Origin of the sequence: Labrenzia sp. 5N (genome assembly GCF_012395805.1) — a bacterium.
GTDB classification, from domain to species: domain Bacteria; phylum Pseudomonadota; class Alphaproteobacteria; order Rhizobiales; family Stappiaceae; genus Roseibium; species Roseibium algicola.
The window spans coordinates 1-57,671 of record NZ_JAAZTM010000002.1 but is presented as its reverse complement, the minus strand read 5'-3'; the positions used below and the strand labels follow the sequence as shown (position 1 = coordinate 57,671).

50 protein-coding genes and 2 pseudogenes (1 of these 52 running past the window's edge) are annotated in these 57,671 nt (G+C 55.4%); 30 read left to right on the top strand and 22 right to left on the bottom strand.

Annotated features, from left to right (window positions below):
* The 3 genes from rpoN to ptsN all read left to right on the top strand — a co-directional run.
* A protein-coding gene (gene rpoN / locus HEP89_RS01070; protein ID WP_168691138.1) for an RNA polymerase factor sigma-54 crosses the window boundary here: on the top strand, positions 1 to 1,147 show its 3' portion. 407 nt of this gene lie to the left of the window's left edge; only the last 1,147 of its 1,554 coding nucleotides appear in the window; the start codon falls outside the window, past its left edge; the stop codon is at positions 1,145 to 1,147.
* Positions 1,148 to 1,438: 291 nt separating this feature from the next.
* Positions 1,439 to 2,026: a ribosome-associated translation inhibitor RaiA gene (gene raiA / locus HEP89_RS01065; RefSeq protein WP_023001646.1), complete on the top strand. Its 588-nt coding sequence runs from the start codon at positions 1,439 to 1,441 to the stop codon at positions 2,024 to 2,026.
* Positions 2,027 to 2,086: 60 nt separating this feature from the next.
* Positions 2,087 to 2,554, top strand: a complete 468-nt coding sequence (ptsN, locus tag HEP89_RS01060; protein WP_023001645.1) for a PTS IIA-like nitrogen regulatory protein PtsN — start codon at positions 2,087 to 2,089, stop codon at positions 2,552 to 2,554.
* A gap of 160 nt (positions 2,555 to 2,714) precedes the next feature.
* Here the strand turns inward: ptsN and mdoH are convergent, their stop codons facing one another.
* Positions 2,715 to 4,487: a glucans biosynthesis glucosyltransferase MdoH gene (gene mdoH / locus HEP89_RS01055; RefSeq protein ID WP_209014368.1), complete on the bottom strand. Its 1,773-nt coding sequence runs from the start codon at positions 4,485 to 4,487 to the stop codon at positions 2,715 to 2,717.
* Between the two features lie 147 nt (positions 4,488 to 4,634).
* On the opposite strand from mdoH, the gene HEP89_RS01050 reads away from it, so the two are divergent.
* The 10 genes from HEP89_RS01050 (at position 4,635) to HEP89_RS01005 (ending at position 14,591) form a co-directional block, all read left to right on the top strand.
* Entirely contained in the window at positions 4,635 to 5,657 is a 1,023-nt protein-coding gene (locus tag HEP89_RS01050; protein ID WP_168691136.1) for a zinc-binding alcohol dehydrogenase, read from the top strand.
* 38 nt (positions 5,658 to 5,695) lie between these two features.
* Positions 5,696 to 6,094 (top strand): 6-carboxytetrahydropterin synthase, encoded by a 399-nt coding sequence (locus HEP89_RS01045; RefSeq protein WP_168691135.1) that lies wholly within the window; start codon positions 5,696 to 5,698, stop codon positions 6,092 to 6,094.
* A gap of 6 nt (positions 6,095 to 6,100) precedes the next feature.
* Entirely contained in the window at positions 6,101 to 7,153 is a 1,053-nt protein-coding gene (locus tag HEP89_RS01040) for a glycosyltransferase family 4 protein (RefSeq protein WP_168691134.1), read from the top strand.
* On the top strand, positions 7,150 to 7,932 hold the full coding sequence (locus HEP89_RS01035) for a class I SAM-dependent methyltransferase (RefSeq protein WP_168691133.1): 783 nt from the start codon (positions 7,150 to 7,152) through the stop codon (positions 7,930 to 7,932). Before HEP89_RS01040 ends, HEP89_RS01035 begins: the two co-directional genes overlap by 4 nt.
* Before the next feature lie 87 nt (positions 7,933 to 8,019).
* The gene (locus HEP89_RS01030; protein ID WP_168691132.1) at positions 8,020 to 8,550 is read left to right on the top strand and encodes a cytochrome b; all 531 of its coding nucleotides are present in this window, start codon (positions 8,020 to 8,022) and stop codon (positions 8,548 to 8,550) included.
* Between the two features lie 211 nt (positions 8,551 to 8,761).
* A complete protein-coding gene (locus HEP89_RS01025) occupies positions 8,762 to 9,010 on the top strand; it encodes an acyl carrier protein (RefSeq protein ID WP_006933785.1) in 249 nt (82 codons plus the stop codon).
* 3 nt (positions 9,011 to 9,013) lie between these two features.
* A complete protein-coding gene (locus HEP89_RS01020) occupies positions 9,014 to 10,195 on the top strand; it encodes an acyl-CoA dehydrogenase family protein (RefSeq protein WP_023001638.1) in 1,182 nt (393 codons plus the stop codon).
* A 2-nt stretch (positions 10,196 to 10,197) separates the two neighbouring features.
* Positions 10,198 to 11,106: an amino acid--[acyl-carrier-protein] ligase gene (locus tag HEP89_RS01015; RefSeq protein ID WP_031269603.1), complete on the top strand. Its 909-nt coding sequence runs from the start codon at positions 10,198 to 10,200 to the stop codon at positions 11,104 to 11,106.
* 11 nt (positions 11,107 to 11,117) lie between these two features.
* Positions 11,118 to 12,140, top strand: a complete 1,023-nt coding sequence (locus tag HEP89_RS01010) for a DUF1839 family protein (protein ID WP_168691131.1) — start codon at positions 11,118 to 11,120, stop codon at positions 12,138 to 12,140.
* On the top strand, positions 12,141 to 14,591 hold the full coding sequence (locus tag HEP89_RS01005) for a glycoside hydrolase family 2 protein (RefSeq protein WP_168691130.1): 2,451 nt from the start codon (positions 12,141 to 12,143) through the stop codon (positions 14,589 to 14,591).
* A gap of 21 nt (positions 14,592 to 14,612) precedes the next feature.
* On the opposite strand, the gene HEP89_RS01000 is transcribed toward HEP89_RS01005, so the two are convergent.
* Positions 14,613 to 15,920, bottom strand: coding sequence for an oligosaccharide flippase family protein (locus HEP89_RS01000; RefSeq protein WP_168691129.1), 1,308 nt, complete (start codon positions 15,918 to 15,920; stop codon positions 14,613 to 14,615).
* A 52-nt stretch (positions 15,921 to 15,972) separates the two neighbouring features.
* Between HEP89_RS01000 and HEP89_RS00995 the strand changes: the two genes are divergently transcribed.
* Positions 15,973 to 16,836 (top strand): polysaccharide deacetylase family protein, encoded by an 864-nt coding sequence (locus HEP89_RS00995; RefSeq protein ID WP_168691128.1) that lies wholly within the window; start codon positions 15,973 to 15,975, stop codon positions 16,834 to 16,836.
* Positions 16,837 to 16,867: 31 nt separating this feature from the next.
* Here the strand turns inward: HEP89_RS00995 and HEP89_RS00990 are convergent, their stop codons facing one another.
* The gene (locus HEP89_RS00990; protein WP_168691127.1) at positions 16,868 to 17,776 is read right to left on the bottom strand and encodes a glycosyltransferase family 2 protein; all 909 of its coding nucleotides are present in this window, start codon (positions 17,774 to 17,776) and stop codon (positions 16,868 to 16,870) included.
* Positions 17,777 to 17,928: 152 nt separating this feature from the next.
* Between HEP89_RS00990 and HEP89_RS00985 the strand changes: the two genes are divergently transcribed.
* Positions 17,929 to 19,746, top strand: coding sequence for an alpha/beta fold hydrolase (locus HEP89_RS00985; RefSeq protein WP_168691126.1), 1,818 nt, complete (start codon positions 17,929 to 17,931; stop codon positions 19,744 to 19,746).
* 17 nt (positions 19,747 to 19,763) lie between these two features.
* Here HEP89_RS00985 and HEP89_RS00980 read toward each other — a convergent pair whose 3' ends face one another.
* From HEP89_RS00980 to HEP89_RS00965, 4 genes are all read right to left on the bottom strand, one after another.
* Positions 19,764 to 22,112, bottom strand: coding sequence for a GumC family protein (locus HEP89_RS00980; RefSeq protein ID WP_168691125.1), 2,349 nt, complete (start codon positions 22,110 to 22,112; stop codon positions 19,764 to 19,766).
* A 144-nt stretch (positions 22,113 to 22,256) separates the two neighbouring features.
* The gene (locus HEP89_RS00975) at positions 22,257 to 23,570 is read right to left on the bottom strand and encodes an O-antigen ligase family protein (protein ID WP_168691124.1); all 1,314 of its coding nucleotides are present in this window, start codon (positions 23,568 to 23,570) and stop codon (positions 22,257 to 22,259) included.
* Positions 23,571 to 23,734: 164 nt separating this feature from the next.
* On the bottom strand, positions 23,735 to 25,057 hold the full coding sequence (locus HEP89_RS00970) for a cellulase family glycosylhydrolase (RefSeq protein WP_168691123.1): 1,323 nt from the start codon (positions 25,055 to 25,057) through the stop codon (positions 23,735 to 23,737).
* Complete coding sequence (locus HEP89_RS00965; protein ID WP_168691122.1) at positions 25,054 to 26,274, bottom strand: glycosyltransferase; 1,221 nt, start codon at positions 26,272 to 26,274, stop codon at positions 25,054 to 25,056. Before HEP89_RS00965 ends, HEP89_RS00970 begins: the two co-directional genes overlap by 4 nt.
* A 353-nt stretch (positions 26,275 to 26,627) precedes the next feature.
* Between HEP89_RS00965 and HEP89_RS00960 the strand changes: the two genes are divergently transcribed.
* A complete protein-coding gene (locus HEP89_RS00960; RefSeq protein WP_168691121.1) occupies positions 26,628 to 27,242 on the top strand; it encodes a putative colanic acid biosynthesis acetyltransferase in 615 nt (204 codons plus the stop codon).
* A gap of 163 nt (positions 27,243 to 27,405) precedes the next feature.
* A complete protein-coding gene (locus tag HEP89_RS00955; RefSeq protein WP_023001625.1) occupies positions 27,406 to 28,194 on the top strand; it encodes a WecB/TagA/CpsF family glycosyltransferase in 789 nt (262 codons plus the stop codon).
* Here HEP89_RS00955 and HEP89_RS00950 read toward each other — a convergent pair.
* Both HEP89_RS00950 and HEP89_RS00945 read right to left on the bottom strand, forming a co-directional pair.
* The gene (locus HEP89_RS00950) at positions 28,191 to 28,952 is read right to left on the bottom strand and encodes a cobalt-precorrin-6A reductase (RefSeq protein WP_168691120.1); all 762 of its coding nucleotides are present in this window, start codon (positions 28,950 to 28,952) and stop codon (positions 28,191 to 28,193) included. The genes HEP89_RS00955 and HEP89_RS00950 overlap by 4 nt on opposite strands.
* Positions 28,942 to 30,036: a cobalt-precorrin-5B (C(1))-methyltransferase gene (locus HEP89_RS00945; RefSeq protein ID WP_077290535.1), complete on the bottom strand. Its 1,095-nt coding sequence runs from the start codon at positions 30,034 to 30,036 to the stop codon at positions 28,942 to 28,944. The genes HEP89_RS00950 and HEP89_RS00945 overlap by 11 nt, the downstream gene beginning before the upstream one ends.
* A 130-nt stretch (positions 30,037 to 30,166) precedes the next feature.
* Here HEP89_RS00945 and cobA point away from each other — a divergent pair, with 130 nt between their 5' ends.
* Both cobA and HEP89_RS00935 read left to right on the top strand, forming a co-directional pair.
* Positions 30,167 to 31,057 (top strand): uroporphyrinogen-III C-methyltransferase, encoded by an 891-nt coding sequence (gene cobA / locus HEP89_RS00940; protein ID WP_209014366.1) that lies wholly within the window; start codon positions 30,167 to 30,169, stop codon positions 31,055 to 31,057.
* Positions 31,047 to 32,366 (top strand): cobyrinate a,c-diamide synthase, encoded by a 1,320-nt coding sequence (locus tag HEP89_RS00935; RefSeq protein WP_168691119.1) that lies wholly within the window; start codon positions 31,047 to 31,049, stop codon positions 32,364 to 32,366. Before cobA ends, HEP89_RS00935 begins: the two co-directional genes overlap by 11 nt.
* On the opposite strand, the gene HEP89_RS00930 is transcribed toward HEP89_RS00935, so the two are convergent.
* The 9 genes from HEP89_RS00930 to HEP89_RS00890 form a co-directional block, all read right to left on the bottom strand.
* Entirely contained in the window at positions 32,363 to 32,992 is a 630-nt protein-coding gene (locus HEP89_RS00930; protein WP_168691118.1) for a methyltransferase domain-containing protein, read from the bottom strand. The genes HEP89_RS00935 and HEP89_RS00930 overlap by 4 nt on opposite strands.
* A 183-nt stretch (positions 32,993 to 33,175) precedes the next feature.
* On the bottom strand, positions 33,176 to 33,949 hold the full coding sequence (cobM, locus tag HEP89_RS00925; protein ID WP_168691117.1) for a precorrin-4 C(11)-methyltransferase: 774 nt from the start codon (positions 33,947 to 33,949) through the stop codon (positions 33,176 to 33,178).
* Positions 33,946 to 35,868, bottom strand: a complete 1,923-nt coding sequence (gene cobJ, locus HEP89_RS00920) for a precorrin-3B C(17)-methyltransferase (RefSeq protein ID WP_077290532.1) — start codon at positions 35,866 to 35,868, stop codon at positions 33,946 to 33,948. Before cobJ ends, cobM begins: the two co-directional genes overlap by 4 nt.
* Complete coding sequence (gene cobI, locus HEP89_RS00915; RefSeq protein WP_197923118.1) at positions 35,838 to 36,563, bottom strand: precorrin-2 C(20)-methyltransferase; 726 nt, start codon at positions 36,561 to 36,563, stop codon at positions 35,838 to 35,840. The genes cobJ and cobI overlap by 31 nt, the downstream gene beginning before the upstream one ends.
* Complete coding sequence (gene cbiE / locus HEP89_RS00910; RefSeq protein ID WP_077290531.1) at positions 36,560 to 37,774, bottom strand: precorrin-6y C5,15-methyltransferase (decarboxylating) subunit CbiE; 1,215 nt, start codon at positions 37,772 to 37,774, stop codon at positions 36,560 to 36,562. The genes cobI and cbiE overlap by 4 nt, the downstream gene beginning before the upstream one ends.
* Positions 37,771 to 38,025: a hypothetical protein gene (locus HEP89_RS00905; RefSeq protein WP_077290530.1), complete on the bottom strand. Its 255-nt coding sequence runs from the start codon at positions 38,023 to 38,025 to the stop codon at positions 37,771 to 37,773. The genes cbiE and HEP89_RS00905 overlap by 4 nt, the downstream gene beginning before the upstream one ends.
* Before the next feature lies 1 nt (position 38,026).
* Positions 38,027 to 38,668, bottom strand: coding sequence for a precorrin-8X methylmutase (locus tag HEP89_RS00900; RefSeq protein ID WP_077293142.1), 642 nt, complete (start codon positions 38,666 to 38,668; stop codon positions 38,027 to 38,029).
* Positions 38,669 to 38,690: 22 nt separating this feature from the next.
* Positions 38,691 to 39,854 carry a sirohydrochlorin chelatase gene (locus HEP89_RS00895; protein WP_077290529.1) on the bottom strand — a complete coding sequence of 388 codons (1,164 nt, stop codon included), beginning with the start codon at positions 39,852 to 39,854 and terminating at the stop codon, positions 38,691 to 38,693.
* A complete protein-coding gene (locus HEP89_RS00890) occupies positions 39,851 to 40,090 on the bottom strand; it encodes a DUF6732 family protein (protein ID WP_031269597.1) in 240 nt (79 codons plus the stop codon). The genes HEP89_RS00895 and HEP89_RS00890 overlap by 4 nt, the downstream gene beginning before the upstream one ends.
* Before the next feature lie 406 nt (positions 40,091 to 40,496).
* Here HEP89_RS00890 and HEP89_RS00885 point away from each other — a divergent pair, with 406 nt between their 5' ends.
* Both HEP89_RS00885 and HEP89_RS00880 read left to right on the top strand, forming a co-directional pair.
* Positions 40,497 to 40,871 carry a DUF2946 family protein gene (locus HEP89_RS00885; protein ID WP_077290528.1) on the top strand — a complete coding sequence of 125 codons (375 nt, stop codon included), beginning with the start codon at positions 40,497 to 40,499 and terminating at the stop codon, positions 40,869 to 40,871.
* Positions 40,872 to 40,956: 85 nt separating this feature from the next.
* On the top strand, positions 40,957 to 42,357 hold the full coding sequence (locus HEP89_RS00880) for a PepSY domain-containing protein (RefSeq protein ID WP_077290527.1): 1,401 nt from the start codon (positions 40,957 to 40,959) through the stop codon (positions 42,355 to 42,357).
* A gap of 145 nt (positions 42,358 to 42,502) precedes the next feature.
* On the opposite strand, the pseudogene HEP89_RS00875 reads toward HEP89_RS00880, so the two are convergent.
* From HEP89_RS00875 to HEP89_RS00870, 3 genes and pseudogenes are all read right to left on the bottom strand, one after another.
* Positions 42,503 to 43,306: pseudogene (locus HEP89_RS00875) on the bottom strand (PP2C family protein-serine/threonine phosphatase); the annotation flags it as partial.
* A 144-nt stretch (positions 43,307 to 43,450) separates the two neighbouring features.
* Positions 43,451 to 43,852: pseudogene (locus tag HEP89_RS29780) on the bottom strand (DUF3365 domain-containing protein); the annotation flags it as partial.
* 9 nt (positions 43,853 to 43,861) lie between these two features.
* Complete coding sequence (locus HEP89_RS00870; RefSeq protein WP_168691116.1) at positions 43,862 to 44,065, bottom strand: hypothetical protein; 204 nt, start codon at positions 44,063 to 44,065, stop codon at positions 43,862 to 43,864.
* A 200-nt stretch (positions 44,066 to 44,265) separates the two neighbouring features.
* On the opposite strand from HEP89_RS00870, the gene HEP89_RS00865 reads away from it, so the two are divergent.
* The gene (locus tag HEP89_RS00865) at positions 44,266 to 44,784 is read left to right on the top strand and encodes an ACT domain-containing protein (RefSeq protein WP_031269595.1); all 519 of its coding nucleotides are present in this window, start codon (positions 44,266 to 44,268) and stop codon (positions 44,782 to 44,784) included.
* Between the two features lie 66 nt (positions 44,785 to 44,850).
* On the top strand, positions 44,851 to 45,165 hold the full coding sequence (locus HEP89_RS00860) for a DUF1905 domain-containing protein (protein WP_168691115.1): 315 nt from the start codon (positions 44,851 to 44,853) through the stop codon (positions 45,163 to 45,165).
* Between the two features lie 69 nt (positions 45,166 to 45,234).
* Here HEP89_RS00860 and HEP89_RS00855 read toward each other — a convergent pair whose 3' ends face one another.
* Positions 45,235 to 46,527 (bottom strand): Hsp70 family protein, encoded by a 1,293-nt coding sequence (locus tag HEP89_RS00855; RefSeq protein WP_168691114.1) that lies wholly within the window; start codon positions 46,525 to 46,527, stop codon positions 45,235 to 45,237.
* A 594-nt stretch (positions 46,528 to 47,121) separates the two neighbouring features.
* Between HEP89_RS00855 and HEP89_RS00850 the strand changes: the two genes are divergently transcribed.
* From HEP89_RS00850 to HEP89_RS00820, 7 genes are all read left to right on the top strand, one after another.
* Positions 47,122 to 47,910 (top strand): ABC transporter permease, encoded by a 789-nt coding sequence (locus HEP89_RS00850; protein ID WP_168691113.1) that lies wholly within the window; start codon positions 47,122 to 47,124, stop codon positions 47,908 to 47,910.
* Positions 47,907 to 48,566 (top strand): ABC transporter ATP-binding protein, encoded by a 660-nt coding sequence (locus HEP89_RS00845; protein ID WP_168691112.1) that lies wholly within the window; start codon positions 47,907 to 47,909, stop codon positions 48,564 to 48,566. The genes HEP89_RS00850 and HEP89_RS00845 overlap by 4 nt, the downstream gene beginning before the upstream one ends.
* A gap of 36 nt (positions 48,567 to 48,602) precedes the next feature.
* Complete coding sequence (locus tag HEP89_RS00840) at positions 48,603 to 49,928, top strand: RkpR, polysaccharide export protein (RefSeq protein WP_168691111.1); 1,326 nt, start codon at positions 48,603 to 48,605, stop codon at positions 49,926 to 49,928.
* A gap of 103 nt (positions 49,929 to 50,031) precedes the next feature.
* Positions 50,032 to 50,982, top strand: coding sequence for a hypothetical protein (locus tag HEP89_RS00835; protein WP_168691110.1), 951 nt, complete (start codon positions 50,032 to 50,034; stop codon positions 50,980 to 50,982).
* 388 nt (positions 50,983 to 51,370) lie between these two features.
* Positions 51,371 to 53,311 carry a glycosyltransferase gene (locus tag HEP89_RS00830; RefSeq protein WP_168691109.1) on the top strand — a complete coding sequence of 647 codons (1,941 nt, stop codon included), beginning with the start codon at positions 51,371 to 51,373 and terminating at the stop codon, positions 53,309 to 53,311.
* Positions 53,312 to 55,261: 1,950 nt separating this feature from the next.
* A complete protein-coding gene (locus HEP89_RS00825; protein WP_168691108.1) occupies positions 55,262 to 56,461 on the top strand; it encodes a glycosyltransferase in 1,200 nt (399 codons plus the stop codon).
* Positions 56,448 to 57,350 carry a glycosyltransferase family 2 protein gene (locus HEP89_RS00820; protein WP_168691107.1) on the top strand — a complete coding sequence of 301 codons (903 nt, stop codon included), beginning with the start codon at positions 56,448 to 56,450 and terminating at the stop codon, positions 57,348 to 57,350. Before HEP89_RS00825 ends, HEP89_RS00820 begins: the two co-directional genes overlap by 14 nt.
* The last annotated feature ends 321 nt before the right edge of the window (positions 57,351 to 57,671 follow it).

The following is a 57,671-nucleotide window of genomic DNA, read 5'->3' as shown; positions in this document are numbered from 1 at the left end:
CAAGAACGCCGGCAGCAGTGGTGCTTCTGAAGATTACAATCTGGAGGCCTTCGTTGCCGACGAAGCCTCCCTGGTCACGTCTCTTGAAGAACAGATGCATCTGGCGATCGGCGATGAAGCCGACAAGCTGATCGCGACCCACCTGATCAACTCGCTTGATGAAAACGGCTATCTCTATCTGGATTTCGATGAGACGGCGGAGCAGCTCGGGGTCGAAACCGAACGGCTGGAAAGCGTTCTGGCCATCTTGCAAACCTTTGAGCCCGCAGGCGTGTTTGCGCGTAACCTGGCCGAATGCCTGAAGCTGCAGCTCATCGACAAGAACCGCTACGATCCGGCCATGGAAGCGCTGATCGACAATATTGAACTGCTGGCCAGACGCGATCTGCCGGGGCTTCGCAAGGTTTGCGGTGTCGATGATGAGGATCTGGTCGAGATGATTGCGGAAATCCGCGCACTCGATCCCAAGCCCGGCAGTCTCTTCGGATCGGCGCTGGTGCAGCCGGTGGTGCCGGATGTCTTCGTGCGCCCGGCCAACGACGGCACCTGGGCGATCGAGTTGAATTCGGACACCCTGCCGAAAGTGCTCGTCAATCAGACCTATTATGCCAAGGTCATCAAGACGGCCCGAAACGAGACGGAGAAGGAATATCTCACCGACTCATTGCAGACGGCCAACTGGCTGGCCAAGAGCCTTGATCAGCGCGCCCGTACGATCCTCAAGGTATCGACAGAGATTGTCCGGCAGCAGGACGGGTTTCTCACCTACGGCATCGCCCATTTGCGTCCGCTCAACCTGAAGACCGTCGCGGAAGCGATCGGCATGCACGAATCGACAGTCAGTCGGGTGACCTCGAACAAGTTCATGGCGACCCCGCGCGGCATCTACGAGCTCAAGTACTTCTTCTCTTCCGCCATCTCCGCAACGGTGGGCGGCGATGCCCATTCGGCGGAGTCGGTCCGGCACCGGATCAAGCAGATGATCGATGCCGAAGATCCGAAGTCGATCCTTTCGGACGATACGATTGTCAAAATTCTGAAGGACGACGGTGTCGATATTGCCCGCAGGACGGTCGCCAAATACCGCGAAGCCATGAAGATCGGTTCGTCCGTTCAGCGCCGGCGTGAAAAAAACGTGCGACTTTAAGTCCTGATGTGATCTGCCGTTAAGGCTCAATGGTGCAATATTTAAAATGTTTCAGAGATTTCCACTGAAACAATACAAGGCAATTACATGGCTCTTTTTCAACTTTGTTTCTTTAATTCATAATCAATTGACTCTTTGAGCGAGCGCAATTATAGCACCGCCCTCGTGACGTAAACAGGGGATGGCGCTTCGGCGCTGACTGGTCCATTCTGTAAGCTTGAAACGTCTCGCGTTTCAACACCGGCGGCAACGCCGGTGACCTATCGGTCAATAGAAAAAGAAGAGGTCCCCATGGCTTTGCGGATTTCGGGTAAGAATGTCGATGTAGGCGATGCACTGCGCGTCCACGTCACAGACCGAATCGAAGACGCTCTGGAAAAATATTTCACAGGCGGCTTCACAGGCCACGTTACGCTCAGCAGGGAGGGCACAGGCTTCAAGTCTGAATGCAGCCTGCATTTGGACACCGGTATTGTGCTTCAAGTGTCCGCGCAGGATCAGGACCCGCGCGCCAGTTTCGATATGGCTGCGGAAAAGATCGAAAAGCGGCTTCGCCGCTACAAGCGCAAGCTGAAGGACCATCATGGCCCCAACGGCCACGACCGGGAGGCTCTGGAAGCAGCATCTTATGTGCTGGCTTCGCCCGAGGAAGACGAGGAAGTGCCGGTGGATTTCAATCCGCTAGTGATTGCCGAAACTTCCGCGAAAGTTAAAACGATGACCGTCGGTATGGCGGTAATGGAGCTGGATCTGACCGAAGCGCCGGTCGTGTTGTTCAAAAACGCGGCAAATGGCGGTGTCAATGTTGTTTATCGCAGGCCAGACGGCAATATTGGCTGGATAGATCCAGCATTGGTAGCCAATCAGGCTGCCGAATAAGGATGCGGATGGGGTCGGCTTCCTCAGGGAAGCCGGCTTCTGAAACTTGTAGGCGGACTAATGGATCTTGGTGATCTTCTGGGTAAAGACGCGGTAATTGCCGGGCTGAAGGCCAAAAGCAAAAAACAGGCAATTCAGGAACTCGCCGGTAAGGCGTCTGAGCTGACCGGTCTTTCCGAACGGGAAATCTTCGACACGCTTCTTCAGCGCGAACGTTTGGGCTCTACAGGTGTCGGTCACGGCATTGCGATCCCGCACGGCAAGCTGACACGGCTCGACCGTCTGGTAGGACTGTTCGCGAAGCTGGAAAAACCAGTTGATTTCGATGCTCTCGATGATGAACCGGTTGACCTGGTGTTTCTGCTTCTGGCGCCGGAAGGCGCTGGTGCCGACCATTTGAAGGCTCTGGCCCGTATCGCGCGCCAGCTCCGCGACGGCGCTGTCACCCAGGGCATTCGCGCGTCCCATGATGCGCAAGAGATCTACGATCTTCTGACCCAGCCGTTGGCTTCTTCCAACGCGGCTTAATCCGTTTCAAAGTCTCTGATGCAAAAAGACCGGCTGCGAGGCCGGTCTTTTGGTTCGTATGCGGCGCGTTCAGCCAGCAAGGAGGCTTTGGAGGGTTCACCTGGTGTCCACCCAGCCCTCAATGGACTTGGCAGGTCCCAGTGCGCGAGCCTGATCCGTTTCAGGCCTTTGCCGGATTGGCATCGCCCTGAACGAGCCCTTGCTGCTGGACGGCGACCGCACCTTTGGTAAGCGCCGGTAGGTGAAGGTCTGCGAGCTCTGCAGGAGGATTGGTCTCTTCGGGAATGCGCCACAGGGTCGAACGGATCGCGATCTGGCCAAGTGTTCTGGTAGAGGTTGTCACCGCGATGACAGCTGCCAGAAGCGGCCCGATGGCCACGGGAATGACCGGCCACACCAGATCGATAGGCTGGGTGGAAAGCCAGGCAAGACCTGCAAGTCCGAAGAGTGTCTGCGGCCAGAGCTTGCGGGCCGCCAGCAAGACCGGCAGTCGTTGGACACCACGTGCCTGCGCACCCCAGCCGATGGTTTTGCCGAACAGGAGCCCACCCATGAACAGCGAGTGCGCCACGGCCATGATCGGTGCCAGCATTGCCGAATAGACGATTTCCGCAAGAACGCTCACGACGACACGTATCGGCCCGCCGAAGGCCTTGCGAAGGTCCGGACGGGCAAGCACGTCGGCGACGGTTGCCAGTTTCGGCGCGAACACCATCGTCAGGACGGTGAAGAAGAGCAGGGCGCCAGTGTCAGGGCGATATGGCATGTAGTCGGTGACCATGCCGAGGATGGCGGCCGATGTCATGAAGCCCAGCCACGCAGGAGAGCCGAGGAACATCAGGATAGCCAGCACAAGCTGCATCCGGCTAACGGGTTTGAGGCCAGGAAGCCCGATCAGTCGGCGGTATTGCAGGTTGCCCTGGCACCAGCGCAGGTCACGGCGGATAAACTCCAGCAGATGAGGCGGATTGGCTTCATAGCTGCCCGTTTCGAGCGGCAGTACGCGCACTTCGTAGCCGGCGCGGCGCATCAGGACGGCTTCCACCTGATCATGGGAAAGAATGGTTCCCGAGAGCGGGCCCTTCCCGGGCAGTTCCGGCAGACGGCAGCTTTCCTTGAACGGTTTGATCCGCAAGATGGCGTTGTGTCCCCAGTAGGGGCCGCAGTCACCCTGCCACCAGGCACTGCCGATGGTGTAGGAACGCATGCCAAGCCGCATGCCGAACTGGAAGACACGCGCAAAGGCGCTATCTGTCGGAAGGCCAACCACAAGACTTTGCAGAATGCCGAGCCGGGGATTGGCTTCCATGCGCCGCACCAGTCCGACTATGGCGTCGGCCGACATGTAGCTGTCGGCATCCAGCACCAGTGCAAACTCGTGTCGATCGCCCCAACGTTCGCAGAAGTCTTCGATGTTGCCGGCCTTGAAACCGCGATTGTCCGTGCGCCGCCGATAGACCACCTCCATCTGGCCTTCGAAGCGATCTCTCAACCGGGACGTCATCTGCTGCTCCTGAAGGGCAACGTCGTCCATATTGGTGTCGCTGAGCACATAAAGGGTGAACCGGTCTGCTTCGCCTGCGCGTATCAAGTGAGACACGATGGCGTTCAGATTGGTTTCCAGGCTTTCAGTATCTTCGTTGCGGACACAGGACAGCAGCGCTGTCGAGCTTCGCAGCGGCTGAGTAGGGTCGCCGTGCTCGATCGGGCAGACTGTATCAGCAGGGTTTCTGGAAAGCCGCATGATGAGGAGGCCGATCACCGCATTCCAGAAACCTATGATGGTCCAGGGCAGGGTGATCATGAAGCAGACAAGAATGAAAAGGTCGAGCGCCGTATATCCACCAGGAGAAAGCGTCAGCGTCATCAAGGTGGCAAGGCCGGCAAAACTGAGCCCGATAAGGGCCGCGAACGTCAAACGCCGTGCGGTCATAGGAGCAATTGATCCATTGAATTTTGGCATGTCAAAGACCCGAAACATTTTTTTGACTTCCAATCGGAGCGATCATCGCAATAGTGCGCATGTCAAAATGTCCTAACGTTGACAAAGGCAAGGGTTGATGACCGCAGAGGATAAAGGATGACCGCAGACGTACCGGTGACGCGCGACACAGGTAAACCGCAGGCGCTGTGGTACACCGAGCCCGGTCGATGCGGACTGGAGACTGTTTCCTTGAATGAGATGCAAACCGGCGAAGTGCTGGTCGAAACGCTCTTTAGCGGGATAAGCCGGGGAACGGAAGGCCTTGTCTTTCGCGGCGACGTTCCGTCGAGTGAATGGCAGCGCATGCGGGCGCCGCATCAAGAGGGAGATTTCCCGTTTCCGGTTAAATACGGATACGCAAACGTCGGCAGGGTCATAGCAGGAGACCCGGATCTCAACGGCTGTCTTGTGTTTTCTCTCTTCCCTCATCAAAGCGTCTTTACGCTCCCCTCCATGTCGTGCGTGCCGGTTCCCCAGGGCGTTTCCGCCGAAAGAGCCGTCATGGCGGCCAACATGGAAACGGCACTTAATGCGTTATGGGACGGAAAACCATCACCGGGGGATCACATCTGCGTGGTCGGCGGTGGTGTTGTCGGTCTCTTGACCGCATACGTTGCCGGGCGGTTACCCGGATCAAAAGTAACTGTCGTGGATACAAACCCTGACCGAGCGGAAGTTGCCATCGGGCTGGGTCTGGAATTTGCACTGCCGGAAGATGCGCCGGCTAACCAGGATCTGGTGTTTCACACAAGCGCCACGTCGGCGGGACTGGCAACGGCGCTTGCCTGTGCCGGCGACGGCACGTCCATCGTCGAGCTGAGCTGGTACGGCGCGCATGCGGTCACGGCTCCGCTGGGAGCAGACTTTCACTGCCGCCGCCTGAAGCTTGTTTCCAGTCAGGTTGGAACGATCCCGATCGATCGGCAGGCCCGCTGGACTTACCGCCGCAGGCTGGAAACGGCACTTGGCCTCCTGGCCGATCCTGCCCTCGACCGTCTCATCACCCACAAGGTGGCGTTTGCCGATCTACCGGATCGTCTTCCCGATTTGTTGAACAAGGCGTCAGATGTGCTTGCCGCCCTCGTCGTATATGACGGAACCAACCAAGCCGTCATTTGAAAATCTCTCAATTTTCCTCATGATTTCAGGATGATAAGATGTTTGCAGTTGAAGTACGCGATCACGTCATGATTGCCCACTCCTTCAAGGGAGAACTGTTCGGTCCGGCCCGGGCATTGCACGGCGCCACGTTTGTCATCGATGCCGCGTTTCTGGCCGACAGCCTTGACGCCAATGGCGTGGTGATCGACATCGGCCGGGCGCATGAAGCGTTGAAGGAGGTCCTGCAGCCTCTGAATTACAAGAACCTCGACGAGGTGCCGGAATTTGCGGGCATCAACACTACGACCGAGTTTCTGACAAAGCACATCCATGATCACCTGGCCAAGGCTGCCAGAGCGGACATGCTCGGACGTCCGGGATCTGAACTGAAGGCGATCCGCGTGACGATCTCCGAATCCCACGTCGCGCGCGCCTGGTACGAAGCCGGGATCTGAAAGCTCATGCCCGCGCTTGTCTTTGCCTATCCGGGAGATTTCAACACACCGACCGGCGGTTACGGCTACGATCGCAGGATCGTCGCCGGTCTGCGCACGCTAGGCTGGGAAGTTGATCTGGTTTCGCTTGGGGACGGCTTTCCGTTTCCCACCGAAGAAACGCTTCGGCAAGCCGAAGCCCGACTGTCGTCGGTGCCGGAAGGGTCGCTTGTTGTCGTCGACGGTCTCGCACTTGGTGTAATGGCGGGAGCCATGGAAAGACTGCAGGACCGGATCACTCTCATTGCGCTTGTGCACCACCCGCTCTGTGTCGAAAACGGTTTGTCGAAGGAACAGGCTGAAGCTCTTTTCCAGAGCGAAAACAAAGTGCTGGCTTTTGCCCGTCATATCATCGTGACCAGTCCCGCAACAGGCACCCAGGTTGAAGAGCTTTTCGGCATATCTTCGGACCGCATCACTGCCGTTCTGCCCGGCACGGAAAAGCCTGAGCCGTATGAACGACCACAGAACGACGTCACGAGGCTGTTGTCGGTCGGCACCTTGCTGCCACGCAAGGGCTACGATCTCTTGCTGACCGCTCTTGCAAGCCTCAAGGAGTTGCGCTGGCATCTGGATATCGTCGGCGGGCTTGAGGCGGATCCTGAATGTTACCAGGCGCTCTTAGGCCAGGCGCGTGAGCTGGAACTTCTCGACAGGATTACCTTTCACGGGGCTGTTCCGGCGCAAGACCTTGGCGACTTTTATCGCTCGGCAGAGGTATTCGTGCTCGCAAGCCGGTATGAGGGCTACGGCATGGCTTATACCGAAGCGCTTGCCCACGGTTTGCCGGTAATCGGTAGCGGTGGCGGCGCGGTGAAGGAAACACTTCCGGAGAAGGCTGCCATCTACTGCGGCGTCGAGGATGTCGATGCTTTGCGTGACGCGCTCGAAACACTCATCTCCGACCGCGAGAAACGTGCGGGATTGAGCACTGAAGCCAGAAAGGCCGCTGAACTCTTGCCGGACTGGACGGATGCGGCACGGAAGTTTGCAGACCTGTTGCAGGATACTGGCCGATGAGTGGTTTTTCACCAGCATGGCTTGCCTTGCGCGAACCGGTCGATCTGGCGGCTCGCAATGAAGAAGTGGAAACCGCATTCTTCGCGGCTCTCGGCAGTCAGCCGATGCGCATAATGGATCTCGCAAGTGGAGCAGGCTCGACTGTCTCGGCTCTTGCTCGGCATCGAAACACTTCGATCGAATGGCTTTTGACCGACTACGATCCGGCTCTGTTGGAAGTTGCCGGGCAGCGCTGGCAGGACAGGGTAACAACGCGGCAGATCGACCTTGCGAGCGATCTGGAGGAGCTGCCGTTTGCCGAGGTTGACGCGGTGACTACATCCGCTTTTCTGGACTTGGTCGCAGAGCCGTTTCTTGTCCGGCTGGTCGATCAGGTCGTGAAGGCGCGAAAACCGTTTCTGGCAAGCCTGACCTACGATGGCCGCGCGGTGTTCACCCCGCAACTTCCCTTTGATGCCGCGTTGTTAGCCGCACACAACACGCATCAGCTGTCTGACAAGGGGTTCGGTCCAGCCCTCGGTCCGGCCGCTGCCATGCGTGCCATCGAACTGTTTCGGGATCGAGGCTACAAGGTGGTGCAGGGCCGGTCTGACTGGCAGGCAGACAGTTCGTCAGCGGATTTCCTGAAAGAGCTTCTCGGAGGCTGGTGCAACGTCGGCAGGGAAGTCGCGCTGGACGAAACGGAACTGGCGCAATGGTGGTCGCAGCGGCAGGAACACATCACTTCCGGTCAACTCACTCTCAGCGTCGGTCACGTCGATTTCACTGCCTTGCCGTAAGACACAGGTATCCGGCTTCCTCCCGGGACTTGTTGAAACCGGGTGGGCTGCCTAAACTGTGTGCAGGCAGGAGAGGAGAGGTGCGATATGGGCGCAAGTGATGAACGCTATAGCCCGATTGCCCGGCTGATCCATTGGCTGACCGCCATTCTGGTGCTGACAATGGTGCCTGCCGGCCTTGTCATGATCCGGATCGACGGCGGCCCCTTGCAGAACCAGCTGTTTGATTACCATCGCTCGGTCGGCATCGTGTTGATGATATTGACCCTGGTACGTCTCGGTTACCGGCTGCCCCACAAACCCGCCCCCTTGCCGGAAAGCATGCCGCTCTGGCAGCAATTTGCCGCCAAGGCTACCCATGCCTTTCTGTACGGGTTTTTGCTGGTCAATCCCTTCATCGGGTGGGTGGCTACTTCCGCCTACGGTGCGGCAATCTCGGTCTTCGGCCTGTTCACCATGCCGGCCATTGTTGCCAAGGACCGTGCGTTGGCAGACCAGCTTTTTCAGATTCATCTTGTGCTTGGGCTGCTCTTCACTGCCGCCGTGGTGCTGCATATTGCCGCCGCGCTATATCACGGTCTTGTGCGCAAGGACGGTGTTCTCGGTAGAATGATTTAAGTTTTTGGAATGAATACTCTGCGGTAATGTTGAGTGTCTTGAAAGATTTTTTATGATTGAGGAAGTGTTAACTTAACAAATTTTAATAGTTCCTGTTTTGTAATTTTTTACCATGCCCTTTAATTACAGTTTATCGTTTTTTGGCCTAAATGACGTCTCGGAACCCAAGGACCGGTTCAAGTGTAACCGTTAGAAAATGGTAAGGACTAAAATGAAACAGACCATTCGGACCCTGCTGGCAAAACACGGTAATCTGCCGGTATCTATCGACGACGTCGCGGACGGTGCTGACCTCTACGATGCCGGTCTGTCTTCGTTTGCATCCGTTCAGGTGATGCTGGCGCTCGAGGAAGAGTTCGATATCGAATTTCCGGAGCATTTGCTGAACCGTAAGTCTTTCTCCTCCATTGATGCGATCGACGCAGCTCTTACCGAAATCCTGAAAGAGCAGGCTGCGTAATCCATGACCGCCGCAGCCAAGATCACTGCCATGGGGTTGGCAGATCGCGCCAAGCGGGCCGCCAAGGTCGCTTCCGAGTTTGCCGACAAGGTTGATGTGGAAGGCCGCTTTCCTGTTGAAGGCATGAACGCCCTGAAAGCGGAACGCCTGATGGGTGTCATGATCCGTCCGGAATTCGGCGGGGAAGGTGCAACGCTGACCGAGATTGCTGATGTTTGCGCAATTCTTGGACAAGCCTGCGCGGCCACCGCGATGACTTATGCCATGCACCAGATCCAGATTGCCAGCCTGGCGGATTACGCCGTAGGCAGTGCCTGGCACGAAGGTTTCCAGAAGCGGATCTGCGATGAGCAGCTTCTGATCGCCTCAGCAACCAGTGAGGCGGGCATCGGCGGCAATTTGCGCAATTCGATCTGTGCGGTCGAGGTCGAAGGTGACACCGTGCGCCTGACCAAGGATGCAACCGTGATTTCCTACGGCGCCAATGCGGACGCCATCATGGTGACCTCCCGCCGGCATGTCGACGCGGCTCATTCCGACCAGGTTGCGACCATTTTCCTGAAGGATCAGTACACGCTTGAGCAGACCAGCAAATGGGATACGCTCGGCATGCGTGGAACCTGCTCCGACGGCTATATTTTCAAGGCGGAAGCTCCGGCCGACCAGATCCTGCCGCGCCCGTTTGCGGAGATTGCGGCCCAATCCATGCTGGCTGTTTCCCATCTTCTTTGGGGCGCGCTCTGGTATGGCATCGCTGCTGATGCGGTTGCCCGTGGGCAGGCATTCGTGAAGAACGCTGCGCGCAAGGCTCCCGGCCAGGTTCCTCCGGGAGCACTGCGTCTGGCGGAGGCGTCAAGCCTGCTGCAACTGGTCAAGGCCAACGTCGTTGCTGGCCTGAAACAGTTCGAAGGTTGCAAGGGCGACAGCGATGCGCTCAATGCCATGAGCTTCTCCGTTGCCATGAACAACGTGAAGATCGGCACGTCACAGACGATCCTGACAATCATCAACCACTGCATGCTGATCTGCGGGATCGCAGGCTACAAGAACGGTACGCCGTTCAGCCTCGGACGCCACCTGCGTGACGCCCATTCGGCGCAGCTGATGATTTCCAACGACCGTATTCTGGGCAACACGTCCACGATGCTCCTGGTCAACAAACAAGACACCAGTCTTTTGGGGTAATGATGGACGCGCAAGTCTCTTTTCTGGATCAGCTCTTTGCCAAAGGCGTCCTGCATGACAGCGGCGTCGACGGCCTTTATGCCCGCAGCGGCGAATTTGAAGACGTTATTGCCCGTTTCGAAAAATTTGCCCTCACATACGGTCAGGACGAGATCTCCGAAGCAATGGTGTTCCCGCCGGGAATGACCATGCAGGATTTCGAAACCAGCGGTTACATGAAGAACTTCCCGCAGTTGGCAGGAACAGTGCATGCCTTTTGCGGCAACGACCATGACCACATGGGGCTGTTGCAATGCATGGCGGCTGGCGACGACTGGTCCAAGGATCAGAAACCGACCCAGGTGGCGCTGACACCTGCTGCCTGCTATCCGCTTTATCCGATCCTCTCGCGCCGTGGTGCACTACCGGCCGAGGGAGCCTACGTAGCGTTGCAGTCCTATTGCTTCCGCCATGAGCCTTCCAAGGATCCGGCTCGGATGCAGATGTTCCGCCAGCGTGAATACGTGCGTGTCGGTTCTGCCGAACAGACCATGGATTTCCGCGAGACCTGGAAACAGCGCGGCTCGGACATGATGGAGCGGCTGCAGCTCCCGCATAACGTCGATGTCGCCAACGATCCGTTTTTCGGCCGAGCCGGCAAGATCATGGCGTCCGGCCAGCGTGAGCAGGAATTGAAGTTCGAAATGCTTGTGCCGATCACGTCGGAAGAAAAGCCGACGGCCTGCATGAGCTTCAATTACCACATGGACAATTTCGGCAAGGCCTGGAACATCCGTCAGGCTGATGGAACGCCTGCCCACACCGCCTGTGTCGGCTTCGGTCTGGAACGACTGGCGCTGGCGCTTTTCCGCCATCATGGTTTCGACACGTCCAAATGGCCTGAAGGCGTCCGTGCCACGCTTTGGGGATGAGGGGACGCAACATGACGCAAGCCGTGTTTGACCGCTTCAATCCGGCGACCTACGTGCGTAGCCCGCTCCATTCCCAGGACCGGGACTGGCCCGAAACCAATTGCTATCTTGATGTCTGGATCGAGGTATTGCCGTCGCTTGGTCTGCCGGCGGAGGCTTGTCTATCCTACTCGGTTACCCAGGATTTTGAAGGGGATCAGTTCACCTTCTTCAAGGTGCCGCTAGAGGATCTGGAAGCGCTTTTTGGTCTCAAGGTCACGGAACTTGCGATCTACGACCGGGTGGAAGCCCACGTCCGGCAACAGATCGAACGGGGCCGCCTGTCACTGGTCGAAGTCGACAGCTATTTCCTTCCGGACACACACGGTGTCGGTTATCACGAGGCCCACGGCAAGACCACGATCGCAGTCAACTGGATGGATTTTGAAGCCAGGACAATGGAATATTTCCATGGTCTGGGCCTGCACCGGCTGGAAGGTGACGATTTCGACGGGGTGTTCCAGCGCGGCGCACATGAAAAGCCGACGCCGTTCCTGCCATACACGGAATTCGTGAAGGTTCCGGACACACTGCCAACGCCGGCTCACATCCTGAACGTTTCGGAAGGCCTTCTGCGCCATCACCTGAAGCGCCGCCCTAAGCAGAACCCGATTGCAGCCTTTGCACAGGTGTTCCCGGCACAGGTGGAAAAGATCTGCGAACGCGAGTTCGGCTTCTTTCACTTGTATGCCTTCAACACGCTGCGCCAACTCGGTGCGAATTTCGAGCTGTTTTCGTCCTATCTCGAATGGCTGGTGGCGGAAGGCAGGGACGATCTGACCGAGGGTGTGCAGATGGCCAAGACCATTTCCTCCACCTGCAAGATGGTGCAGTTCAAACTGGCGCGCGCCGTCATGCGCAAGAAGTTCCAGGGGCTGGAAGAAGGCTTGTTGCCGGCGGTCAACGCCTGGGACAACCTGATGCAACTTCTCGACACCCACTACGGTGATCAGGAAACACGTTTTACTCCCGTAGTCAGCGCTGCCGGGGCTTGAATGATCGACCTGGGTGAAGTGACCTGGGCACTGTCGATGACAGAGCCCGGTGCCTTTGAAACCTCGCTTTCGACGGGGCATCAGTGGGATTTCGTTCCGGCGCACGTTCCGGGAACCGTCGCTGGTACTCTGACGGAAGCAGGACTTTACGACCCGGAAAATCCCGTTCCCCTTCATGGCAAAGACGTCTGGTATGAAGCCTGGTTCGACGCCCCGCCGGGCCGATATCGCTTGCACCTGGAGGGGTTGGCGACCATTGCCGAGGTTTACGTGAACGACGTTGAGGTGCTGTCCAGCCGGAACATGTTCCGCAAATACAGTGTTCCCGTGGAACTGGCCGATCGCAACGTTCTGAAAATCTGCTTTCGCGCGCTAGAGCCGCACTTGAACGCAAAGGGACCGCGCGCCCGGTGGAAGCCTCAGTTGGCAACCAGCCAGGGGCTGAGGCTCGTGCGGACGACGCTTCTCGGTCACATGCCCGGTTGGTGCCCGGAAATCCATGCGGTTGGCCCATACCGCCCAATCAGGCTCGAACCCGAGACGCCGCCGCGTATTGTTGAAAAGCATATTCTTGCGGACCTGGCTCCGGATGGCACCGCCGCGCTGTCAGTTACGGTCAGGCTCGAAAATACGGATGCCGTTCCGGTGCTGAATTGCGCGGGAGCATCGGCGAAGATGAGCCTTCAGGACGACGGTTGCTATGCGGCGACCGTCCGTCCTGAGGGCGCCAAGCCCTGGATGCCGCACACACACGGCGAGCCTGCTCTTTACGACGTAACCGTTCAGGCCGGTGACAATACTCTTTCGCTGGGCAAGACAGGCTTTCGCCGGATCGAGGTGGACCACGGTGCCGATGGACGCGGCTTCGGACTGAAGATCAACGGTGTGCCGGTCTTCTGCCGGGGCGCCGTCTGGACCAATGCGGATCTCCTGAACCTCTCGTCCAGCCGCGAAACCTATCGCCCACTGTTGGAAAAAGCCCGGGACGCAGGCATGAACATGCTGCGCATCGGCGGGACGATGCTTTACGAGAGCCGCGCCTTCCTTGAGCTATGTGACGAATTGGGCCTGCTGGTCTGGCAGGACTTTCAGTTCGCCAACTACGATTACCCCGTGAAGGATGTCGCCTTCGTCGCGGAGGTTGAGGCGGAACTGCGCGATCAGCTGGATGAAAGCATGGGCAGCCCTTCACTTGCCGTTCTGTGCGGTGGAAGCGAGATCTACCAGCAGGGCGCCATGATGGGGCTTTCCGAGGATCGCTGGAAGGGGCCGCTGTGCGAGGAGATCTTGCCGGCTATTGCCGCGGAACTGCGGCCGGATGTGCCCTATGCAGCAAATTCGCCCTGCGGTGGGGTCCTGCCATTTTCACCAAACGACGGCATCGCGCACTATTACGGCGTCGGGGCGTATCTGCGGCCTCTGGAAGACGCAAGACGGGCCGATGTCCGCTTTGCAGGTGAGTGCCTCGCGTTTTCCAATATTCCCGTCCAGCAAAGCCTGGAAGAAGGATTGCCGGTGAAACCGGGGCATGATCCACGCTGGAAGGCACGGGTGCCGCGTGATCGTGGAGCCGGTTGGGACTTCGAGGATGTGCGCGATCACTATCTGAAGCTGCTCTACGGTGCAGATCCGGCCGCGCTTCGCTACGGCGATCCGGACAGATACCTCGATCTCGGACGGGCGGTCACCGGTGAAGTCATGTCCGAGACCTTTTCCGAATGGCGACGGCCCGGGTCCAATTGCCAGGGCGCACTGGTCTGGACCCTTTCCGACCTCGCAATTGGTGCCGGGTGGGGACTTGTTGATGCAGCCGGACGGCCCAAACCCGCGTGGTATGCCCTCAAGCGCGCATTCAGGCCGGTAATTGCCTGTGTCACCGACGAAGGCACGAACGGCCTTGCCATTCACGTCCTTAACGAGAGGGCAGAGGAAAAGCCGGTCAGGATCAGCATTGCCTGCCTGCGGGATGGCCAGGTGCCGGTGGTTTCAGGAGAAAAGGGGCTGTTGTTGGCGCCAAACAGTGCGCAGACGCTCAATGCGGTGGACCTGATCGGAGCCTTCTTCGACGTCACCTACGCCTATCGTTTCGGCCCACCCTCACATGATGTAACCGTGGTGCGCCTGTTCGATACGCAAACCGGAAAACTCATTTCCGAGGCGCATCATTTCCCTCTCGGCCGAGCACTGCATCGCCATTTCGATGCGCCCGAGGTGAGTGTGGAACTTGACGAGGCCGGCAGTTGGTCACTGATGATCCGTGCCAAGCGCTTCCTGCAATCGACAGTCGTTGCCATTCCCGGATTTGAGGCGGAGGATAACTGGTTCCATCTGGCTCCGGGCGAGGCGAAGTGCATTCAACTGCAACAAACGCCAGATGAAGAACGCGATGATCAGGCAGCCCCCAAGGGGCAACTTACGGCCTTGAACTTCGCCGGGCGCGTGCCCTTCTGACGCCTTTCTGGAAGCGACGGATCAGCCTGCGGTTTCGTCTGGTTCGGGCGCAGGTGCCTTTGTCCAGAAAATGAAGAACCAGGTGCCCGCGGTCAAGGCAATCTGGACGCCAAAGCGGAAAAGTGCTGCCCCGGCCAGGCCTCCCAACGCAGCGCCAAGGCTGACGACGGGTATCAGCAGGAGGCTGGTGCTGATAAGCAGCGCCATCCGCACGCGTTGACGACCGGTGGCTCGCAAGATGTCCGCCCCTACACCGGAAAGCCCCATAAGGAGCGGATAAAACGCAAGGCACATAACGACTATCGGTGTTTCTGCGAAATCTTCACCCAGAACAAGGGGAATAAAACCGGCGATCAGCAACAGGAAAACTGCGACCGGCAGGGCGAGGAACACCGTCACCGGCAACAGCTTGACGCCGAAAGCAAGGCTGCTTGCCTGCCCATCTTGTGCCTGGCGAAAATGGCGGGTGTAGGTTGCATAGAGAAACGCTCTGACGGGCGCTGAGGCTGCGTCGATGATGCGGAACCCGGCTGCGTACTGCCCGCCTGCATCTGCGCTCAAAGTGTGAACGACCACCGGCTTGTCCAGATCCTTCATGCCGCCGATGGCAAAAAACTCGATGCAATAGAGAAGGCTGAGTTTCAGGTCGTCCCGGATCAGGGTGAAGGTCGGCCGGCCGAGATCACGCAGAACTAGCCAGCAAGCCGCAAGAGCAGACAGAATTCCGGCGGCGAAATACCACCACGCCCATTCCTGGAGCGTGAGACTTCCGGGGAGAAGCGTGGCAACGAACAGGAAAGCGAGTTTCAACGAAGCAGCCAGAACATTGATGACAATCTGTTTTCTGGCCCGGTCGAAGGCCATGTAGGATTGCGCGGACAAGATCACCAGTTTTGTGAGGAGCAGATCCGAAACAGTGACAATCGCGATAGTCGATAGCGGAACGGTATCGCCGATGAGGACGTACAACAAAGCGATTGTCCCGGGCAGGACAAACGGAAAGGTAAGTCCCATCATGATCAGGGAATGCCCGAGGTATCTGTCGAAAGACTGAGGCTCAACCGCGACCCTCTGGAGGAGAAGGTATTCACTGCCCAACCCGACCAGGAAACCGGCCATGATGGAGACACTGACGATGGTGATGAACAGACCGTAGTCTGCTGCCCCCAAGGCGCGCGAAATGAACAGGAAAAAGACGAGCTGAATGACGAGCAAGAGACCAAAATTGATCGTGTAGGAAATTGTATTGGCAACAAGCGGGCGTCGTGAGAGGCCAAGGGCCTTGTCATAAAGCGCGCGAAATTTTCTCGATGCCGAACTGGAATTCATTGACACGAAATTGCCTCGAGGCGTGGGCCGTTGATCGAAAAAAGCGGGATCCGTGGCCGCTGGCCTTGGACCGCAGGAGCGGATTTTGTGTATCTGCCCCCCGGATAAGTCACAACAGAAACTAGGTGCCAAACCTGACTGCGCCGTTAATAGTCGGGCAACGCGAACCTGCACAAACTATTTTAACTTCCCTGCGTCAAGGATCTGGCGTCCTGTTCGAAAAGGCGGAGAAAAAATGCTGGCAAAAACGCAGGTTCTCACTTTCCACGGTATTGGTGTACCAGCGGTGCCTGTTTCGCCGGAAGAGAGCCATTACTTCGTCCCGATAGAGACTTACCAGCGCACAATTCAACGCCTTCCTGCACTTGAACAGAAACACGGAGTGAAGCTGGAAATCACCTTTGATGACGGCAACCTTTCTGATTACGAGGTTGGGTTGCCAGCCCTTGTGGAGGCGGATCGGCCAGGTCGTTTTTTCGTTCTGGCTGCACGTATCGGGGCAAAGGGCTATCTGACCGCCGAACAGATGCGGGAGATTGTTTCGTCGGGATCGGTCATCGGCAGCCACGGCCACGACCATGTCGACTGGCGCAAGCTGGATGCTGCCGGCTTTCAACGGGAACTTTACGACGCACGAAAGAAAATCGAGGATGCGGTAGGGGCTGCTGTCACAGAAGCGGCGATCCCGTTCGGTGCTCTGGACGCGAACGTTTTGCATCGTCTCAAGGAAGCCGGGTATCGACGGGTCTTCACAAGCACACCAGGACTTGCCTATCAGACGGCATGGTTCTGTCCGCGCTTTTCGCCTGCAAATGGCTTCGACCCTGATCGTGACATCCCGCCGATGTTTTCGGCCAAGAAGCGCCTGAAAAGCTCCCTCTATGCCTTCGCACGGCGCGCGAAATTCCGCATTTGAAGGCATGTCCGAGGCGTAGGCGCCAACTGGTTCAATCCGGTTTTCTATAGAGCTCTGCAAGGGGCAGGTTGAATACAGCGCGCAGCTTGCCTGTATTGAGCGCAAGTTTTTGCCGCATCCGGAAAGAACGTCCCCTGTCGAGAAGCCGGAATGCGAGCGCTAAAACACCGGCAATGGCACATTTTGCCAGTGCTCCAAATGCGAAAAAAACGTGCCAGAAAGGGTCTGGATGCCGGGCGAGGCGCATCTGGCCATAGGATTGGCCTGACCGTGTCGCGCGGCTGAGAATGAACTTCGACGACAATCGGTCTTGGGGAACATGTTCGTGCGCAATCGCTTCGTCCGTGGCAAAGATACGTGCCCCGCGTTCGGCTGCTTGAGCAAAGAAGATGGTGTCTTCGCCGCCTGTCCGGCCATAGGCTTCATCAAACCTCAGTTCCAGCGCACGAACAAAACCAACCCGCACCAGCGTGTTGCCGCCCCGGCCGGTGTAAAGCCGTTTTCCCCGGTGCCCCCAGTCGGTGTAAAGCGGGTTCGCACGCCGCATCCACTCGGGCGTATTGTCCGGATAGCGTGGTTTTACCGGGCCGATCACGACGTCTGCGTTGAAGTCTTTCTGGCAGGCGAAGAGTTTTTCCAGCCAATCTCTCTCCACCCATTCGTCGTCATCGACAAATATCAGCCAGTCGCCATCAGCTGCATCGAGCAATGCGTTGCGGGCTGAAGAGATATTACCGCTCGCCACGGCAAGACAGGTCACGTCCAGCGACTTGATGGGATGACCGGCAACGAGTTTGGTCGCCGCACCGGATTTGGAATCGTCGGCCACCAGCACGTTGAGCTCCATCCCGACCGGTTTGGTCACCGCCGCCAGGGAACGTAACGTATCGAGCAAGGTTTCACGGCCAATGCTCGCTATGGCGACGGAAACTTTTTCCATTCAGACTGGGCTCCGAAGCAGAGTTGGAAGCAATCAACAGGATGTGAGACGATCTTTTAATGCACCAGAAGTTCCTGCAGCATTATTAAACAATGGCTTAGAAAAAAGGCGCAAGATGCCCCGGAATTTGGAAGGACCGCCTTTCACCCGCCATGAAGCTGGAGCTCGCACGTGATATGAACCGGCAAGGTTTTGATACCTCATCTGCTACACCTGTTGCCGGAACGTCTGCTGTGGCCTTGCCGATCTCGTTCGATGGGCTTGCTGGTTATTTTCATCAAGCTGCGGGAGGCACAGCAATCCTGCTGTTGAGCCCCTGGGGGTATGAAGAGCTGTGTTCCCGGAAAAGCTACAGGATGCTCGGCGAAAAATTCGCTGCATCCGGGTACCCATGTCTGCGGTTCGACTATCCGGCAACCGCGAATTCACACGGGGACAGCGCGGATATTCAGGACAAGTCGGCATGGCAGGCTTCCGTTCGAACAGCCCTTTCCGAACTCAAGAGATTGGCAAACCCGGATCGGGTTGTCGTGGTCGGACAGGGGATAGGTGCAAGTCTCGCAAGCAACCTGGCAGCAGACGGAGAGATTGCAGGACAAGTGCTACTGGCGCCAGTTGCCCAGGGACGAGCTTATCTGCGGGAACTCGCAGCCTGGACTGCGTTGACGCAGCCGACGTTCCTGGTCAGTGCGTCGGATGGTCCCGAGGGCGGGTTGATGGCTGGCGGTTTCGTGCTCTCGGCCGCAACAGCCGACGAAATCAAATCGCTCAATCTCTACAAGACGGAATTGCCCTCCGGATTGAAGACATTGCTTGTTCAAAGGGCCGACCATCCGGGCGATCAGAAACTTGCAGATCACTACGCCGAAAACGGTTTGCAGTTCGAGAGTCTGTCGTTTGAGGGGTACGTCGACTATGTGTCCGACCCGACCCTGTCCGTCCCCCCGGTTCAAACGCTGGATCGGATCGTAGCCTGGGTGAAGGCCAATTTCCCGGCAGGGCAATTGGAGACTGCGGCTCTTGCCGAAATCTCTGCCGTGTCGGAGCCATTGCCGGATGTCGAGGAGGAGGCGCTGCGTTTCGGACCCGACAAAATGTTCTTCGGTGTGCTCGCGAGCCCCCGTGGCAAACGTGCGGAAACAGCGGTGATCATGCTCAATTCCGGATATGACCATTCCATTGGCTGGGCACGCATGTCGGTCGGCTTTGCCAGGTCTCTTGCGGAAAGCGGCTGCGCGGTCCTGCGCACGGATCTGGCTGGTATCGGTGAGAGCTGTTATTGGCCGGATCAGCCGTCCCAGGTTCTTTATTCTGACAGGCAACTGGAGGATGTCAGAGCCGCCGTCGGGTTCGTCAAGGAACGGACCGGGGTGAAAAACGTCATCCTGTTCGGCCGTTGCAGCGGTGCCTATCTCGCCCTTCTGGCGGCTGCAGACGATGACCGCGTCAATGCGGCCTTTCTGGTGAACTCACGCAAACTGGTCTGGGATCCGGACGAAAACGTGGACAAGGCTATCCGTGAGCCGATACAGACGCTGTCCAGTTATGGACGCAAGGCGGTCGATGCAGAGACCCTGAAACGGGTTCTGTCAGGGGAAATCAATCTGGTTTCCGCTCTGAAAAAGGTAACCCGGCCCGTGAAGTTGAAGGTGGACCGAACCCTGGCACCTGTTCTTGGCAATCTGTCACGCCATTACCGGCTCTTCAAGGTCCTGACCGGTCGCTTTCAGAAACTCGAGCAGCGTGATGTCCCAGTGTCTCTCGTCTATAGCGACAACGACCGGGGGCTTCTTGAGTTACACAACTGGTTCGGCGTCGACCGGCATGGATTGAAAGCCTATCCGAACATCGAGATACACGGCCTGCAGGATGCGGATCATAACCTGACACCTATCGCCGCCCGTCAACAGATGTTCGCCCTGTTGACCGAATTTGTTGCGAAAGTCTCCGCTTCAAGATCTTGTAAGTGATGCCTCAGCTGATCCGTTCACGCGTATTTACGGCGTGATGGCGGGGGAGTGCCGGTCATCGTTCGCACGAGACCGGAAGGTCGACCTTCTGCGATCGTAAGCAGGTCACGCGACAGGATCGGCATCGAGATCTGATCTTCTTCACGCTCGGCAACCGTGACCAGGAATTGCGTCGAAAGGCCTGCGAGCGGATCGTCTTCGACAAGTTGCGGCAGGGCAACGCCATCGATGATTACAAGATCGTAGTCACGCGCAATGTCTGCGAAATCGAAAGCTTCGCGGATGTTCATCCGGTGGTGCTTGTACTTCGGCAATCCGGAGACCAGCGACAGAAAGGAAATATCCAGCTCGTCGTAGTCGACAACCCTTTCGCGAAGCGTTCCGCCAATGTCTTCCATATCGTCGATGCTCAGGTCATGGCTGAGCATGCGCTGTTTCGGTTCACCATCGGCGAGGAGCACGTGCAATCCGCGCTGAGCCGCCCCGAGAGCGAGGGCAAGGGCAGCAATGGTCTGGCCATGGCCAAGGGCGGGAGAGGTCAGAAAAACGATCCGCGTGCCGTTTTGGGCAGGCGCGCTCTGGATGGATGCAATGGTCTGGTCAACGCCTTGTCCGAAAGACCATCCAGGTCCGGCTTCGTCCGAATAAAACTGCTCGATCGCATCTTGTACGGCAGAGATGGCGTCGGAGCTGAGCGGACGGACACTGCCGTTTTCGTCGGTTTCCGTCAGCCAGGGCAGCTGGCTGATAACTTTCAGCCCGGGTTCTGATTGGGGCACCTGCCTGGAGGGAGTGCGTTTGCTTCTCGTCCGCGTTCCCGGCAGCCCCACTGATGAGCGTGCATTGTGGGAGGTGTCGACAACCGTGGTTACGGGAGCAAGCGACTGTGCAGGGCCGGCGACGGCCATTGCAGGTTCGGGGTTCTGCAGGAACTCCGGCAACAGGTGTTTTTTGGCAATGCGAATGGCTTCGCCGCCAACGGCGATTATGGTGCCGAACAGCAGACCCAGGATTCCGGCCAGCACCACCATGATCTTCCGTTTCGGGTAGACCGGGCTTTCCGGTGGAATGGCAGGCGAAATGATGCGGGCATTGGGGAGAACAACCTGGTCGAGCTGCGAAATTTCCTTGGCCCGGCTCAGTGCTATCTCATAAAGCTGCCGTGTTGCCTGTGCTTCCGTTTCCAATTCACGCAACCTGATGGAAGCCGCCTGGTCGACGTCGGAAAGATTTCGCGTGGAATCGAGCTGCTGCTCGAGCCTGGAAACCCGTTCCTGATTGACCTGGACATCGATGCGTGTGGATTCCGCAATCCGCCTGATTTCGTCCCGGATGAGATTGCGTAACCGTTCCAGCTGGGATCTTGCCTGCACGACAGACGGATGTGAGGGCAGAAGATCGGCCATCAGCTGAGCTTCCGTGCGTGCAGCCGTGGCATATTGCTGGCGAAGTGAGGAGATCGTGGGGGAATTGACCACATCTCCAATGGATTCCGCATCGACACCGCTTTGCAGAACCCGCTGGATTTCATCGTATTTGGCGGTTGCTTCCGCCAGTGCTGCACGGGCATCGATGAGCCTGGAATTCAGTCCGGTCAGTTCCTGTCCCGTCAGCAGCGACCCCTCGTCGGAGTTCTGCAGCTTGTTGGCCGCGCGGAATTTCTGGATTTCTTCTTCGGCTTGCCTCAGGCGTTCCCGCAAATCCACCAGCCGATCATCGATCTGGGCGGCGGCTTCGTCCGAGGCCAGGTCAACTTGCCGTTTCTGGTCGGACAGATAGCTTTCGGCGATCGAATTCGCCAGAACGGCAGCCTGGACCGGTGAAGGAGATTCCGCGGCAATATTGATGACGAAGGTTTGACCAACGCGCTTGACGCTGGTTGCATCTGCAAGAGCTTCGACCGCGGCGGTCTCCTGCGCTTCAAGCGTTGCCGCGTCCTTCTTGGTTGCCCCGAAGATCAGGCTCTTGAACTGGCTCATCAGACCCGGCTTGCCTTCGCCGAAGTGAGGGTCTTCAGCCAGGTTGTTTTCCCGGGCGACGGGTCGCAGCACTGTGTCGGAATGGATGACCGACATCTGACTGTCGATCACTTCCGAGCCTTGTCCCGTGCGGCTCGGGCGGTTCGGGTCATCGAAAGGCTGGCGGACAGTTGGGTCGAACAGGACTTGCGAGGAGGCTCTGAAGATCGGTGTGATGGTCAGGGAGTAGGCGGCAGTCAACGCTGCAAAAACAAATGCAATTGCCGCGATCAGGAAGATGCGGCGGCGCAAGACCTGAAAAATGGACAGGATGTCCAGAGCAATGGCATCGCGGCCTTGAAGGGCCGCCTTATCGTAAGCCGGGTTTTCTACCTGTCTGGGGTCCACAAAAAGTCACCTTATGTCCTCGCGGGCATGCGTCTTATTGCTTGTAAGCACTTATGGTTAGTGAACTGCTAATTTGCGGCAAGACTACGGTGCTCCGACACCACGAAGCCCGCTGTCATTTGCCTGCGGCCAGAGAGGACGGCATTAGTTCTGCGAACGATTGTCCCAGGTGCGAACCACTGCATGCGGCAGTAGTGCGGCAAGCAGGAAAATCAGCCAGTTCAGGGAAAAAGAACGAAACCAGGCGCTTTCCAGCATGTTGTGACAGGTCACGAAGAGGATCAACGAACAGCAGAGAAAGGCTATCCGGTAGTCCAGCGAAACGACCCGGGCTGCGGAAAACAGAGCGGTCAGGATAACCAGGAACAATAGCGAAATTCCGACAATGCCGAGTTCGAGCATGACATCGAGATAACCGTTATGAGCCTGGATCAGCAAAATGACGAAACCCGGCGCCTCACGGAAGGCAATTGAATCGGACCCCGTGGCCCAGAAAGACGCATAGCCCTGGCCAAGTACCGGGGCTCTGGAAATCACATCCACGACAAACGCCCAGATGAACGTCCGGCCGGTGTAGGTCTCGTCGTTGAACAGGAACAGAGACAGGTCCGAGAACCCGAACCGCGTAAGGAGCGAGAGGAAGGACAGAAGAACGGCGCCGGTAACCGCTCCGAAAATCAGCAGCAATGCCGCATTGATACGGAAGAGGAACGCCATGCCGACTGCAATATAGGCGATAACCGGCATGAGGACGGCAAGCCCGAGGGATGTTTTCGACTGACTGAGAACAAGCAGGCCAAAAGCCAGTGCCGAAATGATCAGCATGCCGAAACGTTTCAGAAAACCGCGCGAAACCAGAAACCCGTAGATATTGAACATCATGGCCAAAGCCATGACCGCGCCCAGATTGTTTTTCTGAGTGTAGATGCCTGCGTGACCGATAGGTGTCGGCGGTAGCAGGACGACCGCAACCGCATTCATCAGAACAACGGTATTCATCAGCAGCATCAGTCGGCTTAGCAGTGAGCGGGCGTCGTCCGTAAAAGAAACCGAAATCACAAGGCTCATCACAATGATGATCTGCAAGACCACGCGGCGAAACGCAATTCCGGGTGCATGAGACCAGAGCACGCTCGTGACAGCGAGCAGCAGATAAAGCATCAGGATCCAGATAAGCGGACTTTTCAGAACCGTAAACGCGTTGAGCAAGCGCCGCCCCGCCGATACCAGCAGAACCATGAACAGGCAGATCCAGAACAGCTGGTTCAGTGCGTTGGACTTTGACGCGCTGATGTTCGCCGCGGTGTCTTCACCTCCGGACGACACCAGAAAGAATGGGCTGATCAACATCGGATAGGCGAGCAGCAGCACCGGAATCCAGTTGAAGATCCTGTCCAGCAACGTTTGCCCGTGCATGGCGGCCTGTGGCCCGGACTGTTCAACGGGGTGAACTGTCAAATCCCAGTCTCCAGATCAATTGCAGCTGCAGAAGCTTTCTGCCGGCCCTCACCGCTAGGTCAGTCACTAGGCATGATTCGCAGCCGTCAGCTCAATCTATCAGTCACGATTTCGCACAGTCGACTGCAAATTCCGCATCAACTGTCGTGCCTGGATGGCGCGGTTCATAGCGCGTCTGCGTTGAGCCCCAAAGCATCGACCATAGCCGGCTCGACGGTTCTTTTGACGTTGTCGGTCATCAGACCGAAGCCTTCATAGTAGTCCCACAACGCCCAGCCAAAGCCGCGTTCCTCCACCACTGTGCGGACGTCATTGATCCAGGCAAGCCTGCTTCCATCGTCCGGAAGTCCTTTCGGGGGACGGATAGCACTGAATTCGCCAAGCACGATCTGGTCCGGGGAAATGTCATGTTTTTCCGCCCACTGCGAGATCGTGTCAAAGCGGCTTTCAATGAAACTCCGGTCGGGCCTTTCACGTTTATAGTAGTCCCTGACACCGTCCATCGCCTTGTCGAAGGCATAGTCGGGAACGTCGACATCGGCTGCCTTGAGGGCGGCGATATGCTGACGTGTCCTCTCTTCGGCAGTCTCCACGTCACCCGCTGTCCAGGGATAGCTGAGGCCTGCGATATAGCGGAGAGGGTCCAATACCCAGGGGAGGGATTGATGGGTGAAATAGAAGGGCTCGTAGAAATGGAAGTCGACGATGATCTTGTCGTCGTAGCCGTCGAGACTCATGTACTCGAGGCCTTCCATGGACCGCCAGCAGCCCGGGGTAAGGACAATCGGCAGGTCTGGCGCAACACTGCGCGCCCTGTCATACAGCTGCTTTTGAGAGACAGACCAGTCTTGGCTGTCTTCTTCGAAACAGACGCCCTGCGGCTCGTTCATCAGTTCCAGTGCGACCTTGTCCGTCGGCAGATCGCGGATCCGCTTGGCGACTTCTTCCACAAGATCGGAGTAGGCCTGAAAGCGCGGGCCATCGGGTGCATCGCGCAAAATGTCGACAGGTGCCCATTCCGTGAGATACGCAGCTGGATGCAGATCGACCATCACGGTAAAGCCACTGTCCAGTAAGCGAACCGTTATGGATTTCGTATCATCCAGCAAGATGCGGCGTTCGCTGTCCGTCGCGGCCAGAAAGACGCCGGCGTCGATCGGAAAGCGAATGAAGTCGAACCCCAGCGCGCGCAGGCGTTCAAGTTCGGCGTCGGAGACCTTGGACAATTCGCCCCGGAACGGTGGCCAGAGATATTTTCCCGGCCGTTCGGGATCCCGATAGGCAAAATTTTGAAGTCTGGAAACATTGATACCCCGTTTGAATATGGGGATCGAAATCGTCTCCTCCTTCGCTGCCTCAGTTCCGGCAGCGATGGCGTTTTGACGTTCGTCCAGATACAGGAAACCACCAACGAAAACGAGGAAAGCCAGACCAAAAGCAAGCGCGGTCAGCCAGGACCATAGGCGCTTCGACTTTTTTGCGGTCACGTTCGGCTCCGTTGTTGATCTGGGGTCAAGACAGCTTCCAGGTCCTGACGGTAACTTTCAAGGATCATTGCAGGGTTGAACCGGTCGTGCAAGATTTGCTCGCTTGCCACTATCTGTCTGCGAAAGTGAGCTGATTTTTCCGCCAATTCTTTGAAAGCAGCCGCAATTCCGGCGACATCACCGGGTTTCACGCCGATGCCGACATCGATGTCGTCAAGATAACCGTCGATACCCGTATCCTTGCCGTAGATAATCGGCAAACCGGCAAACAGCGCTTCCAGGTAGACCATCCCGAAGGTCTCGTTGTAGCTGACCAATGCCATCGCAAGATAGTGCGGCAGAACCTCGAACAGGTCCTTGCTATTCATCGGTCCAAGGATCCGTACGCTGTCGCCGAGACCCAGTTCGGCAATTTCCTTTTTCGCCGCTTCCACGGCCTCCGCACTGCCGGGGCCGATCAGGTCCAGTCCGATGTCCGGGTGTGTTTTTTGGAAAACGGCAAATCCCTGCAGCAGGTCGGACATGCCTTTCCGGCGGCGCATGTCCAGATCGAACACGCTGACGAACCGGGGGATCGGATCCTTTACCGGCACTTTGCTGGTGGAGTTCCCAACAATGTTTGGCAGCAGTCTTTCCTTCTCAGGCTGCGCTGGAACATACCTGTGGTAGGTGTCCCGGAACCAGGCAGAGATATGATAGATCTTTTCTGCACGTGCCGCGATCCGGCGCATCAGGCTCCTGTACGTCGGCTTGAACAGCAGGATCTTGCGTTCCGATTCACCGCGAACGGAAATGAACAGCCGGGTATCCGGTCCAAACCGTTCCGCCAGCCACAATCCCGCGATGCCTTCAAACGAGAGTTTATGTGCGTGAACGAGGGCAGGCGTCTCGTGCTCGGTCCTCAGCGTCTTAAACACATGTCTTGCGATACGTCGCATCGCCGAGGCGAGACCTATACCCATCGGCAGGCCGAAATAGCGGTAGGAGTATAGCCGCACGCCTTTTATCTCACCGCAATCCTTGAAGCTGGCCTGCCAGGGCAAGCTGGTCCGGTCCATCGTCACGACGATGTGCCTGCCAAAGTCCACGCCGGTGACGAGACGCTCGATTGCGGTGGTTCTGCGATGGAATTGCTGCGGGTTCGGGTAGTCGGCGCTCAGATGCAGGATGAGGGGTGCTGCTGCACCCGGTTCACCGAATTCTGCTCTTGTGTCCATTGTTTCCCTCGGCAGCGAATATTAGCGGCAGAACGGTTGCGCCGCGCTCATCGGTCTTTGATTGCAACAAGGCCGCAGGTCGTTCCATCAGCCTGTTTGATCGTCATTTTCGGGGCAAACTTCTCTCATTACGTTTCAATAAAGAGTGAATGCCGCACCTTGCGTCACCAACGGCCTCATTCTGGAGCGTCACGAGAGAGCGGAAATGTACAATCGACAAAAATAACTAACTTTAAACGACAGTTCGTCACATTGCCGGCAGGCAGCCCCCAAGGTTGAGCGGCGTCCCCATGTTGGCGGGGAACACGTTTCACGAACAACCTGCTGGTGGAAACTGCGCAGGAGGACGATGAATGCCGAACCAGATCGACGAAGAAAGGGACGCCAGGGCGCTCGGTGCGCAAAGCTTCGGCCTGAAGAACAGGCTGTTCCGTATCCTCTGGGGCATAGTCTGGTTCCTTCTGGCCTCCTGGACGCAGCCGTTGCATGGTTGGCGCCGTTGGCTTTTGCGACAGTTCGGAGCGACAGTGGGGGAGGGTGTCTATGTGGCTCCATCCGCCAGGATATGGCATCCGGGCAACCTGATCCTGGAGGATTTCGCCGCGATTGCAGACGGCGCAGATATCTACAACATGGGCCCTGTCACGATCGGCCGGTACGGTGTCGTCTCCAAGCGCGCGCACATCTGCGCGGGAACGCATGACATCAACGACGACAAGTTCCTGCTGATCGCAAAACCCATCGTTTTGGAGGCCTATAGCTGGGTTGCCGCTGAAGCCTTTGTTGGCCCCGGGGTTCGCGTCGGTGAGGGTGCCGTTCTGGGAGCACGTGCGGTAACGGTGAAAGACCTGGCTCCATGGACTGTTTATGCAGGTAATCCTGCCAAGGCGCTCAAGGAGCGGGCGCGGTTTGAGCGTAGTGACGTGCCGAAGCGGGGATGGCGTGAACCGTTGGAAACCGCCGACTGATTTTCCCTCCGATTCAACGTGCCCGTCAGGCCCATTAAATATCGGTAACTACGAACTTTCTAACGGCTATGTTTACAACTGCTTAGAGACCGATCGGATATTGCTCTAATGCGTTCGCCGCCGTCGTAACCGGGACGAACGTAAAGGGGAGACTGGGAACGGAATGCTGGCAAGAGATTTCGAGAGTGAACTGCTGGGGTGCCGGATCGAAGCAACCGCTATCGGTCCGTTTGCCATCGGGCGTCTTCGCTCCCGGGATGCCATCCAGCTTGTCGAGGCCGCCGTTCAAAAGCGGCAGAACCTCGATATTGCCATCTGCAACGCCCATACGCTCCTGTCAGCGATGGATGATCCCCGCTACGCTGCAACACTCCAGAAAATGACGCTTCTGAACGACGGCATCGGTATGAGCCTTGCCAGCAAGCTGCTCAGGGAAGAGCCGTTTCCGGAAAATCTGAACGGGACTGACCTCATTCCCCGGATCCTGGCGAACATCGGCATTCCGCTGCGGATCTATCTGCTCGGCGCCAAGGAAGAACAGGTTCGCCTTGCCAAGGAGCATATCGAGACTGCCTATCCGAAGCACCAGGTGGTTGGCTACCGGGACGGCTATTTCGCAAGCGATGAACTGGACAGCTTGTGCCAGGGGATCAACGAGGCAAAACCAGACCTTTTGCTTGTTGCCATGGGGAACCCCAGGCAGGAGACTTTCATCGTTGAGAACCGGTCGGCGCTGGCTGTTCCGGTCGCGATCGGGGTCGGGGCGCTGTTCGACTTCATGTCGGGGGCCGTTGTCCGCGCACCGAAGATATTCCAGGCAGCCGGCCTTGAGTGGCTGTTCCGCCTGTTGCAGGAACCTCGCCGCCTGTTCCGCCGCTATGTCATCGGCATACCGCGTTTTCTGTTTGCCCTGATGAAAATCAGATTTTCCAGGTCCGGCGTTTCGCGCTAGCTCCCACGTGCAAGGGTCTGCCGTAACCGGTCAACGAGCGCTGAATTCGTTGGAGCAGTTTCGGCCTCCGGTAGATCTGGCCGGGCGATCATGATGACGGGAAGTTTCAAGGTCCGCGCAGCCTCGATCTTGGCGTAGGAACGACTGCCACCACTGTTTTTCGTCACCACATGAGTGATGTTCTTTTCCAGAAACAGCGAAACTTCCTCGTCGGCAGATGCCGGGGGGCGGGAGAGGATCAGCTCCCATGCGGAAGGTAATCGTGTTTTGGGCGGCTCGATCATCCGGACAAGACCGAAAATATCGTTTCGATGGGTAAAGCGCTCGATCTCCTTGCGGCCAATGGCCAGGAAGGCGCGCGCGCCGTCAGGCAGGGCCTGGGCCGCATCGTCCATCGTCAGGACATTTGTCCAGGCGTCGCCTTCACCGGGTTGCCAGCATGGCCGCTCCAGGCGCACAAGCGGTACCTTGAGCATCTTGGCTGCCTCGGCCGCATTATGGCTCATCTGGGCAGCGAAGGGATGGGTCGCATCGACAAGGACGGTGATCCCTTCGTGCCGCATGAAGGCAAACAGACCTTTGGTGCCGCCAAAACCGCCGACGCGTGTCGGGACGCCAAGATCAGGCAGATCGCGAACCGCTCCGGCAAAAGAGGCGGTCAGGCGACTTTCCGGAAATGTTTCCGCCAGCGTTCTGGCCAATTGCCGGGCTTCGCTTGTTCCGGCGAGCAACAGGATATGATCTGCCTTAGCGGTCAAAGCCTGTTTCCCCCAGCACCTTGCCCTGGCGATCGGTGATCAGAACTTCCACATCCACCGGCGCATCGCGCAGGATCTGGCGGACGGCGTCCTTCGTTCGCCGCGCAAGTGGGCCGCTGAGATCGATACCGGCAACCAGGGAGGCATCCAGCACCTCCTTGGCCGTATTGGCCGAGGCGGCCTGTTCGATCAGATCAGCGGAAGCGTTCTCCTGACGCAGAAGATCCTGAAGGAATTCGAAGTCGACGGAGCTGCGGGCCGAATGCAGATCGAGCGCCCCTTGAGCCAGCTTGGTGAACTTCGCAAATCCGCCTGCGAGGGTCAGCCGGTCGACCGGATGACTGCGCAGGTACTTCAGCAAACCGCCGGCGAAATCCCCCATGTCGAGAAAGGCGGTTTCATCCAGATCGTAACGGGCCTTGACCGCGTCTTCGGAACTGGCGCCGGTTGCGCCAACCACATGTGACAGCCCGACTGCGCGCGCAACATCGATGCCCCGATGAATGGACGCAATCCACGCAGCGCAGGAAAACGGCCGGACGATGCCGGTCGTGCCAAGTACGGACAAGCCCCCCAGGATGCCAAGCCTGGGATTCATCGTCTTGAGGGCGAGCTCTGCACCTCCTTCGATCGAGACCGTTATCTCGACATCGCCGGCCCCGCCATTCAGTTGGGAAACCTCATCGATTGCCGTCCGCATCATCTGGCGCGGCACCGGATTGATGGCAGGTTCACCCGGCGGGATTGGCAGGCCAGGTCTTGTGACGGTACCGACACCTTCTCCGGCCCTGAAAACTACTCCAGAACCAGGAGACAACAGGTTGACGGTTGCACTGACCAAGGCGCCATGGGTCACGTCGGGGTCGTCCCCCGCATCCTTGACGATGGCGGCGGAAGCCGATTTTCCTGAAAGCGTATGCCGGGTCAGCGCAAAGGACGCCGTGCCACCCTTGGGCAGGGTGATTTCGACCGGATCCGGGAAATCGCCGGTCAAAAGGGCCTGATACGCCGCCTTGGTGGCTGCTGTCGCACAGGCTCCCGTCGTCCAGCCCCGCCGCAGCTCTTTTGGCTCTTCCTTCGACATGCTCTTTCTATAGACGATGAAATTCCGCTTTGTGCATATTAGTTTATGTGCGCGATGAAATGTCGTTTTCGCATCGTTTTTGATCGCCGAAGCGCTTGGCGTTACCGGGCCACACGGGTAAACAGGAACCATGACTGGAGAAGACGAAAACAACAGACCGCATGAAGGCTTGCCGGGAGACCTGCCAGGTGGGTTACCCGTGTTCGAACCCGGCTGGGTTTGGCTTGCCGGTGCAGGTCCGGGCGACCCCGGCTTATTGACCCTGCATGCGCTCAATGGTCTGCGCCAGGCCGATGTTGTCGTGTTTGATGCCCTTGTCGATCAGAGCATTCTTGCCTGGGTCAAACCGGGAGCCGTGACAGACTACGCGGGCAAGCGCGGCGGCAAACCGAGCCCGAAACAGCGCGACATAACCTTGAAGCTGATCGATTACGCCCGCGAAGGCAAAAGGGTGCTTCGCCTGAAGGGCGGCGATCCTTTCGTCTTCGGCCGCGGTGGCGAGGAAGCGCTCGGCCTTGTCGAGGCCGGTGTGCCGTTCCGCATCATTCCCGGCATCACCGCCGGTATCGGTGGTCTGGCCTATGCGGGTATTCCTGCAACCCACCGGGACTGCAATCAGGCAGTCACCTTCCTGACAGGTCATGACCAGACGGGCCTCACCCCGGACGCGATCAACTGGGATGGTATCGCCAAGGGTTCGCCTGTCATTGTCATGTATATGGCGATGAAGCACCTGGACGTCATAGCCGGCAAACTGATTGCCGGTGGACGATCTGTGGATGAACCTGTGGGTATCGTGTGCAATGCGTCCCTTGCGGGCCAGGACGTTCTGGAAACCACGCTGGGCCGCTGCGCTGAAGAGGCGAAGGCTGCCGGGATCGAACCTCCGGCAGTTGTTTGTGTCGGTGAGGTTGTCCGTCTGCGCAAGGGGCTCGACTGGCTCGGCGCCCTGTCGGGCAAGTTGCTGGACAGTGACCCGCTAGACCTGCGCATATCCTCCCGTTCTGCCGATGCCGGCTGACACTGCCAAGGCAGGCGCCAAGGGTGTTCTGATCGCGGCGCCATCGTCAGGTGCTGGCAAGACCACACTGACGCTTGCCTTGCTGCGGGCGCTGAAATCCGCCGGGCGTTCGGTCGTTTCGGCCAAATCCGGCCCGGATTACATCGATCCGAAATTCCACGAAGCTGCCAGTGGTGTGTCCTGCATCAACCTGGACGCCTGGGCTATGGACCCGGCGACACTGCAGATGCTTGCCCACCGTCAAGCCGACAGTCATGACGTTCTCGTGGTCGAAGGCGCCATGGGGCTTTTCGACGGAGCTGCCAGCGGCAAGGGCTCGGCTGCCGACCTGGCGGCAACGCTGCATCTACCTGTGATTCTCGTCGTCGATTGCGGCAAACAGGCCCAGTCGGTCGCAGCGCTTGTTCATGGGTTTCAAAGCTTCCGGCCGGATATCAATCTCGCAGGCGTTATTCTCAACAAGGTTGGCAGCCCGCGCCACGAAGCCATGTTGCGCGCAGCGCTGGCACCGCTCGCCATCGATGTTCTGGGTGTCTTGCCGCGGGCTCAGGAACTAGGCCTTCCCGAACGCCACCTGGGGCTTGTCCAGGCGGGGGAGCATCCGGATCTGGAGGCCTTTCTGGAAAAGGCGAGCGACCTGTGTACCCGGAATGTAGACCTGAACCGCCTGGAAACATTGGCTGCACCACTGAGCCCTGCCGGTGATAACAGGGAAAACCTGCCTGCGCCGCTTGGCCAGTGCATTGCCATTGCCCGGGACGTTGCCTTTGCCTTTTCCTATCCGCATCTGCTGGAGTTCTGGCGAAAGCAGGGCGCGAGGCTCGAGTTTTTCTCGCCACTCGCGAATGAAGCACCGTCACCTGATGCCGATGCAATTTTTCTCCCCGGCGGTTATCCGGAGCTACATGCCGGAAAGCTGGCTGCGGCAGACAGGTTCAAGGCTGGGGTTTTGCGGGCCGCAGCTACCGGAAAGCTGATCTATGGCGAGTGTGGTGGCTACATGACACTCGGCAAGGGCATGATCGATGCCGATGGCACACGCCACGAAATGCTGGGGCTTTTGCCGCTGGAGACCTCGTTTCAGACCCGCAAGCGTCACCTCGGGTACCGAAAAGTCATGCCACTCCGTGGCCTGCCCTGGCAAATGCCGCTATCCGCACACGAATTCCACTATGCCTCCATAATGTCGGAAGGCGGGGCGGAGCGGCTGTTTTCAGCGGAAGATGCCGAAGGCAACGAACTGGTGCAGATGGGGCTGTGCGCTGGATCGGTCATGGGCTCTTTTGCCCATGTCATCGCTCGCGCCTAAACCACCTCAAGCACGACCAGCTCGCAATAGACGTCTTCCTTGGTGTGATAGGGATTATGGGTGATCTCCAGCGTCCTTGTCTTGCCGTCCTGTTCCAGCTTCTCGACCTTGGCCTTGAAGCCGTCGGCCGCCCAGGCGCTATCGCGTACTGTCAGGACGATAGGAGCACCCGGTTTGGCGATGCGCAGCAGTTCGTCGATCCCTTCCGGCCCCACATGGCCATTCGTGAAGACGCCCGCGCTGACGATGCCGTCATAAATGTTGTCGTCAATGTCCGAGAGCGGGCCCATCATTTCGGCCTGGGAAAGATTGCGGTAGGTCCCCCGACTGCGCGACAGCTCCAGCATTGCCGGCGTCAGGTCGATGCCGTCAATGGTCAGGGCTGAATTGCGACTGACAAGCTCGCTCCCGACGAGGCCGGTCCCACAGCCTGCGTCCAGAACCAGCGCCGTTTTGGGCAGGCGTTTGACCAGTGCTTCCGCTGCAATCCTGGGACCGACATACCCTATGGTCTGAAGCAGGTCGGCATCGTAGGTCTCCGCCCAGTCCGCGTAGAACTTGCGAATGGCATCGGGATCACCGCTGAGAGAAATCGCCTGTTTCAGAAGTGGGTTTTCATCTGTCATGGGGCTGCTCCTGGCCGGTCTTAATCCTGTTGAGATTAGGCGAGGGCGGGAGCGGTATGCAAATGAGCGCTCTCGGACAGGCAAATATTCGCTCGATTAACCTGCGAAGCGTTTCGCGACCTCCCGCTTGTCGATGATGACAGACAGAGGAAGGCCGCGAAGTGGTTTAGTTCCGCCGGTTCCTCAGGCTTTCGCCTTCTTCTTCGGGCGCAGCACATGCACGTGGTCGGCGTCGTAAAGGGCACTGTCGCGGAAGTCAGCTGCGGGCTTCAAGGCATGGCCGACGAAGATCAACGCGGTGCGGGTGATCTTGGAGGCACGCACTTCTGCGGCAATGGTCGACAATGTGCCGTGAATGAAGGCCTCATCCGGCCAACCGACACGGTAGGCGACGATCACCGGGCAATCGGCACCGTAATGCGGCGTCAACTGACGTTCGACTTCCCGCAGGTTCCTGATCGACAGGTGAATTGCCAGGGTCGCCCCGCTCTTGCCGAGCGTGTCCAGGTCCTCGTTGTTCGGCATCGCCGAGGATTTCATTGCCGTGCGGGTGACAATGATGGTCTGGGCAACTTCGGGGATGGTCAGCTCGGTCTTGAGTGCAGCGGCCGCGGCCGCGAAGGCCGGCACGCCCGGTGTTACATCATAATCGATGCCGAGTGCGTCCAGACGGCGCATCTGCTCCGCCGTTGCACCGTAAATGGAAGGGTCGCCGGAATGAACCCGGGCAACGTTCTGGCCCTTTTCATGGGCAGCCTTGATCTCGTCGATGATCTCGTCAAGCGTCATCGGGGCCGTGTCTATGACGCGTGCACCTTCCGGTGCGGCGGCAACGATCTGTTCAGGTACCAGCGAGCCCGCGAAAAGGCAGACCGGGCAGGATTGGATGAGCTGCAGGCCGCGAACGGTGATGAGATCGGGATCGCCAGGTCCGGCGCCAATGAAATGAACGGTCATGATTTGTCATCCGTTTCGAGAATGTCGGAAATGTCGGTCGTTACGTCTTCCATCAGGGACGAAGGCGCGGCTTCAATGGCAACTGGTGCTGCTTCCACCGGCTTTGGTGCGTCGATCCGCTTGGCATAACCGCGCGGTGTATAGACGAAAGGTTTCCCGTCACCGCGCATGACGGTGCGGGTGTTGGTCGAACCGACCAGCACGGTGGTCAGCATGTCGACATCGTCGACGCTGAGCGCATGCAGACTGGTGACGCGGATGGTTTCCTCCGGCCGGCCAAGATTGACGCCGAGAATGACCGGTGTCGCTGCCGAGCGGTGCTCCAGCAGGATTTCCTTTGCGGCTGCAAGCTGCGTGCGGCGGCGTTTGGACACCGGGTTGTAGAAGGCAATCACGAAGTCGCCCTCGGCTGCTGCCCTCAGGCGCCTTTCGATCACCTCCCACGGGGTAAGGAGATCGGACAGCGAGATCGCGCAGAAATCATGGCCAAGCGGCGCGCCGATACGGGCCGAGCAGGCCTGAAGGGCTGAAATGCCCGGCGCGTTTGTGACGCTGACCCGCTTGGCGGCATCCGACACACCGCCATACTCCTCATTCCTGTGCAACAGTTCATAGACCAGCGAACCCATGGCGTAGATGCCGGCATCACCGGAGGAAATCAGCGCGACATTCTTGCCCTTGCCGGCTTCTTCCAGCGCAAAGCGGACGCGATCCTCTTCCGCGCCAAGCGGGAAGTTGTGGTGGGTCTTGCCGGTAATGTGCTGGTCGACAATGTCGAGATAAAGCGAGTAGCCGACAACGTCGGTTGCTTCCGCCAGAAGCTTGGTGGCCTCCGGTGTGCGCCAGTCGTCCTTGCCCGGACCGATACCGATAACGGACAGATGTCCGCGAGCCCGACCGACCGTGTCGGTGTCAATCCACTTCGGAGACCGTGCAATGGCGCAAGTTGCGTTTTCGGTTTTCTGCTTTTCGACCTTCAGCGTTCCAAAGGCGCCGGACGCGGCCAGGGCAGCCCCTTCAGACACTCCGTAACAGCCGACTTCCTTGAAGACGACGGGCGACGGGTTTTTCAGACGCGGGGTCTCGCGTTGCAGGTCTTCTGCGGAAAAGACCCGAAGCGGCACATCCAGATGCGCAGCGAGAGCATTGACAGCGGCCTCATCTGCCTTGAGGTCGATGGTCGCGATGCAGGCAACAGCGCCCTTGGCAATGTTGGCTCCCGCCAGTTCGGTCTCGACCAGTTCGATCAGTTCGGCCGCATCGCACCCGCGCGCGCAGCCGACGCCAACAGCATAGCGCTGCGGGTGGTAGACCAGACGCGTCGGGCTTGCTTCTTCCGGATGTTCGGTTGCCGAAAGCGTGATGGCGGCATCGTCTGCCTGCTGCAGCTTTGCCTCTTTCAGCCAGTCGGCGCGGCCTTCCAGGCGAACGGGAGCGCCGGAGAGCAGCTCGGCCATCACCGGTTTTGCATCTTCCGGATTGGCGAGACGCCAGCCGCGGGGCGGGGCGTCGAGCGCAACACCAAGCTTGGTGTCCCCAGCCGTCGTGATCGCCGCGTGCCCACCGAGAGCGCTGGCCAGAAGCTTGGCCAGTTCGTTGGCGCCGCGATGACCACCGAGCAGCGGAACGACACTCTTGCCGTCTTCCGACACGGCGATCACCGGCGGTTCGGTTGTCTTGTCGGACAGGACCGGTGCAAGCGCACGGATCAGAATGCCGCTGGCGCAGAAGCCGACGATCGGATGACCGGCCTGAAACAACAGGCGGATATGGTCGATCGTCTCGTTGAACTGGGTGTCCGCTGTCGGCACACGGCCCGCAAGCCCGTGGATGCGGGCGGTTGAAAACCGTCTGGCGATCACTTCGGCAGCGGCGAGGCCGGCCTGGTTCAGGACGAGTAGGATGGGGGAAGCGTCCACGCTTCTTCTCCCTTGTAGATGAGGATCATGGAAAAATAGGGGGCGGTGTCGGTCTCAAGGTCGATGAGCCGATGAACCTTCTGCTCCGGCAGGCTGGCACGTTCCACGTAGCCGGCCTTTTCCAGCAGCCCCATGTCGGAAAGCAAGGTCTTCAGCCGTGTCAGGTGACGGCCAACCTTCATGATGGCAACCGCCTGGGCTTCTTCGATCTTGCGGCGGATGTCCGCGTCCGGAAGCGGGCCTGGAATGACGGTTAGTACATCGTTTCGTGCCGTCAGCGGTCGTCTCAACTGAGCGGCGCAGGCTGTCAGCGAGGTGACCCCGGGCACGATTTCTATCGTGAAACGGTCGGACAGGCGCTCGAACAGATACATGAAAGAACCGAAGAAGAATGGATCTCCTTCACACAAGGTCACGACATCCTCACCGTTTGCCAAAACGGCAGCTATCTCTTCGGCGGCCTTGTCGTAGATCTCCTGTGCCGGGAACCTGTCGACCCGCATCGGTACGACAATCGGGATTTCCCGCACGCCGACAGGGATCACATCAGAGGCGATTGACCGGGCAAAGCTTTCACCGGAATCGGGCGCGGGGTAGGCAATTACCCGTGCGCTTGCGATCAGCCTGTGCGCCTTCAGGGTCATCAGCTCCGGATCGCCCGGGCCAAGACCTATGCCATAGAGTGTGCCCGTCATGATTTCGTCAGGCTCCACTGCGTCACGGGCATCAGGGGACGCCATCCGGTCAAGCCGCCGACGGCGCTTGCCCGGTGAACGGAAACTTTCTTCAAAGTGCCTCCATGAGACTGATAGGCGGAGAGGAGTATTGCCTCGCTCTCCAGGGTCACTGCATTGGCGACAAGCCGTCCCCCGGGACCTAGCGCTGCAAGACAGGCCTTGATCACACCGGAGGCTGTCAGGCCGCCGCCAATGAAGATCGCGTCCGGCTGTGGCAGATCGTGGAGGCCTTCCGGAGCGGTCGCGTCCGACAGTTCCAGATGTGGGACGCCGAGCGCGACAGCGTTTTCAGCCGCCATTTGCCGCCGTTCCACATGCGGCTCCAGGCCGATGGCCCGGGTTCGGTCGGCTGCCCGCAACCATTCGATGGCAATCGAACCGCAGCCTGCACCGACATCCCACAAGAGTGCGCCTGGGTGAGGCTTCAACTCCGCCAGTGTGATGGCGCGGATGTCCTGCTTGGTCATCTTGCCGTCGTGGCGAAAGGCATCATCGGCAAGGCCGGGTATCCGCGCACGGAACCGCACACCGGGGTCGGCAATCACATCCAGAGCAAGTGTGTGAAAATCGGCAACCTCGGTCGACCAGTCTTCCGCGGTACCTGCGACGCACCTTTCCCTGGTGCCGCCGAGATGCTCCAGAACCGTCATCCGGCTGCGCCCATAGCCTTCGTCGGCCAGGAGGTCAGCCACCTGGCGGGGAGTTTCCGCATTGCTGGTTAGACACAGGATCCGGGCGCCCGGGTAAAGCGATGCCCGCAACAGATCGACTGGTCGACCATGAACCGACAGGCAGTCGGTTTCCTGCAAGGCCCACCCCATTCGTGCGGCAGCCAGCTGGAACGCGGACGGCGAGGGCAGCACCATCAGCTCGTGCGCAGGGAAATGCTTCAGCAAGGACGAGCCGATGCCGAACCACATGGGATCTCCTGTCGCCAACACCGCGACGCGCTTCTGCCTGAGCGCTGCCAGATCTTCGAAGACGGTTGCAAACGGGCTGGGCCATGTCCGTTTCTCGGCAGTGATCCCGCCCGTCAGCTCCAGGTGTCGGGTGCCGCCATAAACGATATCTGCACCTGCCAGGGCTTCTGCACCACCCGGAGCCAGAACACCGTCCTCGCCCAGGCCAACCAGCGTCAACCACGGGCGCTTGTCTGTCGAGGAAGTCATTTGTCCTCCAGACGATAAGGTTTGATCACCGGTTTTACCGACAGGTCCTGTGGCGTGCCGCTACTGCTTGGCGATACCTGCCGGGCACCCCGTGACCGGTGATGGACCGGCTGGTCACCACTGCCGTCCGCAGGCGTCTTGACCGAACCTCCCGGCTGGGACAGGAAACCGCGTGACCGCAGAGGCTTTTTGCCGCCGACGGATTTCAATCCGGTTGGTTTCTCGTCGTCTTTCGGCGGACCTCCGGCCATCTTACGTTTCCTCCGGCAGGCCGGCGGCAAGAGCGTTGACTGCGGCGGCAGCCATGGCCGATCCGCCCCTGCGGCCGCGAACAGCCAGGAAGGGTACCTTGAACGGATTGGAGATCAGAGCCTCCTTGGATTCCGCGGCGCCCACAAACCCGACCGGGAACCCCAGAACCAGCGCCGGTTTCGGTCCGCCGGCGGCAATCATTTCAAGCAGATGGAAGAGAGCCGTCGGCGCATTGCCAACCGCAACGATGGCTCCCTCCAGCCTGTCGCGCCAGAGCTCCACCGCGGCAGCCGAGCGGGTCGTGCCGAGCTCTTTGGCAAGGGTCGGAACCGCGGGGTCATTCAAGGTGCAAACCACGTCGCAGTCAGTCGGAAGACGGGAGCGAATGACGCCATGCACCACCATCTCCACATCGCAAAAGACGGGTGCGGCCCGCGCGAAGGCATCCTGCGCGGCAGACAGGATATCCTCCGACCAGGCAAGATCCTGCGGAAGGTCTGTCATGCCGCAGGCGTGGATCAGACGCACCGCGACCGGTTTCAGCCCGTCGGGTAGATGAGACAGTTCTGCTTCCGACCGCACGATTGAAAAGGATTGGCGGTAAATCGCCGCCGGGTCCTTTTCATAGTCGTAGGACGGCATGGTTTCGGTGCTCACGGCAGCCTCAGTCTCCGCGGTTCAACGACCGGGGGCCGTGCGGATGGTCTGCGTGCGGGTAGGGGTGGTGGTGATGATCGTGATCATGCCCGTGCCCGTGCCCGTGCCCGTGGCTATGCCCATGCTCGTGCGAATGATCATGAGAGTGGCCATGATGATGCGCGTGATCATGCCCATGGTCATGGGAGTGATCGTGATGATGATGACCATGGTCGTGGTGATGATGACCACCCGCCTGCACCTGCTTTTCGCAGGCTCCGGTGCAGATCTCGTCACACAGCTTGCATTCTGCTTCCGCGCCGAGGCCTTCCACGTGATGGTGGTGGCTTTCCTGGGCCAGACCCACTTCGGCTTCGAAGCCAAGGACCTGTTCGCGGTACTTGCACATCTGGCAGTTCATCAGATTTGCGCCCTGCAGGATCTCCTGCACCCGATCGGCCATCGTGTCGATCACCTGCGGGTGGTCGTTCAGATAACCGGCTTTCAGGAATTCGATTTCCGGATGTTTGGCGGCAACTTCTTCCGTGGTCGAATAGATCCGCTGGACCAGTACGCCGGTGAACAGGAAATAGGGGAACACGATGACGCGCTTGTAGCCGAGCTTTGCCGCATGTTCGAGACCGGGGCCGACCAGGGGGAAGGTGACGCCGGAGTAGCAGGTTTCCGCCCAGCCGAAACCGAAGCCTTCCCAAAGCATGCGGGTAATCTTGGAGACGTTGGAGTTCGCGTCCGGATCGGAAGCACCGCGCCCGACCACCATCAGCAGGGTCTCGTGCAGCGGAACATCGCTGTCGGCAGCGTCGATCGCTTCCTGAACACGGGCAGCGGCGGCTTTCACCATGCGTGTGTCGACGGCCAGTTCCCGGCCATAGGAGATCGTCATCTCCGGATGCATGGCCTGATAGGTGTTCAGGACCGAGGGAATGTCGTTCTTGGCGTGACCTGCGGCAAACAGCATGCCCGGCACGGCCAGAACGCGGGTGCAGCCGGCCTCGCGCAGCTTGTTCAGTCCGTCATGAATGACCGGGTTGGCGAATTCCAGATATCCGTATTCCACCGGCCAATCGGGGAAGCGAGCCGTCAGGCCTTTCGCCAGCTGTGCAAATTGCTTTACGGCACCCTTGTTGCGGCTGCCATGGCCGCAGATCATCAGTCCGAGTTTTTCGCTCATTGAGCAGCTTCTCCGGCAGTCTCGTCGTCTTCCGGACGGGCTTCAGGCGCGTCTTCGGCTTTTTTCTGCTTCTTGTCTTTGAGGGCGATGATGCCGGCGACGAGCGCGGCACCGGCAAGGGCTGCGACCCCGACCCAGTGGGAATGACCGGCGAGTTCGCCAAGATGGCCCCCATGGGCAAAGGCGGAGGTAGGCAGCGCGGCGGCAAGGCCTGCAAGGATGGTCCGTCTGATCATGTCTCTCCCCAGTGGCTGATGCCGGATCGGCAGCGTGGCAACAGGCGTCGGGAAGAATGAAAGCAAACACGCGCAAAAGCCGGCGGAGCCGGTTGATCTGCAGATGCCTTGGACAGCTCCGGCCTTGGTCCCCTGCTTGGGTCAACCTCATCCGGAATGGCTTTCAGTCCCTCCACGGGACGCCGTCAGGTGGGCGCACCTTAGGGGAGTGGCCATAGCGGATCAAGCATGAAAGCGACATCCATTGGCACGAGGCAGCCATGGTCTGAAACCGGCAATCGTTGCGTCTTGCGGCTCCCCGAAAAGAACCGGTTTGTCTTTGTCATCCCTTTGGATTAGTGATCAACCTGTCTCGATTCGGGGTAAGTGGGGCGTGGAAAATTTCCGGCGAAAACATCCGGACCTTATGGCGGCAGCCAGGCTACTGCTTCTGCTGCCGTTTCTGGTCACGGCGCTTGTGCCCAAGGGGTACATGCCGGACGTGCGCGCGGATGGCGGTTTTACCGTCACGCTGTGTACCACCGAGGGCCTTCGCACTGTTACGCTGGATGCGAACGGTGCAGAAATTCCGCCGGGTTCCGACGAGGATAGCCCTGCGGAAAAGGCCTCCCGCCATTGCGTCTTTGCCGGTGTCGGTGCGTTTGCTGCGCCTGACAGGGTGCCTTTCCTTTTCGTGCAGGAAGAGATCTCCCGCCAACCGGTTTTTCTCCCTGCAAAGGTCTGGGCTTCCAGCACGCCGCGCGGCCGCAACTTTGCCCGCGCACCGCCGCTCAACGCGTGATCTTTCCGAACCTTATCTGAACTCGTTTTGAACCCGAGGTCTGTCCGGCTTTTGCCGCACGGACGCACTCGGGTGTGGAGATCCCATGAGCAACATCCCTTCGGACGCTGTAAATGCGTCGACCCCCAGCCGATTTTACCTGGCTGCCTGGCGTTGGCACTTTTACGCCGGTCTTTATGTTGTGCCGTTTCTGATCATGCTGGCCGTCACCGGCCTTTTGATGATGTTTATTTCTGTTCTTGATGGCCGCGACGGGGAATACATCAAGGTTGCAATTGCCGGCGAACCAGTGGCGCTGTCGCAGCAGGCCGGCGCTGCGCTGGCAACGCGCGGGCAGGGCGCGAGCCTGGTGGAATGGATCGGCGCCAAGACCGCCGACGGAGCCAATGTCTTCCGCGTCAACGACGCTGGCACCAATTACATGGTGGCAGTTGATCCTTATTCGGGCTCGGTCGTTGAGAGCTGGATCCGGCGTGACGGCTGGTATGACCTACTGAACGACATTCACGGGACGCTGCTGGTCGGCGATCTTGGTGATCGTCTGATCGAAATCGCAGCCGGCCTTGCCATCGTGCTGATCGTGACCGGTCTTTATCTGTGGTGGCCACGGGCAGGCAGTGGAAATGCTCTTGTGCCGGATCTTCGCGCAAATGGTCGTGCGCTCTGGAAGAGCCTGCACAAGATGATCGGCGCCTATGTTTCTCTCATCCTGCTGGTCTTCCTGGTCAGTGGTCTCTCCTGGGCCGGTGTCTGGGGCGAGAAATTCGTTCAGGCCTGGAGCACCTTTCCAGCCGAAAAATGGTCGAACGTGCCTCTGTCCGACGACACCCACGCCTCGATGAACCATGGCTCGATAAAGGACGTTCCCTGGGGGCTGGAACAGACAAGCATGCCGATGTCCGGCTCTGATGCCGGCACCGACGCGATTGCTGCCGGAACGCCTATTGATCTGGACAGTATTGCCGCGTTCGGCCGGAAAATCGGCTTTGAAGGGCGGTTCCGGGTGAACCTTCCCGGCAATGAAACCGGTGTCTGGACCATCAACCAGGATTCCATGAGCAACGACTCAGAGAACCCGATGGTCGACCGCACGGTGCATATCGATCAATACACCGGGCGGATCCTGGCTGATGTCGGTTTTGCGGATTATTCCCTGCCGGCCAAGGGCATGGCCATCGGTATCGCCTTTCATGAAGGCGACATGGGGCTCTGGAACGTGGTGCTCAACACCTTATTCTGCCTGTCGGTGATTTTCCTTTGCGTCAGCGGGCTTGTCATGTGGTGGCTGCGACGGCCCAAAGGTTCCGCCCTTCGGGTTTTTGCACCGAAATCGCCGGACGACCTGCCGCATTGGCGCTGCGCGATGATCCTGATGCTGGCCGTCTCCCTGGCCTTTCCGCTGGTCGGCATCACGCTATTGAGCGTGCTGGCGCTGGACTATCTTGTTGTCAAACGCGTGCCGGTTCTGAGAAAGGCCATCGGATGACGACGTAAAGGGCGACTGAAGAGGCCACTGTTCTGCTCCTCAACATTGCTGTTACCCCGGATTGGCGCTGCGCTTATCCGGGGTGACACGCCTCCAAAATTTTGATCGCAGTGTGCGGCAGCAAGCTGCGGCCTATGCTGCCCGCTTACTTGTGCCGGATCACCATCAGCGTAATGTCGTCATGAACCGTTTGTGTGTCGATATGGGCCTTGAGGTCCGCCAGGATGCCTTCCAGCACCCGCCCGGCCTTTGGTGCAGCGTGGCGGCGGGCACTTGCGACCAAGCGATCCAGACCATACAGCACACCGTCCGGGTTTTCCGCTTCGGTCACGCCATCCGTATAAAGAATGATGAGATCTCCGGGGCCGAAAGCCAGTTCCCTGGTTTCGATGAACGGTTCGATGTCTTCATCAAGTCCGATGGGGAAGCCGAGATCGACCGTATCGACGATGTCGCATTGGCCGTTGTCGCGCAGAATGATCAGTTCCTCGTGCTGGCCCGACAAGGTTACCTTGTTCGGTTCGAAATCGAGGAAGGACAGCGTCAGGTGCTTGTCGGTCCGGGTGCGCTTCAGGTTGCGGCAGATGGCGCTGTTGAGTGCAACCAGGAACTGGCGCGGATCTGACGGCCCGCGTTCCTGCAGGGCGACGGCGATGGACTGAACCATCAGCATCAGAACACCGCTTTCAAGGCCATGGCCGGTCACATCGCCAATGCCGATCTTCACCTTGTCGTCCAACTGCAGCACGTCGTAATAGTCGCCGCCAACTTCGTCCGCCGGTTCCATGAAGGCCGCGATCTCCAGTTCATGAATGCCGCCAAGCTCATCCTTGGTCGGCAGCACCATCATCTGGATCTGCCTTGCGACTTCAATTTCCGCTCCCAGTCGAAGGTTTTCGGACGTCAGCTGCTTGTTGAGATGCGCGATTTCCGAATTCGCGTGCTCCAGATTGACGTTCATCCGGTGAAACCGCGTTGCCTGGTGCCATTGCAGGGCGGTGACCGCAGCACCGATCGCCCCTGCACAGCCGAAGTAAAGCAGCAGGTATTTGAACGACCAGAGGTTTGCGGCAATGGGTTGGCTGATGGTGATCGCCTGAATGCCGCGCACATCGCCCGTCTTCCAGTCGGTCTTGGGACTTTCCGGGTGGCTGTTGTGGCAGGAAACGCAGGCCTCGCCCATCAAGACGGGGGAGGCGATCTGGATCTTTCGGTCGAAGATCGATCCTTCGTAGGCAATCTCCAGGTCTGCAGGATCACGGCTCTGTCTGAAATCGTTCAGCGCCTTGATCTCGAAAGGTGTCAGGTTGTGTGACCCGCGCTCCATGAACGGCAGATCCGACACGAATCGGTATTGCAGATTATGGTCGTTGCCGCCGATCACTTCCCCAAGTTCGATGGAGAGCGTGGCGGGAATCGGAATGCCGCCTGGCGTTTCGTGATATTCGTGTGTCGGGGTGATGTCGCCCGGCGCCTGTTGAACCCGGGCGATCACGTTTTGCGCTTAATAGGTCCGGATCTTGCCGATGGCCTGGTCCAGGTCAACCGCCTGCGAGCGCAGGGAGGCATCTGAAATGGCGCGCAGGTCCATCCACACGGCAACAGGCAACATGCCAAGCCCGATAAGCACCAGAACCAGAAAAACCGCCGGTCGTTCGATGAGCGTGAGCCAGAATTTGTCGACGCGGCGGGGTTCTGTCTGCTTCATGGGGAAACCTGATTTTCAGTATGAATTGAAACGGAATGCGGATCGGCAAGGAAGCCTGAAGGGAAACCCGATCAATTTCGCCATTATGACGGTTGTCTGCCGCAACGGCCACAGCTGGAGATGAGATTTTGCAGTCTTGTTTTCAGCACGTTGAGGCTGTCTAGTAGGATGGTCGAGTTCCAATGCGCAAGCGGGGCATCATGCAAACTCATCTTGTTTTCACGGTCATTGCAAAGGACCGGCCAGGCCTGGTCGAGCGGATGGCGGAAATCATCGCCGGCACTGGTGGCAACTGGATCGAAAGCTCCATGGCCCGTCTCGGCGGCGAATTTGCAGGCATCGTGCGCATCGCGATCGAGGGGCTGCATGCGGACGAACTGGTGGAAAAGCTGCAAGCTCTTTCCGCCGATGGCATCGATATCACGCTGCGCTCCGACCAGACCGGTGCAGAGCTGCCGGAAGGCGCTTCCGCTCATCTGGATCTCGTCTCCCAGGACCACCCGGGCATCTTGCGGGATATCACCCGCGTTCTTTCCGAAAAGGGTGTCAGCATCGAGCATCTGGAAACGGAAGTCGTCTCTGGCTCGATGCAGGGAGAGGCCCTGTTCAAGGCATCTGCCGACCTGCGCCTGCCAGGTGGATTGGACCCTGCGAGCCTGAGCGACGCACTTCAGGAAACGGCAGGAGACCTGATGGCGGATATCAATCTGATTGACTGACGTCGCTCAGTCCTGCCAGACGGAAGCGAGACGACACAGGCTTGGCAGGACAGAGGCTGCAACTTCATGCTCGACCGGCTGGATTTTACCGGCAAACTATGGCTGTCCGCCGGTCCTGGCGGCTGGACCTTCGTGACGTTACCGCCGGCCTGCGCCGATCAGATCCGGTTTTTCACAGGAAGCCGTAAAGGCAGCACCTGGGGCATGATCAAGGTAAAGGCGCGGATCGGCGAGGCCGAATGGAGCACCACCATCTGGCCGGACAAGGCGTCCGGCTCCTTCCTGTTGCCGGTCAAATCGGCCGTGCGCAAGAAAGAGAAGATCGCAGCCGGAGACACCGTTGACGTATCACTTTGGCTTCAGGTGCCGCCGGGTTTCTGACGGGGAGGGCTGTTTGAGCTTTTGAGTTCCGTCGGTCAGGCTCGTTCGGCCGGATCCGGGCAGGCGAACTCAGGCGGCAAGCGCCCAATCGGCCGCGTCCGTGCGCGCCCCGATCAGGGCAAGGCCGTTGGCAACAGACGTCAGCTCGTTGCCACCGGAAATCCGCTCCTGGCCGAAGCGTTCCGCAAACTGGCGGCGCACGGCAGGCACGAAGGAGGTGCCGCCGGTCATGAACACCCGGTCGATGTCGGCTTCGCTCAAACCGGCCTTTTCCAGCGTGACATCCAGCGCCAGGTCCATCTTCTTCAGGTCAGGCGCAATCCAGCCGTCGAAGTCCGCACGTTTCACAGTTGCCCTGAAGTCCGAACCGAGCGGAGCAAAGGTCAGCTCCGCCTCGTCTGCAGACGACAGGAGGGCCTTGGTTTCCGAGACGGATTTGTAAAGCGGGTAGCCCTGGTCCTCTTCCACCAGATCGATGAAAAGCTCGATCTTCTCCGGTTCCACGCAGTAGCGCAGCAGCTTCTTCATTTCCTTGAAGTCGTCTGATGTCTTGAAAATCGACAGCATGTGCCAGCGGGCGAAGTTGGAAAAGAGGTTGGGCGGGATCTCCAGGATCTTGCCCATGCTCTGGTAGGCGGTGCCCTTGCCGAGCTTCGGCAGAACTACATTGTCGATGATGCGGTAGTCGAACGTGTCACCGGCAATGCCGACCCCGCCTCGGCCAAGCGGCGTCGCTTTCAGGTGCCCGGCTTCGGTCTCGAATCGCATGATCGAATAGTCGGTCGTGCCGCCGCCAAGGTCGGCAACCAGGATGGTCGTATCCTGTTCCAGCGATTGCGCGTAGGAAAAGGCCGCCCCGACAGGTTCCATAACAAAGAGGATGTCTTCAAAACCAACCTTCTGAAACGCCTTGCGATACCGCTCCATCGCCAGGTCTTCATCCGGATTGTGGCCGGCAAACTCCACCGGCCGGCCAACAACGAGCCGGGTTGCCGCGGGATCAAACGCAGCCCCGGCCCGCTCGAAAGCCCGCTGCAGAAACGTCGCCATCAGATCTTCAAACTCGAACCGGACCCCAAAAACTCCGGTCCCCTTGAAAACGCGGCTCGCCGCAAAGGTCTTCAGCGACTGGATGAACCGCACATCGCCAAAGCTCTCCAGAAACTGCCGGATTGCCCAGGGCCCGACCTCCGCATTCAGCGCCTTGGCCGGCCCCCGGTCGAGAAAACTGAGGACGGTCGGAAGCGATGTGAAACTGTCATTGCCATCAACAAAGCTGATCGGCGCAGTCGCGCCCACACCCTGCGCCGAAACCGCGACCGTGTTGGAGGTGCCGAAATCAAGTCCGATGGTCTGTTTCATGGCAAAGTCCCTTTATGTCGCAGCGTTTTGTACCCGTGCCGTTTTGCAATTGAATGGCGTTGGCTCATTCGAAACCGACGCAGGAGTGCGTAGGGGCACTCCCAATACGGCAATCCTGCAAAAGTGAAATGGCTGTGCGGGATAGGCGGGAACAAACGAAAACGCAAGCGGAAACTGGCTGTTCTCAAGGCATTCGATCCTGCATCCGTTGCGGCTCCAACCTTCGGCTCGCAGGTGCCATCTGGAGAAAGGTGAATTGCTCAATGAAAATTTGGCGTTGATGCCAGGAGCTTGTCTTCAAGACATTGCTACCGGGTCGAAATACCCAGACCGCACGCTATGCGTTTCATCGGTTTTGTGGTCGCGATCGGAGTTGGTCGCAGTCTCAGGCAGAAGGCATTCGCAATTCCAATTTGCTCAATTCATCCCGCCTTCGAAATCATTGTGGCATCGTGACACTATGTTGCTGCGCGAAATTCCGTTATGGTACAGTCTGTCAGAAGATGGACATGGTCTGAATAAAGGTCTAATCAAGACAACCAGTTGACGCTTAGACTACGTGTCCGCGAAGAGTAGTAACTGCAGATTGACAATATGCACTCTGAACCTTTGCGCCAGGGCTTGAAACGCCAATTCGCGATCACTTTCGCGTTGATCGTCCGTGAAATGACTACCCGTTATGGTAATAAATTTGGCGGTTACATGTGGGCAGTTTTGGATCCGGTTTTGACGATTGCAATCTTGACCACTGTGTTTTCAGCGGTTGCCCATGTTCCTCCACTGGGTCGAGATTTTACGCTATTTTTCACTACGGGATATATTGCTTTTTATATGTACCGATCGACGTCTGAACAAGTTGGATCGGCGGTCGAGTCGAATAGAGCACTATTGAACTATCCAGTGGTTAGACCATACGATACAATCATAGGTCGAATTTGTTTACAAATAGCTACTCTTTTCGTTGTCAATGCGCTTCTTTTCGGGGCACTTTATCTCCTTGTTCCGTTTGAGAGTATCAATTTGGCTCCGATTTTTTTGGCTTCCCTAATAGCAATTTCACTTGGTGCGGGGGTTGGTGCGGCGAACATTGTATGGTTCCATTTAAGCAGTACCTACCAGCAAGTTTGGGGAATTATTAATCGACCAGCTTTCATTGTGTCTGGAGTATTTTTTCTACCCGATACAGTACCGCATCCTTTTAGAGAATGGCTCATGTGGAACCCATTGGTTCATATTATCGGCCTGTTTCGAACGGGGTTTTACCCCACATACCGAGCGTCTTATATCGACATGCCCTACGTTGTCGGGTTAACTGTATTTTCGATTGTTTTCGGGTTTTTTCTGGTTTGGCTATACGATGCGCAACTACGGGAACCGAAATGATTAGACTGGACCGCTTGACCAAACGCTTCAAGCTCAAGGGAGAGATGCGCTACATTGCTAGAGATGTATCGTTTACAGTTCCTAGGGGCAACAGTATTGGTTTGCTAGGTCGCAACGGTGCCGGCAAATCCACACTTTTGAGACTTATAGCTGGAACAATTAAGCCAACCTCCGGCAGAATCATCCGGCTTGCCAATGTCTCTTTTCCCCTTGGATTTCAGGGTAGTTTCAATGGATCTTTAACGGGAGAACAGAATGTACGCTTTGTTGCGCGCATTTATGGGCACGATACAGAAGAATTAGTGAACTACGTAGAAGATTTTGCAGAATTGGGAAAATCCTATTACATGCCGGTGAAAAGTTACTCTTCTGGTATGAAGGCTCGCTTAGCATTTGGCGTCAGCATGGGAATTGATTTCGATTACTATTTGGTCGATGAAATTACCGCGGTCGGAGATTCAAATTTCAAAAAGAAATGCAAGCGGGTGTTTGATGAAAAACTTCAGAACTCAGATATAATAATGGTATCACACTCAGATGGATCACTTAAAGAATATTGTACAACTGGTATTGTTCTGGAAGATGGAAATTTGACTTATTTTACCGACATTGACGATGCTATTAACATGCATAATGAAAACATGGCGCGCAGGTAATGAATCTGCTTCTAAATACTTGAAGGTCTGATCAATATGTCTGCTGTCGAAAAAATTCCTGGGGAAAAGTCTGGGGAAATTAGTGGGGGAACGATATTTAGTCTTCCGTCAAAAAAAGGAGTGGCCGTCACTAGAGGGAAGACGAAAGAAGGCAAACTAATCGCTAGATTAAAAAAATCTGGTTTAGACCCACAGAAGCTGCTTGATCTGGCTTTGCCGGCAGCGGCTGCTAAATCTGCAACAAAGATGCGCCATAGGATGATGATCCTAGGCTTTGTGTTGTTCGTTGCAGCTCCAGCAGCAGTTTTTTCAACGTATATGTTCTTTTGGGCAAGTGATCAATATCACAGCATGACTGCATTTGCTGTTCGAAGTGCTAACCCAGTCGCACCAACAGAAGTGCTCGGTATGGTAATGGGAAATGCTGGCGGGGAATCGACCACTTCAAATAGCTACATCGTTACGGACTATCTCCAAAGTCAATCAGTGCTGGAGGATCTTCCAAAAGATCTGGATTTGCAAACGATCTTCAATCGCGAATCTTCAGATTTTATCTTCAGCATGGGAAATGATCTCCCTATCGAGGATCGTTTAAAATACTGGAACGCTATGGTTGATGTAAGCTTTGACGCAACGTCAGGGGTCATTCAAGTTGAGGTGCGCAGCTTCCGCCCAGAGGATTCGGTCGAGATCGCCAAAGCAATTCTTAAGCGAAGTGAACTGCTGGTTAACCAGCTTTCTGAAGCTAACCGGCGAGAGACAGTGCGCTTCGCAGAAGAAGGTGTCGCGCGCGCCGAGGCGCGTTTGAAAGCAATTCGCAAGCAAATGCTCGCCTACAGGAACGAGACACAAGAAGTCAGTCCGGAGGAAAATGCCAAGCTTGCTGTTGAAATGATCGCCGGACTGGATCAGCAGCGCGCAAGCCGTGAAGCAGAAAAAAAGACTCTGATGAGTTACCTGGACGAGGACTCGCCGCGCATCAGACTCCTGAACCAGCAAATCGAGGCCCTGGAAGGCCAGCTTTCAAGTGCGCGGGAACGCCTTGGCTCCGGCACATCGCCTTCCGGTTCGTCAGGATCGAACAGGACAGCTCTTTCCTTCCGTCTTGCGGATTATTCGGAACTCGCATTGGAAGAAGAATTTGCGCAGCAACTCTTTCTTACATCCTTGGCGAGTTTAGAAACAGCACGCCAAGAAGCGGATAGTAAACATCTCTATCTCGCAACATTCATTCCACCTACTTTGTCTGAAGACGCACAGTATCCGCATCGGTTGCTTTATTCCTTTGCGGCATTTCTCCTGCTTGCTGGGACATGGTCTGTCGCTGTAATGATGTACTATAACGTTCGAGACAGAACATAATAAGAAGTTTAAATTGAATATATATTTTATTGAAACATATTGGTGACTTTTCCTCAAATTGTGATTGGACCAAGTTTTGCGAATTGGATTGGCAACAACTGGAATGCTGAAGGTCAGGCCTGCTATAGAAACATTGTTCGGCGGCAAGGCAGTCATTTTTTCGAGGAGTTTAAAACGCTTAGACTTGATTGCCGGCTGGGGACATAAAACTACAGCAGATCCTGCGCGACAATTTGCTAACACCGAGAAGATACCGTATGTAGCGTTTGAAGAAGGGTTACTTGGCCATCCTTGTGGTAAGGTAACCGAAATTCCATATACAATGATTGTTGATCGCACAGGAATTTACTACGATTCCAGATCGCCAAACGATTTTGAAATGTACATACGACGTGTAGCAAATGTACACTCACGATTTCACCAGGCGGAAATTCTAATACACCGCTTAAGAACAGAACGATTGACGAAATATAACGCCGTACCAATTAAGAACTCACATGAATTAGGACTAAGGTCAAACGACAAACACGATAGGGTACTTGTCGTTGACCAGACCTACGGTGATGCGTCGGTAATAGGCGCTCTTTGCGATGAAGTAGCTTTTGAAAGAATGTTTCGAGACGCTGTGCTAGATAATATAGATAGAGAAATAATCGTAAAAATTCATCCTAAAGTAAAAACTGGAGAAAAGAAAGGATACTTGTCAGAGCAAAAATTAGATCTTATCTATAAAAAGTATCCAGAACTTCAAAAATATAAGAAAAATATATGTATTGTTGCCGAGCAAGTAAATCCTTGGTGTCTATTGGAAGAGTGCGAAAAAGTTTACTGTGTATCAAGCCAAATGGGTTTTGAGGCAGTAATGGCAGGTTGTAAAGTTTATAGCTATGGCAATTCATTCTATTCTGGCTTTGGCCTAACTAAAGATAGTTCCTTTGTTCGATTTAAGGGAACTATGCCAAGGGCCTTGGAAGTTTTGGTAACAGCTTTTTATTTTTATTATATGTTCATTCCTGTTTCTGATAATACTCTCACCTTGAATGGTTCTGATTAATGCAAAGGATGGACGCCGCTTAATTGGAAGAAGCGATATACTAGAATGAATAGGAATTATTTTATCATATTTAAATTTTGTTGTTGGGTTGATGTAACACAAAAATTTTTCAATAAACTATCGGTGGATAGGTTAATATATCAGTATGCATCTGTAAGATGACGAACTTCTTTTATTTTCAGAAACTAGAATGAAGTAACTTGCGTAGCCATAGAAATTATTTCAATGAATGCAAACTGCGACCACAGGGAAGCGCTACACTAGATTTCAATAAAGCGCAACATAGAACAAGCTTAAGAAATCTTCTCGCGATGTGTTTTAGTCCTATAAATCAGTTTTTTTTCCTTTATTATGTCAGTAACTAGCAGACTAACATAGGAATGAATCGGTGAGTAATGCTGACGCTCAAGATATTTTTTCTACATACCAGCGGGCTCAAGAATTCTTTGAGGCTGGAAATTTTAAAGTTGCGAGCCAAACAATTACAGGTGTTTCTAAAAGATATAAGCAGATTGGCAAAATCGTCGACACAATTGGATTTAAAAGCGTAAAAAATACTGTCTGCATAGTGTCTTATAGAAAAAATCTAGATACTGGTAAGTTGATCAAAAATATTTCGGATCTGTTTCGTTCCGAAGAATTCTCTTTATGCTTGGTATCTAACGCTGATCACGATGTTTTTCCAGAACTAGACGTGAAAATATTTCCTCGAGTGAGAAGAATTATCGCAGGCTTCAACTACGGTGCATCAGTAGGAAGAAACCTTGCTATAGTTAATAGTTCTTGTGAGAATATCTTGTTTCTAGATGATGACGGCCTAACTAATTCATGTGAGGTTAGGGAGTTAATAAGAATTAAAGAAGCATATTCCGCGATTGCAGTTCGAGGGAAAGTCGTTCCATTAAGTAATTTAACGCATGTTCCCAAGCATTATGATTTAGGTGAAAATATAATCGCGAGATTTATGGATATTGAGGGCTTTACCGTTTGGGATTGGAAGTCCATATCAACCGAATTGTTTAATCCGCTTCTCTTTGGACACGAAGGAGTCGAGCTCTCATATCGCTTGTACAAAAAGCATGGGCCTAACGCATTTTTGTATGCGCCCAATGCTATCCTACATCATGATTTTGTCGAACCCGCCGATAGGTCGGCTTTGGCAAGAAAATTGCTGAGAATGGGCAATAATGAAAAATACATAGAAAGTCTTCATGAATACTATTCAGAATTCAAAAGAGTATTCTACAATTTAAAAAGTAATGTTGGTAATTCGATAGCGTTGAAGTGTAGAAAGCAGATTGCCTCTAGTGCAGTTCCTTTTAGTCGTGAAGGTTCTATGACATTCGTGACGACTTGCTTTAACGGTGAGGAGTTTATCGATCGATATGTTCAATCTATCCTGAAGCAAACTTTCCAGGATTTCCAAGTCGTATTCGTTGATGACGGCTCCGAAGACAATTCGGTTTCAAAGCTAAAAAATCAGGTGAAAAACGACAATAGATTTAAGATTATTTCTACGGACAAAGTCGGTAGGTCTGAAGCATTAAACATCGCTAGAGATGAAGTTGACACAGAATTTGTTGCGATAGCGGACGTTGATGATATTTCTATACCAACGAGAATCGAGTGGAACCTCAAAGCATTTCAATATTACCCTGATAGTGATGCGATAGGGTTTAATATCTTCGATTTCAAAAATGCATATCGAAGCGCTCGTCCCATTTTTTACAGTCCCATTCACTTTTCGGTAAGGCGATTTTTTGGAATGCCAAGCCCATTCCCTGGATTCTCATTTAGAAATAAGCGATTTCTAGAAAAGTTTGATAAGACGATACAAGCAGGCGTTGATTGTGATTGGATACATAGAAATTTTCATATCCATCAGTTAAAGGGGGTCGCGCGACCGGAAGCCGTTACTTACTATCATGTACACGATGGGCAAATTTCTGCGAATAAAAGAGAATTTCAGAAAAAAATATCTCTCGAAACAACAATAGCTTATCATGAAATGGTAATAGCGAGGGAGCTTAACGAAAAGGAGAGAAAATCTCTCGAGTGCTTTCTGGGATGGAAAACGCTGCCTAGGGGACGGGATTTGGAAATGACCAAGGAGTATAGTTCGCTGCTTATAGAAAATATTCCAGATCATTTTCCCGAGAGAGATATGTTACTAAGTTGCATAATTGAACACACACTGGATAGAGAGCGCGCAAAAAATCAAGAATTATTAAATTGGAATCGGACGAAGCTATCAGAGTTGAGCACTAAGAAGCTTGGAAGTTTTTCCAGCAAATTTTTCTCAAAAAAAGTTCTAAAATTATTCAAATAATACGAATATGAAGATGAACAATTAATAAAAAAAATGTTGAGAATTTGAAATGTAAGGGAGGTAATTTCGTGGTGAATGCTTAACCAATTAACCGATGAAGGTATTTTATTCGCAGTGGCGATTTCCAAGACATCCTTACCAACTGAGATTGTAGATAATGTTCAGTATTTGAAATAAAAACCGCCACAAGAATGTTTGTAAATAGAAAGATTCGACCATTGTTGAAGACCAACATTGCAAATTTCTCAGGGTTGGAAGAGGCGCTGTAAGCCCAGTCCTGTAGTGTTCTTATGAATAGTTCGGTCTTTCCATAGGTATGGGACGTGTTAGGTTTAGCGCGGATGGATGTTCTCGCAATTTGCTGGGGCTGTTGCTAACAGGTCGGACCTTACCAGTTCCTTTTCTATTATCGTCATGTTTTTGTGACTTTTTTGAAGCGGAGCTACCTGGTCGCGCGCTCAGGGAATATAGCGCTGTTAAAACCGGGGTCATCCGGTAGAATTTCAAAAAAGGTTATGCACTTTGATCGTCAATGAACACAGTCATAGCTCCAGCGACTGTATTGTATGTGTTAGCGATGGCCCCATGATGAGGTGTCCTCAAATTTTTAGGTGCCCGATTTAAAAGATCCCAATTGTAGTAGGTTATACGGAATAACTCTTTTAAGCGCGGTATAGCGAATGAATGACGTGAGTCGAATGTTTCCTTCCAGAATTTACGCTTTCAGCGAATACGGGTTCATCATACGAGCAAAGTTTATTTAGTCCGCGATCTCATCCGCGGTCGTCAGTATGGGTTCCAACGGGATAATAGGAGCATCCGATTGCATGGGCCGTTCCAGGTTGGCTCGACCAGCAAAAAATCCATGCGGTGGTGAACGTCTGAGGTCTGAAAAGCGTATCAAGCCTGAACTATAACCCACGGCCATAGTGCTGTGCCGACTTCTTCCTTTTCTTCTTGCCTTTCCGAAAGCGTCTTTATACACGCCGACCGGGCACTCGGTGCCGACGCCATCGGCGATCTAATCAGAACTCAGGTTACTTTCCCCAATATCCCACCTATCTCACCACACCGCCGTCGCCCGTCATTTTCAAATAGCTCAACAAGATGCACAGTCTGGTGGAGTGGTTCTTCAACGAGTTCAAACATTTCAGAGCCGTAGCCACCCAACATCAGAAGGACCCAGGCAATTGTAATGGTAGGACCCAAACTCACTTCAGCAAGGATATGGATCAGATTTAATGAGTCTATCACCTAGTCTCAGATCTTCCATATGAATAAAAAATTACTTACTGTTCTACACCTAGGTTCAGCGTTGGTCGACAGCTTTGCGGGCTTGGCCCTGGTCATGCAGTTAGCGCAATCGATAAGAAAGTCGTATTAGGTATATGGCTGTCTTGCCCAGATCATACGGGTACGCTATGGGCAGTTCTAAGAGGAAGGGGAGGTGGCGATATCTCGGACTACTAAGTCTTCAGGACATACTAGAAAATTCTTGCGGAACTCTTGAATGTACCTAGCAGGGACAGAGGAACAGCACGTTTCACCACGCTTTATGCTTTAAGATGGGCAACACACCGGTGATTTCGTAAAAGAGAAACCACCGGAGGATGTAACCTTCCATTTCAAATGCTTAAAGAGGACTGGATTGGTTTCATAAACACTATGCAAAGCAGTTTGGAAAGAATGCTAAGGCAAAATCAAACGATCCGTTGCTGCATTCTTCAGATAGGCAATTTCAAACATTTGGTTACAAGTCACTTTCGACAGAAACTCCGACGTTCGTTAAAACGAACACAAAATCAGATATTAAAATTGAAGCTTAAAAAGCGAAAGGATTTTTATCAAAATTCTTCACTGCCGACGATAGCAACTTAAATGTCATCTATCAGGTCCACTATTTAACGTAATTAACAATTGTTATCGAGCGAAGTTACGAAGAAGGTAAAGATGTCACAAAAGAAAAAAATACTCATGGTCATAAGATTGATTGGCGGAAGAAGCGGTGGAGCAGAAAGAATATACTGCGAACTAGCATCACAGTTCGCCAGTAGAGATTATGACGTGACGTGTGTACATTTTGACTACAAAGATGTTCCTATATTCTATCCCATTGATAAGCGTGTTAATGTAATAAATTTAGCTCCAATCTACAAATCCTTAGGTCACCGTGTCGTAAATTTTGTTTCCAATGCTAAATATATAATTTTCCCTAATGAAATAAGAAATAGAATAAGATGGCGTTTAAGAAACAAAATGTTTGTAGATCAACTTACAAGTGTAATGAAATCTATCAACCCCGACGTGGCGATCAGCTTTCTTCCTCCAGCTAACACACCTACTCTACTAGCTGGAAATCGGAGTGGAGTGAAAGTTATACCTACAAATCACAACGTTCCGATAGAAGACTATGCGTCAGACGGTCGATGGGATCAAAATCCAGTAGACAAGAGATTGCGTTTGGAAGCTTTGAAGTACTCAGCAGCGAACCATGTCCTATTCGAAAAGTTTGCTGATTGGTTTCCAAAAGAGATTAGGAAAAAAACAGTTTCAATTCCTAACTATATTTCTTCGACCATTGTGGGAAAAAAAATACCCACACAACGGGAGAAAAGAGTAATCGGCGTTGGAAGGCTTGCGTCAGTAAAAAATTATGAGGAACTGATAGTCGCATGGAAAGAAGTATATGATAAACACCCTGACTGGGAACTAGATATTTTTGGCATCGGTCCAGAAAAAAGCAGGCTTGAAAAACTAATCAGAAATCTTCGTATTGAAACTGTTTGTCACATAAGGGGGCATACCCATCAAATAGGCGACGCTCTCATTTCTTCTTCCATATTTTGTCATCCGGCTCATTTCGAAGGGTTTGGGTTAGCTCCTGCCGAAGGTTTAGCAGTTGGATTGCCGGTTGTCTGCTATTCAGATTGTGAAGGAGTAAATCAATTTGTAGACGATTCAAATGGAAAGTTAGTAGATAGGAAAGAAGGGGCTAGAGGTCTTGCTAACGCAATTAACTACCTAATTGAAAATGAAGATGAAAGACAAAGGCTTTCGCAAAACGCTCTTAAAATTCGGAAGAAATATAGCATGGAACGTTTCGTGTTCGCTTGGATAGAGCTGATTGAGAAGATTAATGTCGAAAAATAGACCGAAAGTAGACGTATTAATTCCGTACTACAACGATCCAGAAGGGTTTTCGTTAACATATAACTCTATACTTGGTCAAAATTGGTCGGGAAATATTAGGCTGGTGATAGCTGATGACGGTTCATCTGACGAAAATTATAGAATCGTTCGCCAAATAGTTGAGGGAAGCAAATTCGAAGTGGAATTAGTTCGAAATAATGTAAATAGAGGTCGCCCTTATACAAGAAACGTTCTTTTAGATCTAATCGATAGTGAGTTTGTAGCTTGGATAGATAGTGGTGATGAATGGTATAGTAAAAAATTGACAGAGCAACACCAAAGCTATTTGAAGTGGACTAATAATACTCCTGGCAAAAATGTCTGGATTACTTGTAACTACGACTGGCAGTGGGTAGGAAAGAAGAAAAGAAAAAGATTTCAATCAACTGGCGCAGATCAAATTAGAGAATTGTTATCAGGTAACCACCTTAGAGCATATTTGTGGACGATTTTTTCTTCCGCAGAAACATTTAGAAATGTCGGTTATTTTGACGAAAACCTGCCACGATTGCAGGATTTGGATTATTTTATTAGATTTATCTATAAGCAAGGGTGCATAAGATTAGCTGATACAGATGATGCGCTCTGCGTTTATCATAAGTCTGATATCGGTAGGAACGCTTCTGAAATAAGAAACTGCAATGAGTATATTTTTGAAAAACACAAATTCATTTTCGACCGCTATGGTAGCAAGTTTGTTAACCAGAGACGGTTCGATATGGAACTGCTTTCCGCAAGATATGCAAAAAACAATAAAGAGATGCTAAAATATTTTATATTTTTACTTAAAGGCGCAAGGCACGACCCCACTACTTTCTTCATGAAATTTCTCCAAAGAGACTTCCCCTAAGAAGTTTTTTGATGGCGTCGGAGAGAGAAAAAAGTTGTGATCTGCAAAATGGCGCGAGAATTTTAAGTTGTATTTTTATCAGTACATCTAGGTCATTTGTAAAATTCAATTGTGACTTCGCGTCCGATCGCGCTGCAATCATCAAGCGCGACCTGTTCAGTGGCTAAGATTAAGGCCTAGAACGTTAGGGCGGGTTTTAACCTGAAGTCCGTTCTTTCTCGGTTTCAATTCGGAGTCTTTCGGTTGATTTTTCGCCTCATGCGGTGACGTGCATCCCTGAATTCGGTTCGTTCTGAGCTAGAACTTTCCAATTGCGATCCC

Excerpts from the sequence above, each read along its gene's own strand:
- raiA (WP_023001646.1), top strand. The coding sequence starts at position 1,439 with ATGGCTTTGCGGATTTCGGGTAAGAATGTCGATGTAGGCGATGCACTG.
- ptsN (WP_023001645.1), top strand. The coding sequence starts at position 2,087 with ATGGATCTTGGTGATCTTCTGGGTAAAGACGCGGTAATTGCCGGGCTG.
- mdoH (WP_209014368.1), bottom strand. The coding sequence starts at position 4,487 with ATGACCGCACGGCGTTTGACGTTCGCGGCCCTTATCGGGCTCAGTTTT.
- HEP89_RS01050 (WP_168691136.1), top strand. The coding sequence starts at position 4,635 with ATGACCGCAGACGTACCGGTGACGCGCGACACAGGTAAACCGCAGGCG.
- HEP89_RS01045 (WP_168691135.1), top strand. The coding sequence starts at position 5,696 with ATGTTTGCAGTTGAAGTACGCGATCACGTCATGATTGCCCACTCCTTC.
- HEP89_RS01040 (WP_168691134.1), top strand. The coding sequence starts at position 6,101 with ATGCCCGCGCTTGTCTTTGCCTATCCGGGAGATTTCAACACACCGACC.
- HEP89_RS01035 (WP_168691133.1), top strand. The coding sequence starts at position 7,150 with ATGAGTGGTTTTTCACCAGCATGGCTTGCCTTGCGCGAACCGGTCGAT.
- HEP89_RS01030 (WP_168691132.1), top strand. The coding sequence starts at position 8,020 with ATGGGCGCAAGTGATGAACGCTATAGCCCGATTGCCCGGCTGATCCAT.
- HEP89_RS01025 (WP_006933785.1), top strand. The coding sequence starts at position 8,762 with ATGAAACAGACCATTCGGACCCTGCTGGCAAAACACGGTAATCTGCCG.
- HEP89_RS01020 (WP_023001638.1), top strand. The coding sequence starts at position 9,014 with ATGACCGCCGCAGCCAAGATCACTGCCATGGGGTTGGCAGATCGCGCC.
- HEP89_RS01015 (WP_031269603.1), top strand. The coding sequence starts at position 10,198 with ATGGACGCGCAAGTCTCTTTTCTGGATCAGCTCTTTGCCAAAGGCGTC.
- HEP89_RS01010 (WP_168691131.1), top strand. The coding sequence starts at position 11,118 with ATGACGCAAGCCGTGTTTGACCGCTTCAATCCGGCGACCTACGTGCGT.
- HEP89_RS01005 (WP_168691130.1), top strand. The coding sequence starts at position 12,141 with ATGATCGACCTGGGTGAAGTGACCTGGGCACTGTCGATGACAGAGCCC.
- HEP89_RS01000 (WP_168691129.1), bottom strand. The coding sequence starts at position 15,920 with ATGAATTCCAGTTCGGCATCGAGAAAATTTCGCGCGCTTTATGACAAG.
- HEP89_RS00990 (WP_168691127.1), bottom strand. The coding sequence starts at position 17,776 with ATGGAAAAAGTTTCCGTCGCCATAGCGAGCATTGGCCGTGAAACCTTG.
- HEP89_RS00985 (WP_168691126.1), top strand. The coding sequence starts at position 17,929 with ATGAAGCTGGAGCTCGCACGTGATATGAACCGGCAAGGTTTTGATACC.
- HEP89_RS00965 (WP_168691122.1), bottom strand. The coding sequence starts at position 26,274 with ATGGACACAAGAGCAGAATTCGGTGAACCGGGTGCAGCAGCACCCCTC.
- HEP89_RS00960 (WP_168691121.1), top strand. The coding sequence starts at position 26,628 with ATGCCGAACCAGATCGACGAAGAAAGGGACGCCAGGGCGCTCGGTGCG.
- HEP89_RS00955 (WP_023001625.1), top strand. The coding sequence starts at position 27,406 with ATGCTGGCAAGAGATTTCGAGAGTGAACTGCTGGGGTGCCGGATCGAA.
- HEP89_RS00945 (WP_077290535.1), bottom strand. The coding sequence starts at position 30,036 with ATGTCGAAGGAAGAGCCAAAAGAGCTGCGGCGGGGCTGGACGACGGGA.
- cobA (WP_209014366.1), top strand. The coding sequence starts at position 30,167 with ATGACTGGAGAAGACGAAAACAACAGACCGCATGAAGGCTTGCCGGGA.
- HEP89_RS00935 (WP_168691119.1), top strand. The coding sequence starts at position 31,047 with ATGCCGGCTGACACTGCCAAGGCAGGCGCCAAGGGTGTTCTGATCGCG.
- HEP89_RS00930 (WP_168691118.1), bottom strand. The coding sequence starts at position 32,992 with ATGACAGATGAAAACCCACTTCTGAAACAGGCGATTTCTCTCAGCGGT.
- cobM (WP_168691117.1), bottom strand. The coding sequence starts at position 33,949 with ATGACCGTTCATTTCATTGGCGCCGGACCTGGCGATCCCGATCTCATC.
- cobI (WP_197923118.1), bottom strand. The coding sequence starts at position 36,563 with ATGACGGGCACACTCTATGGCATAGGTCTTGGCCCGGGCGATCCGGAG.
- cbiE (WP_077290531.1), bottom strand. The coding sequence starts at position 37,774 with ATGACTTCCTCGACAGACAAGCGCCCGTGGTTGACGCTGGTTGGCCTG.
- HEP89_RS00905 (WP_077290530.1), bottom strand. The coding sequence starts at position 38,025 with ATGGCCGGAGGTCCGCCGAAAGACGACGAGAAACCAACCGGATTGAAA.
- HEP89_RS00900 (WP_077293142.1), bottom strand. The coding sequence starts at position 38,668 with ATGCCGTCCTACGACTATGAAAAGGACCCGGCGGCGATTTACCGCCAA.
- HEP89_RS00895 (WP_077290529.1), bottom strand. The coding sequence starts at position 39,854 with ATGAGCGAAAAACTCGGACTGATGATCTGCGGCCATGGCAGCCGCAAC.
- HEP89_RS00890 (WP_031269597.1), bottom strand. The coding sequence starts at position 40,090 with ATGATCAGACGGACCATCCTTGCAGGCCTTGCCGCCGCGCTGCCTACC.
- HEP89_RS00885 (WP_077290528.1), top strand. The coding sequence starts at position 40,497 with ATGGCGGCAGCCAGGCTACTGCTTCTGCTGCCGTTTCTGGTCACGGCG.
- HEP89_RS00880 (WP_077290527.1), top strand. The coding sequence starts at position 40,957 with ATGAGCAACATCCCTTCGGACGCTGTAAATGCGTCGACCCCCAGCCGA.
- HEP89_RS00870 (WP_168691116.1), bottom strand. The coding sequence starts at position 44,065 with ATGAAGCAGACAGAACCCCGCCGCGTCGACAAATTCTGGCTCACGCTC.
- HEP89_RS00865 (WP_031269595.1), top strand. The coding sequence starts at position 44,266 with ATGCAAACTCATCTTGTTTTCACGGTCATTGCAAAGGACCGGCCAGGC.
- HEP89_RS00860 (WP_168691115.1), top strand. The coding sequence starts at position 44,851 with ATGCTCGACCGGCTGGATTTTACCGGCAAACTATGGCTGTCCGCCGGT.
- HEP89_RS00855 (WP_168691114.1), bottom strand. The coding sequence starts at position 46,527 with ATGAAACAGACCATCGGACTTGATTTCGGCACCTCCAACACGGTCGCG.
- HEP89_RS00850 (WP_168691113.1), top strand. The coding sequence starts at position 47,122 with ATGCACTCTGAACCTTTGCGCCAGGGCTTGAAACGCCAATTCGCGATC.
- HEP89_RS00845 (WP_168691112.1), top strand. The coding sequence starts at position 47,907 with ATGATTAGACTGGACCGCTTGACCAAACGCTTCAAGCTCAAGGGAGAG.
- HEP89_RS00840 (WP_168691111.1), top strand. The coding sequence starts at position 48,603 with ATGTCTGCTGTCGAAAAAATTCCTGGGGAAAAGTCTGGGGAAATTAGT.
- HEP89_RS00835 (WP_168691110.1), top strand. The coding sequence starts at position 50,032 with ATGCTGAAGGTCAGGCCTGCTATAGAAACATTGTTCGGCGGCAAGGCA.
- HEP89_RS00825 (WP_168691108.1), top strand. The coding sequence starts at position 55,262 with ATGTCACAAAAGAAAAAAATACTCATGGTCATAAGATTGATTGGCGGA.
- HEP89_RS00820 (WP_168691107.1), top strand. The coding sequence starts at position 56,448 with ATGTCGAAAAATAGACCGAAAGTAGACGTATTAATTCCGTACTACAAC.